The organism is Caldalkalibacillus salinus (genome assembly GCF_016745835.1).
Lineage (GTDB): Bacteria > Bacillota > Bacilli > Caldalkalibacillales > JCM-10596 > Caldalkalibacillus_A > Caldalkalibacillus_A salinus.
On the sequence record NZ_JAERVL010000017.1, the window covers coordinates 57,672 to 115,342 of the forward strand.

The following is a 57,671-nucleotide window of genomic DNA, read 5'->3' on the forward strand; positions in this document are numbered from 1 at the left end:
AACGCTTTGATCTCGATCGGGTCTCCAATACGGGTACCGGTACCATGTGCTTCCAAATACGCCACTGATTCAGGTGGGATCTGCGCTAGCATCAGAGCATCTTGGATCACTTTGGATTGCCCGGTGACGCTTGGGGCCGTAAATCCGACTTTATCTGCGCCATCGTTATTGACGGCGGTGGATTTGATGACCGCATGAATGGCATCCTGATCCGCAATCGCATCTTCTAGGCGTTTTAGCACGACAGTACCTACGCCGTCACTGAAAATAGTGCCGTTCGCTTCGGCATCGAATGGGCGACAGTGTCCATCTTGGGAATGAATCATGCCTTCTCTATACGTGTAACCCTGCTTGAGAGGGAACTGGATGGACACGCCCCCTGCTATGGCCATGTCACACTCCCCACTTAAAATACTTTGGCAAGCCATATGTACGGCCACAAGTGATGTTGAACAGGTGGATTGAACGGTGACACTTGGCCCGGTTAAGTTTAATTTGTAAGATACTCGTGTACTGAGCAGATCTTTATCGTTTCCCAACATGACCTCAAAATCGTCCATCGATTGAAGATGTCCTTGGGCAGCCAAGTGTAAGATGTATGTATTCATTGCTGCGCCAGCATAAACACCTATCGTGCCGCCGTATTTTGAAGGGGCATAACCGGCATCCTCAAGTGATTTCCACGCTGATTCTAGAAAAACACGACTCTGTGGGTCCATCACATTCGCTTCTTTTGATGTATAATTAAAAAACGATGCGTCAAAGCTCTCCGGTTCGTCAATGATCCCTTTTACAGGAACGTAGTTTGGATCCTGAAATGTTTCCTGTGAAATGCCCATGTCTCGTAATTCCTGTTCCGAGAATTGTGTGAGACACTCCTCACCTTTTTTAATCCTATGCCAAAACTGTGTCGTGTCTTTGGCGCCGGGAAAGCGACCATCCATACCGATGACAGCAATCTCTAATCCAGTAAGCTCCGACATCTCCATCCTCCTTTGATTCTTTTGTATGTGCTTGTCTTCTGTGATCACCGTTAACCTTGTCAATTTTGTTGTTTTGTTGATCTCATGGTCTTGTTAATTTTGTGGGTCTTTTTATCTTGTTAATTATGTTGGCTTTGTTGGCTTTGTTGGTTTTGTTGGTTTTGTTGGTCTTGTCGATCTCGCTGCCCTCCGACGTGCTTCACTTTCTTTCTGTAGTCGCGTAACTGATTCAACCTTCTTTTCCCTTTTTCTAAGTGACTGATCCGATTTTGTTGATCTTTTTCTCTTATCACTTCACTTGATTGATTAACGAGTCTTGTGTCGTCTTCCTTGTGTTGCCCGTTTCCTTGGACCCCTTTCTGTCTCGTTAGATATTCACTGAGTGATTTCACTGTAGGATAGTTGAAAAGATCAACCACAGACAGTTCAATTCCTTGCTTCGCCGTTAGGATGCGCTGTACTTTGGTGGCCAGTAGCGATGTGCCTCCTAATTCGAAAAAGCTGTCATGGACACTCACCTTATCTACCCCCAATACTTCCGCCCATATCGTCGTCATCTCACGCTGTAATGCTGTTTGCGGGGCTGCATACGGTGCACTCGCTTGTAGCTTCACAGCGCTGATCATAGGCAACTTTTTACGATCTACCTTTCCATTCGGTGTGAGTGGAACATGATCAATCTCTGTGAAAGTGGCTGGGATCATATAATAAGGAAGCTTTTCAGCTAAATACTGTCTTAAAGAGTCTGCTTCTAAAGATGTCTCACTTGTCGGCTTGATATAAGCCACAAGATGTGTTTCATGTCCCTCCCTGTCCGGTATGACGATCGCCTGTTGGATGGATGGGAGCTGATTCAAGTGGGATTCAATCTCTCCCAGTTCAATTCGATACCCGTTCACCTTCACTTGGTCATCGATCCGACCTAGATGTTCTATTTCTCCGTGTGGTAACTTGCGAACCAGATCACCTGTCCGATACAGACGTTTGTTAGAGGTGCCTCCCTCTGTATCCCTGATATTGACAGAAATAAATCTTTCTTCAGTGAGTGATGGTCGGTTCAAATATCCCTTTGCTAAGCCCACCCCAGCAAGATAAAGCTCACCCGGTACACCGATGGGCAGATGATTGAGGTACTCATCAAGTACATACATCTCCATATTTTGTATAGGCTGACCGATCGTGATTTGATCTGTTGTTGGCTGTACTTCTTTGGTAGCCATCCATATCGTTGCTTCCGTTGGACCGTACAGATTCCAAAGCCTTTTACACTTTTGTTTTAACACCGTGGCGAGTTCAAGTGGGAGTGCCTCCCCTCCACATAACACGTCGAGGTTGGCATCACCTTGCCATCCACTATCGATCAGCATTTTCCATGTGGCGGGTGTCGCCTGCATCACTGTCGGTTTGTATTTTGAGATGGCCTTTTGTAATTGGCGGCCATCCATGGCATCAGTACGGGATAAGATCCTCGTTTCCGCTCCTACTGTGAGGGGTAGGAATATTTCCAATATTGAAATATCAAAGGACAATGTGGTGACGGCTAACAAACGGTCATCTTCGTTGATGCCAGGTTCCTTTGCCATGGCGAGTAAAAAGTTAAGAACTGCTTGATGCTGGACTTCAACCCCCTTAGGTTGACCCGTTGAACCGGAAGTGTAAATGATGTACATACTGTCATGAGGCTTGATCGGGACATCTTCACATGCCGTAGTCGATTCAGCGGTGGTTGATACGAAGTTGCTTTCACACTCGTCACCCTCAAGTTCACCTTCTAATATCTGATCCACGGGTAGACAGTTATACTGAACACGCTCTTCTTCTCTCGCCTTTTGTAGAGGTCTATCACGATGAATTAAAATCATGTTTATGCCTGCATCGGCTACCATAAAGTGAATACGTTCCTGAGGAAAGCTCGGGTCAAGTGGGACATAAACAGCCCCCATTTTTACAGCTGCTAATAGGGCGATGACCATTTCTACACGACGGTCAATGTAGATTCCGACGCGATCCCCTTTTTGCACACCGTGTGCTTTCAGTCCTTGTGCAAGCACTTCAACTTTCGTCAGCAGGTCGTTGTAGGTGAGTTGATCACCCTCGAAACTCAGAGCCGTGTGATCGGGATATTTTTGAGCGATGTTGTCAATCACCTGATAAAGGTGCTGTTCCTCCGGTAAGGCGCTACGTTTCGTGTCCCACTGGTTCCAGCGTTGCTCTCTCTCGTCATCCGTCAATAACGGTACGCCCTTCACTGTCAGGGACGGGTTTGTCACTAACTGATTGAGCAAGGCATGGTAGTGTTGGGCCATCTGTTTCATCGACGCTCTCTTAAAAAGTTGAGTGTTATACTTGAAGGCCCCCATCACTTTGCCATCTGTCTCGATTAACTCTAGTGTCAGGTCTAACTGTCCCTCCTGCTGCTGGATATGGTATGGCTGGATCGTTAAACCACCAAAATCTATGGCGGCGCCCTTTTCTGAAGGAAACATGAAGTGAGACAAGTCAGATAACTGGTTCATGGATTGTAATATAAATGACGCTTGAAATATCGGCGAACGACTTGAGAGACGGTGAGGTTGTAAGTCCTCAACGAGTAAAGGAAATGGATACGCTTGATGTTCAAGTGCCTCCAACACTGTATTTTTGAGCTGTTGGATGTATGCCGCTAAGGTCGGATTATCCCCAACGGTTGAGACGATGGGTAGCATGTTGATAAAATCTCCGACAATATCACGAAAGCGCGCTTGGTGACGACCACTAGTTGGCGTACCCACAATCACTTCGTCCTGACCTGAATAACGGTGTAATAATAATTGATACATTGCAAGTAAGGGAACAAACAGTGTTGTCTCTTCATCCCGAGCATACGCTTTGATTCGTTGGACAAGAGCTTCATCTAATTCAAGTATGACGGAATCGCCAGTGTATGTTTGACTTTGACTTTGACTTTGACTTTGGCTTTGATTTTGGGTTTCGACTCCTTCTGCTGTAGGGAGGTCGAGAACATGATTTACGTGTGATTCAAGTTGCGTTCTCCAATACTGTAGCGCCTTCTGCCCTTCAGAATTGTGGGCATAATCGTGTTGCCACTGTACAAAATCTGCATAATGATGATCTGCCTTGGCAAAGTGATACGTTTGTCCTTGAGACAGCTGCTCATAGATCAGCTTAAAGTCTTGTAACAGGACTTCAATTCCCCAATAATCAATAGCCATGTGATGAATGACAAACATTAATATAGACGTATCATGACGATCAAAGAGATACACGCGCATCATCGGATCACGGTCAAAGTTAAAAGGCGTATGAATCGCATTAAATATCTCTTGCTTCAGCTTTGATTCATCTGTGTACTCCACTTGGCGCTGTATAAAGGCATAATCAGCTTCGGATTGGAATACTTGATATGGCTCGTCGTCTTGCTGGACCACGATTTTAGTACGTAAAGCTTCATGTTTTTTTACCAGCATGCTTAACGTTTCTTTCAGTATGGTGATATCTAATCCAGATAACACTTTGACAGCGAATCCCACGTTATAGGCTGTATTGTGTGGTTGTAGTTGTTGCAGGAACCACAATGAACGTTGACCGTGAGACAATGGGTGAGCCGCTTTCTCCTCTTTCGCGGGACCTTCTTTTACAGGACTCATTTTTGTAGGCATAGAGGCGTCGGTTTTGGATGCTACCCCTGAACGATCTCCCCCGTGTTCAGCTCGGCCTTGCGTTTGGTCAAATCCTGCGCTGCTGTCCAAGTGAGGCTCTGACTCAACGCTATGATCCAAGGCAGACGCCATATGATCTGCTAAACTGTTAAGGGTGGCTCCTTGTAAAAAGACGGACATCGGAATGTTAACATTAGTTTCCAATTCAATACTGTTCGTTAATTCGATCGCCATCATAGAATCTAGACCTAATGCGTTTAAGGAGGCATCGTCCTCAACCATGTCTTGATCGATTTTCAACACACGTGCAAGCGTCTGTCGCAAAAATGCTTTGATGAGATGAGACTGTTCGTGTGGGTTCTCGCTTAGCTGTGTCAGGAATACATCCTGCGTGTCTTTATGATCATCCATCCCTTGCCTGGGCGTGGTCGATGTCAACTGTGTTAAGAATGATGTATTCGTGATGGAAGGAAACATGTCCTGGATATCAGGCCAGTGTACTTTTGCCACCGCTATTTGTGGTAGTGCATCCTGCCATATATCGTTAAAATATTGCAGTCCTTCATCCACTGACATATTTCTAATTCCCGCTGTGTGCTCACGATCCGTTTGATCGTCAGTGGCCATCCCTGCTTCCGCCCACGGTCCCCAGTTAATGCTTGTCGCTTGCAACCCTAGCCGCTGGCGCTCATGGGCAAGGGCATCCAAGAAAGCGTTAGCCGCAGCATAGACCGCAAGTCTCGGTGGTGAAAGTAACGAGGTCATAGATGAAAAAAGGATAAAAAAGTCCAATTGGTCGTGCAGAAAATGTTGATGAAGGTACAAGGCCCCGTTTACTTTCGGTTCCATAATCTTGTTCAGGTCAGCTGGCTGGATATCTTCGATCGCTTGGTTATAGACTGTACCAGCAGCATGAATCACCCCTTTGATGTCCCGAATGTTCTGCTGTTTTAGTTGGTCAAAAAACTGGTCGACCTGGTGTTGGTCACTGACATCAACGGAACGGTGTACAACGTCCACACCCCGTTGCTCTAGTGCTTTAATAGACGTTAATATCTGTTGTTCTTCAGGATCTGTTATATCTTCCCACGTTTCCCGAGGCGGTAAGGCACGACGTGACAAGAGTACAATTTGTGTCGCCCCTCGGTCCGCTATCCAATGAGCAAATGTGAGTCCGAGGTGCCCCAAGCCGCCTGTGATGAGGTAAGCATGGTGTGGACTGAGTGCCTTGTCCTTCTGTACTTGTGCCGACGGTGTCTTCTTCGTTAATCTCGCAACGTATCGGTCACGTTGACTGTGGTATAGAATTTGATTTTCAGATGATAAATCATCGTAGATGTCTTGCACGATTTGCTTATAGAGTGAACGATGGTCTGCTTCTGCCATATGGCCGTCGTCTACATTTACATCGATCAGACCACCCCATATGTCTGGGTGAGCGATTGAAACCGTTCGACCGAATCCCCATACAGGAGATTGAAAAACGGATAAAGGTTGTTCAGAGTGTTGATTGTCTACGGTGTGAACGTTGTGAGTGACAACCCACAGTTTCGATAATGGGATTCGAAATGGACTTTGACTAGACTGTGATAAGGTTTGTACGACATAAAGCAAATGATTATAAAAGTCCAAGGGTGTAAAGTCTAACTCACGTTCTCCTATACGACTTTTTTCATCCCCTATTCCTGCAATGTCTAAATTCCAGCAATACAACACGCGTAACGCCTGTTCGTCGGTCAGCCCTTGTGGATATAAATGATGGAATAATGTTATAAGATCCTCTTTACGGTCAGGGTTGATACAATAATGTCTCTCCCCTTTTTGCTCGAATGTTTTCCCAGAGTACACTAATGTTGTCGATGCGGGAATCTGCTCAGCTACACGTTCAGCAAATCCCTTTTTATCGGCAAAAATGAGGCAAGGGGCGTGTATACGGTCTATATCATCGTTAGCATGCTGTTTGTTGCCTTCGTTGTAGGTGAGCTGACGCTTTTTCTTTTCCCAAACAAGTGTGTAATACGGTTGTTCGTTGTTTTGAGGTATTTCCGAACGCTGGACCTTGCGTACTTCAAAGTCAGTGATGGTGCAGATCACTTGTCCCTCTTCATCCGTTATATCGATGTCACTTTTCATCGTGGCCTCATCAGTTGATGTTAATCGTATATGCCCCCAAGCCGAACGTATCATCTTCTTATCTGTTAGGAAATCAACTTGGCCAATAGAAGCAGGTAAGTACATATCGTTCCGTTCTTCATATCCCGCCGCACATGCCACCCCTTGGAAACAAGCATCGACTAACGTTGGATGTAGAAAGTCTTTTTGTTCAAACGTGACTTCTGGCGCTAATGTCACATGTAAATGAGCTTCTTTTTCTCCTTGCCATATGGCGTTGATGACTCTAAAAGCTGCTCCGTAGTCTAATCCGATCTGACGCATATAATGGTAGTGACTGTCTATTTCTATCGTGTCGCAGGTCGTTTTAAACGATTTTAGATCTACTATCTTCAATTGAGATGGCGCCACTAGCGTGTCGTGACCATTGTTCATGAAGTTTCTTCACTCCTTTCTGAATGCTATATATGGAGAACAAGAACTTACCGCTAGTCTCCTCAACGATCACCTGTACCGTGACAGCTTCATCAGCCATAAGCAATGGTTCATGAAAACGAATATCTTGAAGTGAAGGTTTCGTGTGATGATATAAATCAGCTACCATGAGTCGGATCATTTCAATCAAACAAGCGCCTGGTACTACGACATTCCCTTGAACACGGTGGTCGTTGAGCCAAGTCAAATCTTCTAGTCGCAACGTTGTTTGCCATATCCTTTTGCCCGTCAGGTTTGCAATCGCAATCTCCTTACCCTTAAAACCAGCATCTTTTTCTCGTGGCCCTTGATCGAACCAATAACGACGCCTTGACCAAGGGTACTGGGGCAAAGCCACAAAACGATGCGTTGAATCGAATAGGGCCTCCCAGCGAGGTAACTGTCCACTTTCGTAACACTTGGCCAGCTGTTCAAGTAACTGTTTTTCTACATGTTCGTTTTCATTTAACACGTTCAAAGATAGCGTGTCATGATGATGCTCCTCTAACGCTATAACTTCATCAAATAAGGTCACAGATGCACGCCATTGGTCTGGCTGTACCCCTTCCATCGCTACCTTTATAGAGACGTTCTCGTATAATACTCGCCGGACGAGTTGGCCGATGTATGAGGTTGTCCCCTGAGTTGAATCGATCCCCCAGGATTTCCATAACGCCCCGAAAGCAAGGTAGACGGCTAACGCCGCTTGATTCTTTTGCTCCACATGTTCGAACACAGCTGCATCTTCCCTAAAAATATAATCTAGCAGAGACCAGTGATGGTTATTTTTTAATACATCGTCACATTGGACCAAGTACGCTCTGAAGACGTCATAACTCCGGAATAATTGGAAACAAATAGCCATCGTATCTTCTTTTAAGGGGGCGTACAGCCATGCTTTCCTATTACTTTGCTTTCCATGTTCGATTGAAAGATAGGCTTTAAGGTTTTCTATCAATTGTTGAGTATTATTCGCGATAACGGCATAACGGCATGGGAAGTGCGTCCGTTTCAAACTTAAGCTATAAGCGAGATCACCTAAATCTTGATATTGATCTATCATGATGAGATAACGTTGAATCAATTCATATAATTGCAATTCAGATTGTGCAGAAAAAGGAAATAAGTAATAACGATGATCTTCATCTTGTACATGAGATTTGCTAGACACGTTTTCTGAGCTGGTTTGGCCGTCTGTGCCGTCAAGAGAAGGTGGCTCAGTTAGAATGACGTGAGCGTTGGAGCCCCCAAACCCGAATGAACTCACACCGGCTATAAATGGTTTTTCCTTTGCTAATTCTTCAGTTTTGGTGGTTTCTAGTAACACTTCTGTATGATTTCGATCAAAGGGAATGTGCGGATTTGGCTTTTCATAGTTGATATGTTGGGGTACCTTAGCTTTTGAAACAGACAACGCGACCTTAATAAGGCCTGCCACTCCTGCTGCTGACTCTAGATGGCCAATGTTGGTTTTTACGGACCCGATACGAAGCTTGTCAGCTTGGATTTGTTGTTTGTCCCTACTTATCACTTGATGTAACGCGTCCACTTCGATAGGGTCACCTAATGGTGTGCCCGTACCATGCGTTTCTATGTAATCTACGTCCTGTGGTGCAACATTCGCTTTGCGGTACGCTTCTTTTAATACGGCGACCTGCGATTGTCCGTTAGGCGCTGTGATACCATTACTCCGTCCGTCTTGATTAACAGCACTCCCCTTAATCACAGCGTATATCCGGTCTTCATCCGCTAAGGCTGCCTGTAGGGGCTTGAGAATGACGATACCGGCCCCTTCGCCTCTGACATACCCGTCTGCTCTATGATCGAATGTTTTGCACTGACCGTCAGCGGCCATCATACCCGCCTTTGAAAAAGCCACCGTCACTTCCGGTGCAAGGATAAGGTTAACCCCTCCAGCTACAGCCATGTCAGCCTCGCCATGATGAAGGGTTTGACATGCCATGTGTACAGCAGTCAGTGAAGACGAGCAAGCGGTATCAACGGCTAAACTCGGGCCCTTAAGATCAAAGGTGTAGGCGATGCGGTTCGCTGCAATACTATGGGCATTGCCAGTCATTGGATAAATATCATAAGCGCCGCTATGGTTATTGATTAATTGTTGACCATAATCATTTGTCGATATACCAATGACAGTGCTTGTACGAGAACCATTAATATGTTCACGTGGTAGGCCGGCATCTTCGAAGGCTTCCCAACAAACTTCTAACAGTATCCTTTGTTGGGGATCCATATGCTCAGCTTCTCTAGGGGATATGCCAAAAAAACTAGCATCAAACTGATCAATGTCTGGTAAAAAGCCACCTTTTTTTGTGCTCATTTTACCGGGCGTTCCTGGTTGTGGATCATAATACGTCTGCAAATCCCAACGATCCTCAGGGACTGTGACGATACCACTACGTCCTTGTTCTAATAACTCCCAAAATGCTTCTTTATGCTCAGCTCCAGGGAATCGACAACCGATCCCTATAATAGCGATGTCTTGATCCTTGTCCATTGTTTTATCGTACGACTCTGAAATGACACGCGCGTGATCTTGATCTGATTCTGCTGTCGTAAAACTGAGTATGTAGTCCGTTAAGGCGCGAACATTAGGATAGTTATACAACATGGTGGGCTCTAGTGAGAGATCAAGCGCTTTAGATAGATCACCCGTCAGCGTGACAGCTTGAGCAGAATCCACACCGTAGTGACTAAACGGACTTTCAGGAGAGATATCCGCTTCATTGAGGTCAAGCTGTTGGGACAAATGCTTGATTAACCCTCTCTCAAACTCGTCTCTACTCATATCATGCGCAACAAATGGTTTATGATTGAATTTATTCATTTAATTCCCATCCCCAGTCACAAATTTTTAAGGTTGAGTCAACATATTGTTGTTTGTGAACTTTTCTTTTTATCACACGTGTTTGATGGAAATATCGGCTTCACATTGTGCTTTTATAATCTCGGAGATAGCATGTAACTGTTGCTTGAAATAGAAGTGTCCGCCAGGAAATAAGTATGAGGTCAATGCCCCCGTAAATAATGCCCTCCAAGCGAGTAAGTCTTGAATGCTTACTTCTTGATCTTCCACCCCACCTAGTATAGTAACGTTGCACGATAAAGGGGGTGCAAGCGAATCGTCGTATTGGTACGTCTCAAATAATTTAAAATCATTTCTTATCACAGGTAATAACACTTTCATGAGTTCAGGATGATTCAGTATGTCTTGGTGGGTACCGCCTAACTTTAGGAGTTCTTTCTGTATTTCATCATCGGGTAAGAGATAACGTTGTGAAGGTTTTTTATCTAGATGTGGAGCATGGCGCGAAGAAAGGAAAATATGATCGGGTAAAACTTGCCATTTCGTGTACAGAGACCTCGCTAGTTCGAAAGCTATAATAGCGCCCATACTATGCCCAAATAGAGCAAATGGTTGATGGACATAAGGCTTAATGACGGTTGTTAATGTGTCAACCAATGTGTACATATTCGTTTGACAGGATTCACTCAACCGTCCCTCCCGCCCTGGCAATTGAACGGGACAAATGCAGATATGAGTATTGTCAAAGTACGATTCCCACGGGTAGTAGGTGGATGCCCCACCACCTGCAAATGGAAAACAAAAGATTGGATAGTCTGTGTGACTCTGTGGTGTAGATGTTAACCATGTTTGATCTGGCATGAGATCTACTCCCCTATCCCTATAACTAAGGTCATTTTGTTCTTTTAATGTAGTCAATAATACCTAAACTGTGAGTTTTACCCATTGTATAACAATTCATGACATTTTAAAACAGCATTTTGACACAATACCCATTATTTTGCATATTTAGAAAAGCGAAAAATATACAACAAAAGGCTTAATGTCGCGACATCAAGCCTTTACATTTTATTTACAAAAAATTAAAAATTCATGTTTTATACAGTTCATTGATTGACATATATTGTAATTCACCTGGCCATTGTAGGTGGGTTGCACATACTGATAAGGTATAATCGTCATGTAAGCTATATTGCTTAAAATGGTATTTATTACTATTTTGTGAACGCCATAATGTTGCCGTATTTCCTTCTTCTCTTGACTCTGGCTCAAATATGATATTGTTCCCTTTTTTCAACACTGTGAAAGAATCTAAAGGTAAAGATAACCCTTTTCCTATCGCTTTGATATAACTTTCTTTTAACGTCCAAATATCAAAGAAAAGTGCTAATCGTTCGGGTTTTGAGAGCTGGAAGAGCAACTCATTTTCACGTGTGGTAAAAAAACGTTGAGCGACGGCCATGTCTGTCTGACGAATGTATTCCACATCGATGCCAACCGGAAAATGATCCACGGCCCCTACCACCCAATCTTTCGCATGGGAAAGATTGAAGTGGACATCAGGATGATGAGCTAAGAGAGGCTTCCCGTATTCATTCTCCGTAAACAAAATATCTTGTATCGGCTTTTGTAACTTGTGAGATAGTATTTTTCTGATTAAGACATGTCCAACAAACGTCCTTGCCGCATCCTCCTCCTTGTAGTATCGCAAGATCCTCTCTTGCGTTTCTTTTGGCAAAAGTGGCATGAATTCCCGATACATCTCATTCGGGACACCCTCGGATATGTTCACGGCATATAGTTGCACTCGTTTCACACTCCTTTTTAATCATCCACGCGTGCTTCTACACAATCGATGATAAATCGTTCTAAATCCAGCCCTTCTTGGGCCGCTTTTTGTTTCGCTTTCTCTTTTAATGCCTTAGACCCCCACCCGACAAACGGGACCATATCTGATTCTAAAGTAATTTCATGTGGTCTCACGTTGACCTCGCCATTTATTAAGCTTTGGCGCAGTACTTCAATTTCATCACGATACTCTTTTTGCTGTACGGGAAGGACACAGGGTTTGACAAAAAATCTAAGTGTCGAAGTCGCTTCTTCCGCTCGGACATTTTTCGGTCCCACTGCTTTATATATCATATCTATGCAATCGTAAATGACAGACTTCACGTGTTTGGGCTGCGTAAATTCAAAACCGATTTCTCCCTTTTTCATGATCCGTTCGTTTGTACTTGCAGTATAAACAGGTTTAAATCCCAGCTCTTCTAACTCTTGTTCATCTAATACATCTTCACGTTCAGTCTGTAATAGCACCCCTGATACTGAATCGACTTCAACGACCCTCGCGAGCTCCCCTTCTTGATTGGTGAATGGCTGATACAAGTAATAGCCCGTTTCCTCATGGATATGGGCATGCTGGTTTGTCTGTTTTTCAAATAATGCGAGATGGGCGTCGATGTCTTCCTTTTGTACAAAATGAGTTTTCAACCCCCGATACGTTTTCAGCTCAGACGGGAGATCACCTGACTTGATACGCAGAAAGACCGTTGTAGAGGACACTTTGATATTGTGTTTGTCTTTGAGGTAATCTGCCACGTCACGCGGGGTCATCCCCGGTTTGGTGAATGTTTGCGTCAAATCTATTACATCATGAAAGTGATAAACATAAGTCCCATCAATTCTCCATGTTTCTTTATTCCAGGGTGTTAACCTTTTCTTAATCGTTTGCTCTGTCACTTGCGCAAGCACTGACGCTTCTTTTGTCGTCAGCCCATACGCCTCTAACGTATCTTTTAACTGTTCAACAGATTCTTTTTCAAAAATGTGCTCTCCCTCTTTGCCTCTCTTGTAAGCCAATTTTTTGCGCTCTATAAAATATGCTAGTAATGGCTCGTTAATATGTAGTTCATTTATGACTTCTTGCTTCGTATACAACTATATCGACCACCTATATTGATATATAATAATGTTCTGTCATTATTTTATCATGTTATTTATTAAAATACTATTGTTATATATTATTATTTAATAACAATGTGCTTGTTGTTTTAATTTAATATATAACAAGTATTATTAATAAATAGAATTAATATTAAAGCCTAAAAATTGATTGTTTTTAAGCATGCTATGATAATATTTCATAGAAAATAATCTATTAATAAACTATAATAGATAGTGCATTAGATAATGAGATGAATCATATAGACATAATATAATCAGGTGATGATATGCAAACAAATGAATTATCAATAAAATTAAACTCATTAGGGTTTCAGTCTGAAGAAAACAACAATCCTGAATTAATGGAGGGAGTAAAGAAGACACTTGTTTTTTTAGAAGAGAAGAATCATTTACGTCAAATAGAATACATGATAGACGAACAGGAAAAAGAACGGCGTTATGCGTTTGAACATTTTACAGACGACATGATGCTCTACTATTACATACATAGGCCGACACATATCAGGGCCGACTATAGTAAAAAGCAAGGCTCAATAAAGGAATACATCAGAGACTTAATGCAGTTCTATGGTCTTCTCGTCATGCACAGTGAAACATTACAGCAAGATGTGAAATCGTACGTCCCTGGCTCGATATTGAAGAATATTGAGAAACGACATGTTCGCCATTTTCAATACTGGTTAAGGGATGAAGCTACCCTTCGCAACGGTAAAAAAGGCTATAGTATGGCGACTATGTTGAAGAAAGTGACGATCGTAAAATCGTTTTTAAAATGGCTCTATGAGGTGGACTATATCAGTTATCCCGTATATGAAGGCTTTCTGAGCAATCAGCTGCGGATGAAGGATCGGCCTAGACGCGATCTCACCTATGATGAGGCTAAGATGTTAATCGATTACTATCAAAATCATCCAAAGAACCATGCCCTACTGACGCTGTTCGCTACGAGTGGGTCACGAAGCAGAGAGATTGCGATGGCTAACTGGTGTGATCTGTATCAGAGTGGTCCTGACGTCTATTTGCGTACAGATACAAAGGGGGATAAAGAAAGGGATGTCCTCATCCTTCCTGTCACTTTTGAACGCTTACAAACTTGGCGAAAAAGATTACGACTGAGCCCCGAACTTGACCCAAGTGACAGTACTCCACTGTTTACAACGGCCCGGGGCAATCGTTATAACGCTAGCGATCTCACGAGATACGTGCGAAACATCATCACCCAGACGCAGCTTCCTTTTCTAAAATTTAAAGAAGGGAACGTCACCCCTCATTGGTTTAGGCATTACTTTGCCCAAGAAGCGCTCAATAGTGGCGCTGATTTGTACGACATTATGTACACATTGGGACATGCAAGTGTGCGAACAACGGAGGTTTATTTAAGCGGATTGTTACAGAAGCGAAAGAATGTGGCGCGACACTTAAGAGATAAAGCGTATTGAGGGAAATAGGGACGCAAGTGTTTCAGACGGGGGAATGATGCGTGCCCACATAGCGGTATAATATAGACCCCTGATCAGGACCACAAAAAATAGGCTACGGGAACCACTCCTTCTCTCCGTAGCCTTGCTTTGTGATGTCTTGCCGCTTACTCTCTGTGTTTATGATGGTGTTTTTTGTACTTATCAAAAGGGGGAACAAAACCGTTTTGCTCTAGTTTAGAGTAATGCTCATCCATATGATCGATGATTTGTTGTCCCTTCTCTTCTGACAGGACACCGTAGTCGACGTATTTTGAAATAACCTCTTTTTTCTTATCCATAATCTCTCTGGTTAACGCGCTGATTTCGTTTTGTTGTTCTTTTGTTAATTGAACAGTGGGTTGAGCCTCTTCCCCTGTTTCTGACGGTGAAGCAAAGGCGATATCACTATTGACTACAGCTGCCCCTACCAATAATGTTGTGAGCATGGTCACGGTCATCAATGTAATCCCTAATTTTTTCATGAGACAAACCTCCATTTCTTGGTTTGTCTCTATTCTGTCTTATATACATTAAAATATGTGTCATGTTTGAAAATTTTTACCTGCTTACACTGGTATGTTTGACAGTAAGATTACTCTTTACTTTATAACTCTAAATGTGTAAACACCCGGTTGACTATCGTAACCACTTCCGCTCTCGTGATGTGGGCCTTTGGCTTTAACTCGTTCTTTTCACCCACTACGATCTCGCTTGCCACTAAATGTGTCATTGCATCCTTAGACCAATTGGCCACATCAGCGTAGTCTGTAAAAGCTTTAAGACTTATATCAGTGTCGATAGCCTGTAAATCGTTGATGCCTACCTGATTGAGCGCATTGAATAACATGGTCATTGCTTCTTGCCTCGTTATAAATTGGTGTGGGCGAAATGTACCGTCTTCATATCCTTTAACGATGTTGTATTCGACAACCGCTTGTATATCACTGGCAAACCAATCATCTTGATGGACGTCTAGATATTTTTGGTGATCAACGTCTTCTTTTGCTATTCCTAAGGCGCGGACGAGCAATGTAACAAATTCTGCTCTGGTCATGTTACGATGGGGAAGAAACTCTGTCTGTGACACGCCTTGGATGACTAAACGTGAAGCCAATGCCTCAATGTCTTGTTGGGCCCAATGCTGCTGGATATCTTCGAATGTCTTATCATACTCGAACAGAACATAGTTTCCCATAGACATACTTTTTAACTGGACAGAGCATGCATCGTCACTTTCTCTAACCGATGTGAGAACGGGTGTAAATGTACCATCATTTCTTAGCAGCATTCCGTTGATGCTACCTCTATCAATATGATTACAATCAACACGGTTTAGGCTAATAAAATGATCGAAATATTTGGCATAAGATTGAATGTCATTAACTTGCTCTTCGTGTGCCGTGCTCAAATAAAAACGCACGGGATCCGTCAACGGTTGAATACCTAGTTTCTTTTTCATGTTTGCGATTGTGTCTTTCATCTGCTCATTCATGTGTGCTAGTTGTATGAGAAGTCGTTTGTCCTGCTCAGTAAAAGGCTCAGCCTGTTGTAACTTTAAGGCGTGAAAAGGCACAACATAACCTAGCTCCATCGTACTAATTCTAAATTGAGCCTTCTCTTCACTCATTCGTTGGGCCAATAAGATAGGAAGTTCTACAGTTAATTGCTTTATTTCTTCCCTTATAGTGATATCAATATCTTTTTGACCTTGTTCAAGGTATGAGAGAAGTTCCTTCTCATCTACAGTAAATACAGCAATATGAGCATCATCATCAGTTATGTTAATTTTTAATTCACCGGGACCGTCATAGTCATAAGAATCAGGTTTAGGATTTGGGGATGGACTGGAATGAGGTGGTGACGTCTCATCCTCACTTGAAGGTAAACGGACGACTGTTATCATATACTGTTGCTGTATTATCCCATCTTCTGCTGTTACCGTAATAGTAATGTTATTTTCTCCCGTGTCAAGTGAAATGGGAGACGTTGCTTGACCACTTTCGACTCTTTCTTCATTCACGGTTAACAAGGCCTTCGGATCATAGACCTCAGCTGTCACTGTTAAATCCGTTACATTATAAGCGACTTCCACATCGTACATGTATCTCTCAGGTGAGAAGTCAGGCTCTAGTGTCCCATGGCTCAGACGAAGCCCCGTCAAGTTACTTACATCGGACGGTGGAACCGCACGTTGCACGTTTAGCGTATACGTTTTTAATGTGACACCGTCAGGGGCTACTGATTGTACCTCAATCGTATTATCTCCTACCATTAACGGGATTGGAGCGGAAGGTATTCCGTTATGAACCTCTTCCTCATTCACTGTGAGTCGAGCGTCATGGTCAACCGCAGTAGCTGTGATACGTATCTGATCAGTATCATGCTCAACATAAACGTCATAAGTGACAACCTCTGGTGTAAAGGCGGGTATTAGTGTGCCGGGACTGATCTCCAAGTGTTCAAGTGTTGCTCCAGAGTAAGGCTCCGTTCTAAACGCCATCACTTCACTCACTGTACGACCTCTGGTATTTGTGGCATAAGCTCTGACTTCGTACTCTACTTGAGACAAAAGGTTGTCTAACTGAACGATGTATTCGTCTCCCGCTATAGATACAGCTGGGACATCTACAAACACTGTTTCATCCTTTTCTCTGTACTGAATGCCTCGTTCTGTTACTTCTGCTCCACCATCAAAACTGACATGCGCTGTGATAGTTGCACTCCTTTGCGTGATTTCATCTACTCCGGCAATACTCACGCCTGGAGGTTGTATGGCATTAAGAACTATTCCTGTATCGATCACCAAGGAACCTCCACCTACATTGGCGTCGTGATATTCGGATGGTGGAACGGTAACGGACACATTATCAATATCTTTATTATCCGGGTAACTATCCATCCCATTGCCCACCAGTGTGACGTGAACGGTTGTGTTGTCACTTCTTTCTATGCTGCCTACTTCAACACCATTTGGGAGATTTTCAACCATCCACTCTTCAGCATTAAGCTCATGAGCAAAAGTCCCCCCATCAATGTTAACTATAATTATTTTTCCATCTTCCTTACCTTCCCATATGTCTTGTGGTTGAGACAATGAAAGTGATGCTGAGTCATTGTGTGCTATGATTGACATAGGACTTGTTATCAAGTCCGTATCAATGGATAAAACTTGATGAGAAATTTCGATACGCATGTCATGATCAGCGTCGAAATCCGTGCCATCATATTTCAATGTCACGTCTGCTTGTTGAGGTTGCATCAACTGAACCGTTTCGATGGTCACACCATACGGGGCATCTAAAAGTGTTAAATCTTCTTCATTGATGGTAAGGCTGTTAAAGTCAACATCTTCAAGGTAAATCTGTATGGTGGACTCATCTAAGTTGCCTTCATGGAGGGGTTCATCCGCTTGTAGATGGGCTTGGGCCTGGAGCATTTGCTTGACATGAATACGCTGAGTGCTGGAGTCATGTTCTTCTCTCCAAGCAACATGAAGACGATCTCCATGCTCAAAGAGTGTGGGTTTATCCGCCTCTTGATCAGGATCATGGTTCAAACCAGCTACTTGAGCCCCATCTACAAACGACCACTGTTCTCCATCATATTTTTGTACTCTAATGTTTTTGACATAATTGTTTTCAGCATGTTCTTCAGTCCAAGTAAGATATAGCGCACCATTGTACACTTGAAATCTTGGATGAAATGCCATCATGTCTGATCTGAAATTAAGGCCGCTACTCTCCCCTCCATCTACCCACTCCCATGTGTCACCATCATATCTCTGCATCCTAATTTGATTTAAAGTAAAATCATCATGGTCATGCGTAGCTTCAATCCAGGTGAGATATATATCGTCATGATAACTGACAATGTCAAGTTGAGATTCTACTATCTCTGACTCCTGTCCATATTTAATCCCACCATCGTCAACGAAAGTCCAATCCTCACTCCCCTCATATTGCATCACACGTACCTTATTTGTATCAGTTACCCAAGCAGCGTACAATTGCTGATTGGCGATCGCTAATCGTGGCTGTTTTGATGAATGTTTCGCTTTTTTTTCGTATAGCCCGTACTTAGACCACCCGTCCAGACTCGTCCATACACTCCCATCGAAACGGCTCACACGAGGGTAGTATTCACCGTTGGCAAATTCAGTCCAGGTGGCATATAAAAAATGCTCTGTAGCTAATAGGGAGGGATGTGTTGCGGAAACGTTTATATTTGCATTAATGTTTCTCCTATTTTCACCAGGAATGTAATCCTGTATAGTTTCCCATTCGGTTCCATTGTACCGCTTTACACGGATCGTTTCTGCGCCAGAATCTGCACCCGAATCGTCAGGGGCTTCCTCCTCCCAAATAACATAGAGGTGATCCTGGTAAACAGCTAATTGTGGATTCAGCGCATATTCCCCATCGCTGACCACAGATTGGCCGTCTATACCGGAAGAAACCCACTCACTATTTTCACCATTTTCATTGTACCTCTTAACGTGGACTTCTTTATCTGCTACGTATGCCGCATATAGCTCATTTTTGTATGGGACAAAGGAAGTAGGGTGACTATTAACGACACCAGTGACTGATCCGTTATGCACTTCACCTTGTATTTCCTTCCATAATGTTGGCATACTCATCATTTGAGCCTCAGCAACGCCTGGTAAGGCACCCATCATTAATAACAAACATAATAGGTTCGCAACAACGGGTTTCACTCCTTTTTTCAATATAAACGCCTCCGTGAATATTTTCATTGTCAGACTAACTGATAGACATACGAATGACGAATTTTTAGTTACATATTTTAATTTGGGTTAAACATCCTCTCTTATGACTTCCATTATGTAATGTGATGCCTCATCATTATGACCCACATGTATTTCTATCTCATTCATGCCTTCATGTAGATCCACCTCTTGACGATGACCACTTTCAACAGCACGGCCGTTAATCTTAATTTCAACATCACTTTCCTGAGCAGTGGCTGTAACACTAACCGACTGATACGAGTTCGGGACATCTGCGCGGTACGTATAATGCTTTGGATTAAACTCTGGCTGATAATTTATGACATTAGATCGAGGTCCTCTTAATTCAATTGAGTTTAGGGATGGCGCTGTTTGATCTCCTTCTCTCGTGACGTGAACCATGTATGTGTCTTCCATTTGACCATCTGCAGATGTAACTTCTATCGGAATGACGTTATCGCCTTGTTGTAGATGAATATTTTGCGAATATGTCCCACTGGCAACGTTTTCTCCATCAACCTTGATCTGCGCTTGACTATGAAGTGCTGTTGGTTTCACACGAATGGACGTCCTGCTTTGAGGTACATCGACGTTATAAGAATACTTTTTGGGATTAAAAAAAGGATGAAGGGATTCATTCTCAATTGACAAAGCAGTGAGGTACGGTGGGTTTTCGGCTTCAAATAACTGAAAGTCCTGTATTGAAATCAAATTAGGATTACAATGCATACCTCTAGGAAAGGATAGCATGGCGTATCTCATTTTTCTCGGTGGACGCAACTGTTGATCAACACGACCACCAGCAGAGTCCATAATGGTTTTTGGCTCAGGGTTATCCACGCTGCCTCGTAAATCCGTAGAATAGACAACGTAATCCTGTGGCCAGCCAGCATGAGTTAAGGGATAAACAACCCAACGCCCCACCCAAAACGTCTCTCCCAAATCAACTGTCAGCCAACCTGGGACGCCCCACGCTAACCACCGTTTCGTCAATTGCATTGATTCGTCAACTGCTCGTTCAGGAGCATAGGGTAAAATCGTATTGTGAGCAGTGACGGGTTTATGGCGGGCAATGTTTTTTGTGCTCATATGACACCCTCCTTTCTATTACTTCATTACAACTTAATGTTCATTTTAATCTCTAGGTGGGTAGATTCCGTTTAAAGCGATGTAATAGCGGACCTCAGGGTGTGGTTCGGCTCCTTGTAGGTCAGGAAGGGCAAAGGTATTGTGACCATCTCCACCGAATTTGTTTCCCAGTAAACTAAATAGGGCTGTATTGTTTGAAAGGCTTAACAGTTGACCATTACAAATTGTCCATTCCCGTGGCGCATATAAATAGGGGAATAAGCGAATCTCTCCTAACATCTGATCCATTTCTCTTCACCTCCCTCTATACCTTCCTAATAAATTATAGCAAAAATTAGCAATTTTATATGATAAAAGTTATAATTTTTTTAAATTACTGCAATAAATGCAACTTTTTTCCTAAACATAGCCACTCTATCAACTAAACAGCATAAAAGTAACAGACAACGCGGGATTGTCTGTAAGCAAGGATTTCTTTAATACAATCGAACGAATATTTTTTATACTACGATGGATTTATATCTATTCTATGACCCCCTTACTAGACTTTAACATTGGTTTTAAATATTGATTTTAATGAGCTAACCTCTCAACTTAGGATCAAGTAAGTCTCGTAAACTATCCCCTAATAGGTTGAAACAAAGAATGGTAAAGACAATAAACACTGTGGGGAATAACGCTGACCATGGGGCCATTTCCATATACCGTCGGCTCGCATTTAACATTGATCCCCAGGACGGATCAGGTGGCTGAATACCAAGACCTAGAAAACTCAATGCCGCCTCCGTTAAAATCGCACCGGATAAGGCCAATGTGATCTGAACGAGAAACGGCGCCATAACATTCGGTGTAATGTGCTTCAAGATGATGCCTATAGGCTTCACCCCGATGGCGCGTGCACTCTCGATGAACGCCATATCTTTTACAGCTAACACGGCTGCTCGAACCGTTCTGGTAAAAACAGGTGTAAACACGATACCGATGGCAATCATGTTGTTCGTGAGACTCGGGCCTAACACGGCAACGATGGCCAAGGCGAGTAAGAGGTCAGGAAAAGCAAATAATACATCCATTCCACGCATAATCGTATGATCTACCCACCCTTGCAGGTAGCCAGATAGTAATCCGAAAACCAGCCCCAGTGAGGCGCCAATGCCGACAGAAATGAGGCCGACCATCAGAGAGACTTGCGCCCCATAGACCACACGGCTAAAAATATCTCTGCCCATCTCATCCGTACCGAACCAAAATTGTGCACTAGGTCCCTCTAAATAATGCTCGGAAAACATGTCTGCCGGATCGTATGGGGCGATCCACGGGGCACAAACGCTGACCGAGAAAATAATAAAAATGCCGACCAAACCCATGAGTGCTATTTTATCCTTTTTTAATCGTTGGACTAAGTCCATCAATTTAAATCACCCATTTCCACTCATTTCGTATTAAACATTGTTTTTTATTTGATCTCCCAACCTTTGGGTTCCTGTCTATCGATAAGTAATTCGAGGATCTAAGTAGGCGTAAAGAATATCAACTAGGAGGTTAATCATGACGAAGATGAAAGCCATAAACAATACAGCGCTTTGGACAACTGGGAGATCTCGCTGATGAATCGCCGTTAATACTAGCTGCCCCAAACCTGGTAAGGAGAAAATTTGCTCTACAATGACCGCACCACCTAAAAGATAACCGACCTGCATCCCAATGATAGTCAGAATGGGAATGAAGGCGTTTCTTAGGGCGTGGCGGAATATCACGATTCTTTCAGGTGCCCCTTTGGCACGTACCGTGCGGATAAAATCCTGGCGCAGGACTTCTAAGACGGAAGAGCGTGTCATTCTCATCACCGCGGCGGCCATACCTGTACCCAAAACAAGCGCAGGTAGAAATAATATCTGAAGATTCTTCAGCGGATCTGTCCAATAGCTTACATAGCCGACCGGAGGGTAGTAGGAAAATTGAACTGATAACGTTAAAATTAACAGTGTGGCTAAAGCAAAATTAGGAACTGAGACACCGAGAAGTGCTATGACACGAACACCGAAATCTGTCCTTGTGTTTCTTTTAATGGCGGCTAGAATCCCTAGTGGAATGGCAAGTAACCAGGCAATGATGGAAGCAAACACTGTCAGCTCCACTGTGACTTTAAACCTATTTAGGATGTCTGGTAAAATTGCCTGTCCCGTACGTAGAGAGTGGCCAAAGTCACCCACCAGTACGCCCGATATCCAGTCGATGTACTGGCGATATAATGGCGATGTGAGCCCAAACTCTTCCTGTAGCTGTTCAATCGCTTGCGGTGTCGCTTCTGTCCCAAGTATGATACGCGCCACATCACCTGGCACAATTCTCATAATGAAAAAGACGAAAATGCTTATACCGACCAGAACTGGAATGAACATAAAAACACGACGAACAATATAAGCTGCCACCATTATTCCTCTATGAACGTGTTTAAAAAATTCTCTGGGTGATGAGAGGTCGGTTGGAATCCTTGCACTTCTTGTCTAGACACCAAATACATCTCTGGGGAGACTAAGAAAAGATTAGGCGTAAGGTCGATTAAAGCTTTTTGTGCCTCAGTGTAGATATCGATGCGCGCCACTTCATCACTTGTTCTCTTTCCTTCGTCAATGAGTTGATCATAGTTTTCATCTGAGAATCCCCATACATTAGCACTCCCATTCGTTTCAAAAAAGAAGCCTAACGCACGATCCGGGTCTGTTCCTGCTCCATTCCTCCCCACGAGCATCTCGTGATCTCTGTTGCTCCAGGCATCAATATACTGCCCCCACTCTAGCTGCTCAATTTGTGCGTTAATGCCAATGACCTCAAGCTGTTGTTGTAAAACCTGTGCTGTCTCTATCATATCGGGGTAAGTCGAAGCGGTTGAAATCGTGGTATCAAAGCCAGCTCCGTACCCCGCTTCATCAAGGTATCGTTTTGCTTCTTCTATATCTTGCTGATACAGCTGTTCTTGTGACACGTCATAAGACCAATGACCTAATGACGGTGGTATTGGACCGGTGATGACAGCATCTCCTCGCCAAACCATATCGATTAACGCTTGGCGGTCAATAGCCAAACTGATCGCTTGACGTACCTTATGATTAGAAAAAGGTTCAACATCAAAATTAAAACCAACATAACTATACTGATTTGATTGATACCCATTCACAACCAAATCGTCATGATTTTCTACAAGGGGAATTGACGGTGAAGATAATGGGGTGACGTGTACTTCACCTGTACGGATGGCCGCCAATCTAGAAGACTCGTCTTTCATCGTGACATAATAGATCCCATCTAATCGTGGTTGCCCCTCCATAAAGTACTTATCATTCTTCTCTAACATCACATGCGTATCAGGTACCCACTCCACAAGTTTAAAGGGACCCGTTCCCACCGCCACTTGCATTAAATCTCCGTGCTCCTCCACCACTTCTTGGGGAACAATGGCCGCATTAACACTCGCCACGTAAGATAAAAAGGGGCCATACGGCTCTTCGAGGACAATCTTAATCGCGTACGGAGAGATGACCTCTATGTCCGAGATACGATCGAAGTAGGACTTTGCAATAGAAGCAGTCTCTGGGTCTAATATTCTCTCAAAACTGTACGCTACATCGTTTGCGGTCATTTCTCTCCCATTATGAAACTGAACACCTTCACGTAAATGAAATATGTACGTGACATCATCGGGTTGTTCCCAATCCACAGCTAAGTCCGGTTGCAATGTCATATTTTCATCAAAATCTAACAAACTGTTGTAAAGTTTCTCATAGATTCGTATAGACGAATGGGCCGGAACCTTGTGCGGATCTAAACCAGCTGGCTCCTGATCGTTGGCAAACGATAGTACTTGTTCACCTAGCATGTCCTCTCCACTGTTATTCGGGATGGATACCGTTTCACTCCCATCTTTATCTGCCCCGCTTGAACAACTCACCAGTACAATCGTTGATAATAACAAAAATAAGGTGACGCGTATGACTGGCCGTGAGGATAAATTCATAGCCTTAGCCTCCTCTGTTTTTTAATCTAAGCGAAAATCATTTAAAAATATAAATTTCTATTTTTTATTAATTGCTCTATTCTATGAAACGTTTTTTTAATATATGATCACAGTATGTAAGCATAGAAAAACCCCCATACCTTTCACTACATTGGGGGCGATCTGACCTAAAAATAGATTTCAGGCTAAAATATTAAATTTTTGCGTCGCTCCCTACGATTGAGAGGATGCAACCACTTCTACTTTTATACGATCAGGGTCTTCAAAGTATACGGCATAATGCTCTGGGCCGCCGGCGTAAGGATGCTGATCACGATAAAGGATTGTAACACCTCTATGTTCTAGAGCTGTCGTGAGTTGATCTACTTGTGCTTTGGACTCCGCATGAAAGGCCAAGTGATTAAGCCCTGTACGACACCGGTGATAAGGGACATCGAGAAAGCGGGCTTCGGTTTGGACCAATACAATATAAGTGTCACCTAATGACCAGCTCACACCCTGCTCCCACTGTTGATAGCGCTCATAGCCTAGTTCTTCTAATAACCAACCCCAGAACGTCACTGATAGAGACAAATCTGATACGTATAATTCGATATGATGCAATAAACCTTTTGTCATACTCACCCTCCTAGCCAAAAGTGGTGTTCTTATGATTCAGTCATCTCTTAGGCGTTTTACATTGGCTGCAATCCTACCAAACATACATTCTTCATTTAGAGCTAAAGTCCTGCTTCTCATTCATGAGTGTGGTATTTAGCCATCCCATCTAGTCCGATATATAAAAAAGATAGGTTACCGTTTGTCATGTCTACTTTCATAGAGACAGCGGTAACCTACCTTCAATACGTATCTTTATAAAGATGGTTTGGACCTCAAACTTACCTTTTTATACTTTAAACTTGCTAATCACTTTTTGTAAGCTCTGAGCCATCTGATTCAATGTTTCGGCAGAGGCAGAAACCTCTTCCATAGAAGCTGTTTGTTCTTCGGTTGCAGCAGCCACGCTTTGCGTGTTACTAGCTGACTGTTGGGCGATATTGGCCACATTTTCGGCTTTTTCAACCATGCCTTGCGCGTTTGTATTCACTTGTTTCACAATCGTTGACACGTCCATCGCTTCATTAGCCACTTGCTCAATAGAGTGCACGATTTCGTTAAATACGTCACCTGTCATGTTGACCATATTAATACCTTCATCAACCACTTTTGTTCCATTTTCAATAGAAACAACGGATTTATCTGCTTGCGTTTGAACTTCATCTATAATGTCTCGAATTTGGCCTGCTGCTTCACCAGACTGTTCAGCCAGTTTCTTAACTTCCTCTGCAACGACAGCGAAACCTTTTCCTTGTTCTCCTGCACGAGCAGCCTCGATAGATGCATTTAAAGCTAAGAGGTTTGTTTGGTCCGCAATATCTGTGATCAACGTTACAATGTTCGTGATCTCATTAGATTTTTCGCCTAAGGAATGAACGACTGATGCGGTGTCCGTTACCGTTTGTTGAATGACATTCATCTGTTTGACTGTTTTGGTCACCACTTTATTACCACTGTTGGCTTTTTCGTTCGTGGAATTTGTTAACTGCGTTACGTGCTGAATAGATGAAGAAGCTTGCTCCATTCCTTTAGAAATTTCAGATGCACTTTCAGTAAACTGGATAGCACTATTCACCTGCACATCAGCTCCGGAGGAAATCTCTTGAACGGAAGAAGAGATATGATGTGCCGTATTTTGTGTTTGTTCGGCACTTGCAGATAACTCCTCTGATGTCGTTGCCACTTCTTCTGAATTGGAGTGAACTTGACCAATTAAATGACGAAGGTTAGCGGCCATCTGATTAACAGCTTTAGAAAGCATGCCGAACTCATCATTAGAAGTGACAGATACCTCTTGTCTTAAATCTCCGTTGGCAATCGCCTCTGTTGCTGACATGAGTTTTCTTAGTGGATTGTTAATAGAGTTCGTGATCCAAAGCATGAGCGCGATACCGAACACGATAGCAATGCCTATGATGACGATAGTCGTGATATAGATACCCTGACTCGCTGATGCAATCTCATCCATATCGATCGTACCCATAACAGTCCACCCTGTTTCTGGGTTAGTAAGGTAGACGGCTTGCATTTGTGTGCCATCATCGCTTGTATACTCAAACTGGCCTGCAGGGCTTTTTTGGAGATCTTCAACTAAATCTGGGTCGGCTTCCGTCCCTGCTTCAATTGTAGGGTGCGCAACGTATTTATAGTCTTGGTCTAAAATGGTCACATAACCATTTTCACCGATGGAAATACTACCTACTTCGTTAGAAAGGTTGTCCAAACTTAATACAATACTCACAACACCGGAACCGTCTTGCGCTGCTGTAGATGGAACGACAATAATCTTACCGTCCTGGGCAACAAAAGCGTTCCCAACAAAGAATTCTCCTCTATTATTCATGGCATCTATATACCAATCACGTTCTCTTGGGTCAAAGCCATCCGCGAAATCTTGTTGCGGAGAGTTAAGGAGCATCCCTCCAGACTCTGCATACTGAACATGGTCATATTCCTTTTTAACAGCCTTAACTGGGTCTATGATCATTCTCACATCGGGACTCGCCCATCCATCGACCATACTGCCTTTTACTGTACTAGATAGATACTCTAAGTCTTCAAATGTAGTTTGGATCAATTGACTTAAATCATAGTTAACAGCATCAATTTTCTCTTCTGTATTGTTCATGATCTGATCCGTTATTTCTCCATCAGCACTTTGATAAGAAAAAATACCTAGTGCACCCGTAGGTATGAGTAAGATCACTAAGAAAGCAATAATCAGGCGATTTCTTACTGTCATGCTTGTATCTAGCTTAAATTTGTCTTTCGGGTTGGAAGGTTTCTCCTTCCCTGTTCTGGGCGGGGTGTCTTGACTCGACTGAGCTTTGTTCCCCTTTTGGGTTTGTTGTTGAATGCGTTTCTGTAAGTCTTTCAATCTACTTCACTCCTATCCTTGTGCCTATCCGGCTATAAGTTTCTTTTTAAAGTATGTGTCTCTCCTATGTATTGATAGACCATCATATCATACAACAAATTTCTACAAATTATCCACGCTGGTAAAAGTGTCATTGTTTTAAAAAAACGGGATTATAGACCTAGTTTTAATCTTTAAATTTCCATTTGCATTGACAGTATATTTTTGTTAGCGAAAAATTATGAGTCTTGCTATTACGCTTTTTATAAAGCCAAATGTGTAGATCTGAAGCTGTAAAAATTAGTGAATGAAATTTCTGTAAAATGAGTCTTTTATACTATTTTTCGTATTTGACAGCTTTTAAATTTATCGGTTATAGTTTAGTAGATTTTACCTACAAGCGGATAGGAGCGTGGTAACAAAATCACACTTAGAGAAAGAGACTGATCCAAAAACTGGTTAAAAAGTCTCTAGTTTTCAAACTCTTTAGAGAAACTATACTTTAGGAGGGGTTCATTATTTTTACTCAATTAAAAGGTAAGCGTCAGTTTCGTTTAACAGTCCTTATTTTAGTCTTATTCGTCGCTTCATTTAGTCTAGTTCCAACAGGCGCGGCCGACTCTCACATTTCGCCAAACGGGGTAAAAACGTTGTATCCGGATGGCATGTTTGACCCAACCGGAACATGGAACCTCGGGACACGTGCTGGAGACTATGTTTATGCAGCCGGTATGAGAGGGATTGACCCTGAAACGAACAACATAGTTGAGGACCCTGTAGAACGTGTACGTCAAGCATTTGAGAACATGAAAACGATCGCCGAATCTGAAGGGGCGACACTTGAAGACACGACTCGTATTGTGGTTTTCGTCACCGATATGTATAGGTATCGTCCAATCGTGAATCAGGTACAAGAAGAACTATGGGGCGATGGTCCTTATCCTCCACGTACCATCGTTGAAATTGACCGCTTGAATCAGGACGACATCTTTGAGGTACAAGGTACATTCTACGCACCTGAAGAAAGACAAAACAAACATGATAAAGTCCACACATTATATCCCGCGGGTGCGATTGAACCAACGGGCACTTGGAACTTAGGAACCCGTGCTGGAAATAACGTGTATGTGGCTGGTATGAGAGGGATTGACCCTGAAACAAACACCATTGTTGAAGATCCTGAAGAACGCATCCGTCAAGCGTTTGAGAACATGAAGGTCATTGCAGCAGAAGGTGGCGCGGGACTTGAAGATGCCTCCCGTATCGTCGTTTACGTGACAGACATGTATAGATACCGTCCACTTGTTAACAAAGTGCAAGAAGAACTATGGGGAGACGGCCCTTATCCGCCACGTACCATTGTTGAAGTTGATCGTCTGAACCAAGATGATATCTTTGAAGTTGAAGGCACATTCTATGCGCCAGAAAAGAATACCAAGGCGGATGTCATAACCCTTTCACCAGAAGGCGCGATTGAACCAACGGGGACTTGGGACCTAGGGACGCGTGCTGGAGATAACATCTATGTCGCCGGAATGAGAGGCATTGACCCTGAAACGAACACGATTGTTGAGGACCCTAAAGAACGCATCCGTCAAGCGTTTGAAAATATGAAATTAATCGCAGAATCTGAAGGCGCAACTTTACAGGATGCCTCTCGCATCGTCGTTTACGTGACAGATATGTATCGATACCGTCCACTTGTCAACGAGGTGCAGAAAGAGCTATGGGGAGACCGTCCTTACCCTCCACGTACGATCATTGAAATCGATCGTCTGAACCAAGATGACATATTCGAAGTGGAAGGGACTTTCTACGCACCTGTAGCAGAGTAGAAGCAAAGTAAGCAAAGAAAACATCATCAAAAATCTCATTTATAGAGCTATAAGAGCCCTCTTCATCTAAGAAGAGGGCTTTTACTGTCTCTTTTTATTACTGTTGTTAGGTGTGTTTTTACTGAGATGTCCTGAATGATTTATCTGTTAATATTACTAGTTAATATTACTCTTAATTCGATTATGAGCGGTGCTGCTTATACACGCTTTGCTTTGAAATGTCCTCAATAGCTTTGATTTCAGCAGGGGTAAGTGGCGAAGTATGGGCCGTTTCAAGAATTTCCTGAAGTTGTTCAAGGCGACTCGCTCCCGGTATCACTGTGGCCACAGCGGGATGATTGAGCGTATAGCGTAAAGCTAGTTGGGCAAAGGTACGGCCACTTGATGCCATACGTTGCAACTGAGGTAAGACATCCTTTAATTCATGCTCGGAGTGGTCCAAGTAACCTTTTTCCGTTAGTTTATTCTCCCACCGATCTGTTAATAATCCTTTGGCGACAGGTCCACGCACGATCGCACTAATCTTGTTCTGATGCATGAGGTCGAGTGTTTCCTCTTCTGGACGTCGATCTAGGATACTGTATTGCGTAAGGATAGAGACAATATTTGATCGTTTGACGTATGCCTTAATCACATTAGGACGAATAGAGGAAATGCCGTAATAACGGATCCACCCCTCTTGCTTCAGTTCCTCAAACGCCTCTATGGTTTCATCAATCGGGTCATCAATCGTTCCCCCGTGTAATTGGTATAAATCTATATAATCTGTCTGCAGGCGCCGAAGGCTCTCTTTTACACCTGATTTAATGTGTGCTTTACTAGGGTCCCAATACCATCCGTCCCCGTTTTCGCTCCAGCGGTTCCCCACCTTCGTCGCCAGGATGACGTCCTGACGCTTCCCCTGTAACGCTTGACCGACAAGTGTTTCATTATACCCGCGTTCGTATAGGTCCGCAGTATCTAAGAAGTTAACGCCTTGGTCTATGGCCTCGTGAATCATGCTGATCCCTTGCGCTTCACTCTCACGTTCAAAGGACATACACCCTAACCCGATCTCACTGACATATAAGTCGCTTTGTCCTAACTGATTTTTCTTCACTTTTATCTCTCCTTCATTTTCTCATTAAAGCTTGTCAAAAAGTCTTTATGTAGAGAACACCCTTGATATCTGCTATACACCAAGATCACGTCCAAAAAAACTAGCCCATGAACGACAATATCGTCCCGACTAGTTTTGAGGTGTGAGGGAATTTATTTTAGAGACGATTCTGCAAGGTTAGCGTCGTCGTCACCTCGAATGTAGGCGATCTCTTCTTTGTACTGCCCGAAAGGCGTTTCCAAGATAATAGGAAGGTCCTTGATGGCTTCATGGTGACAAATATCGCGTAGCGCTTCCTTTGGAATATGTCCGTCTGAAGCACCTATGTTAGCATGACGGTCTTTTCTCGCACCTAAATCATATTTGGAGTCATTGAGATGCAGCACCTTCAATCGGTCTAGTCCTACGATGCGATCAAAGTCCTTCATGACAGTATCAAAATCATTGACGATATCGTAACCATACGCAAAGTTATGGCAGGTGTCCATACATACACCGAGAACATGACGCTTGTCTTCATCTACCCCTTCTATAATTTGGGCAATCTCTTCAAAGCTGTTACCGACTTTACTTCCATCACCAGCCATCGTTTCTAATAAAACATTGACCTGCTCCTCACCAGTTAAAATTTGATTCAAGGAGCGAATGATATTATCCACCCCAACCTCAACACCTTGTTTCACATGCGACCCTGGGTGAAACACTAAATTCGGAATGCCGAGGTATTCAGTACGCTTAATTTCATCGGCGAGCACTTCTTTCCCAATATTCCGTGCCTTGGACTCTCCTCCTAAATTAATATAATAAGGGGCGTGGACCACAACATCTTTAATATCTAGCCCATTTTCTTTCATCAGATCAAGGGCTTCTTCCTTATGAAATTTTGAAATATCTCTCGCCTTGCCTCCACGGTTACTTCTCGTGTAAATCATAAAGCTTGTCGCTTCATAAGATAGGCTCTCTTTTACTGCTGCGAGTAGTCCTTTTCCAGCAATACTAACGTTAGCACCAATTTTTAACATGTCAATATCTCCTTTGACTTCTACATTACTCTCCATATTTACAGTGATATTAGCATTATAGCATTCTTCCCATACAAAAATAAGTATGATGCTTGATTTGGCATCACGATCTCAGTGTTTCCTCCCTAAAAGCAAAGCCACTAGGTTTTACAGACACATCCCCAGGGTTGGCGCGTTCTAAAACATCAGATTTAAGGGCACCTCCCCAAATTAGGCTCTTACACAGGGCATGAGTCTATAGCATAGTGAATCATAACGCCATACACTTTAGTGAAAACACCTATTAGAGGAGCATGATCAGAGTGCTCTAAAATTGTCTAAGAAAATCGCTTTGATTGCTTTAATCGTTTTATCACTGAGTACATCCATGACATTAATCAGGAAAGGACGATGCACATGTATACCGAGGATACAAACCGTCAGCAAAATATACCGGGAGGACCTGGCGGATTCCAGCCATTCTTTCCACCAGGCCAAACACCTGGTTTTCCACCCGGACGGCCACCCGTTTTTCAGCCTAGTCCCACTCAACCAACACCACGCCCACCGGGATTTCAATTTCCGTTTGGCCAGTTCTTTGGTGGGGGACAGATAGGTGCACCAACATCTCCACCACCAGCATTCACCCCGGCGAAACCCCAATTTACAATCCAAGCCGTTGACCCCGGTGCCATACGCGGATGCTTATACCGTTTTACCTTTATATGGACGCGTGGCGGAGGTTCCTTCTGGGCCTTTCCAATCTTCGTTGGTCCTCAATCCATCGCTGGCTTTCGTTGGACTGGATTTGGTTGGGTTTTCTTCGGCCTTGACTTGCGTTTTATTGATTATTTCCAATGTTACTAAACATAAAAATGAACGACTCACCATGCCCCCAAAACGAGTAACCTGCTCCGTTCATGAGCAGGTTACTCATCTTTTATGGTCGGTAGCGCAATTGTAAATGTTGTCCCTTTGTCGACCTCACTTTGAACAGCAATCTGCCCATCCATCTCTTCGACGATCCTGTAACTGGTCATCATGCCTAATCCAGTCCCTTTTTCCTTTGTTGTATAAAACGGTGTGCCGAGCTTTGCTAATGTTTGGGTGTCCATGCCCACACCCGTGTCACTCAATTCAATATAGACATGGTCCTCTTCTTCTTTTAAAGTCATCAAGAGTTGTCCACCTTGTGCCATCGCTTCAATCGCGTTTTTTATCAAGTTAATCAGCACTTGTTTGAGCTTTTTAGGGTTCCCACGCACCAAGGATACAGGTTCAAAAGTCTTGTGTAGCTGAATCTGGTGCTCTTCAAATGTATTTTGGTACAGAACCATCAGCTCTTCTAAGATCTTTTGGACATCGATCTCTTTACAAGTCTCGTTATCTTTGGTACTAGCCAGATGGAGTAGATCCGTCACAATCTCATTAACCCTTTCAATCTCCTCGATAATAATAGGGAAGAATGACGCTTGTTCCGTATGTTGCTCATTCCCTTTCCTGTATTTTAGACTCTCTTGTTTCTGTTTATTTCTGAGCATTTGCATGAAGCCTTTAATCGTTGTAAGCGGGTTCCGTATCTCATGAGCAAATCCTGCTGCCAGTTGGCCAACGGCTTTTAGCTTTTCGGTACGGATCAGTTCGCGTTCCATCTCTTTTTTCTCGGTTAAATCACTGAAGACGACAAGGATATCATCGATTTCTTCAGGCTGGTCTAATTTTGGCAGGCTAGAGACACTAGCGAAAAAGCAGCGGTACGCTTGGTCCATATGGCACTCAAACTCATGCCTCGTCGTCACTTCTCGCGTCGGATCTAAGCTTAGTAGCGAACAGTGTTCAACGAATGTACGTAACCGCTCATTATTTTTAGCCATTTCGCTCACTTTCTTCCCTAGTACGTCTTCTCTTTTGATTTGAAAGATATCTTCACATGTGGCATTGAACGTCGTTATTTGCCCGTTAGACTTGTGAAAAGCAAAGACACCATTATCTGTTGTTTCTAAAATAAGGGTAGACTTGCGATGACCTAGCTCTCTCTCTTCAAGTTTCTCTACCATTTGGTTAAACGTTGTATTCAATTGATCGATTTCTTGGTAAGACGTCATGTTTAACGGTTTTACTTTTTTTCCTGCTGCAAAATCAGTGGTGACGTTGACGAGATCTTGGACAGGATTTAGGATACTTTCACCTAATTTATACACTGCTATCATGGTCATGAATAACATCATAGAAAATAATAGAATATAGCGTTCAACAAGCTGATCTAGAGGACCGAGCCACTCTTCCTCTGGTGTGGAGATGACGACATACCAATCATGATCAAAGCCATGTTGGTGCTCTATTGGTGCAATCGCATTCAATGTCCCCTCCGCCTCATTGGTAAACAAAGCATTAGATTGCGCTAATTGTTTAATGTCTGCCGTTGTCAAATCGTTCTGTTCAATATAGTTGTCTACAAGGATACGGTCTAACTCAGGATGTATAATAACATCCCCGTTACCGTTAATCAGGAAAGCAAAGCCATTTAAACCGATATTCTCTTGTTCTACACGGAAGCTATCGATTTTTTCCCATAGGTAATTGAGGTCAAATGACGGCGCAATAACACCCATCGGATCCTGATCATCGTTATAAACCATAGCCGCTATAGGTAAAACCGGACTATTATAATCGGGAGACATATAGATGTCAGAAATGTACGCACCATGCTCTAAGGTTTGCTGGAACCATGGCTTATCATATAAGTTCATGCCATATGCCACTTGGTCTGTGTGAACGTCTACATTGCCATTCAAATCAGTCAGGATACTAACAAAATAAACATCCCTCATCTGTATAAAATGTTCCATTTGTTCTAGAATCTCATCTTTGCTAGATTCTGGATTTGTAATAATAGGATTACGTGACAGTAAAGTCACTTCGGCAATTCTCTCAGCAATGAGATCATCTATAGACACTGCGAGCGTATTCGCATAGATATTTAGCGTTTGCTTGACTTGTGTATGTAAATCATCTTTTTGGGATTGAAAAGTAAAAAACCAAATAAGGGTCATAGGAATGGCTGTAATAAGTAAAGAGAAAACCATTAACTTCGTGCGGAGTGTTTTTGAGATCAACGTAAGCACTTCCTCTATGCTTCGACAAATTAAGACATTATTTTTCTCTTCTTTCATTATAAACAAACCCTATTGGAAAACAAAGACTCAATTCGTTTAGCTGTTTAAAATCTCGCTAAACGCCATAGAAGGTGCGATTAGCACGGTTGTCAGTTGTTTCAAAGTCTTAATTATGATACATTAGTGCCGAGTTGTCTCAGGTGGCAACAGATTGACCAAGGACTTTTATACCATATAACCATATAAAGGAGTTCAGATTGTTGATGCAAATTTTTAGACAATGGTATATCGACTATATTGTGCCATTTTTAGACCTTTATTTATGGCTCGATTTCGGTTTAGCTGCACTAATATCCACCATTATCTTTTTGGCTTTTTGGTTATTTAGGAAGATTTTTACGCGGTATATATTTAACCTCATATTAAGATTTACTGAAAACACCAAGTTTGACCTGGACCGATCCGTCGTTGTCGCCTTCGAAAAACCATTGCGGTCTTTATTTATTGTGCTGGGATTGTATGTATCACTGAAGTACTTTTTCGGTCATTTACCGCTCATAGACGATGCACGGGAGATAAACGATAGCCTCTTTACGTTGTTTCGAGCCTCCGTTATTGTCCTCATCGCCCAGGGGCTTTATCGCTTATCCAGTGAAACATCAACTTGGCTTGAACGATTTGGGCAACGATTTGGCTACCAATTCGATCGCATCATCATGCCTTTTATCTCAAAGGTCCTACGCTTTGTGATCATTGCACTGGCTTTTAGTATGGTTGCACTGGAATTCGATTATAATGTGAGTGGATTTATTGCAGGGCTGGGATTGGGTGGTTTAGCCTTCGCTCTTGCCGCTAAGGATACCGTCGGGAATATCTTTGGAGGCATCGTCATTATCACCGAGAAGCCTTTTACGATTGGCGATTGGATTGAAACCCCAACAGTGGAGGGAACCGTCGAAGACCTCACCTTCCGAAGTACCAAGGTGCGTACTTTTGCCCAGGGGGTTGTCACCGTTCCGAACTCCACGTTAGCGAATGAAGCTATCACAAACTGGACCAAAATGGGCAGAAGACGAATCACCTTTCATTTGGGTGTTACTTATGGTACACCGAGGGATAAAATTAAAGCGTGCGTCGATCAAATTCGTAATATGCTCCGGCAACACCCTGACATCGATCAGGAAACTCTGTTCGTTAATTTTGATAAATTTAATGATAGCAGCCTCGATATCTTTCTGTACTTCTTTACAAAAACGACAGACTGGGGCGAATGGTTACAAGTTAAAGAGGACTGTAACTTACGCATCATGGAGATTTTAGAAAAAGAAAACGTCTCTATTGCCTTTCCTAGTCGCAGTCTATACGTCGAAAGTACACCTGAACAAACATCTCTGGCAGACACAGAAGATAATAGTCAATCAGAGGAAAGCACGGATAGCACAGGAGAACCAGGAGGATCAAGACGATCAGATTAAAGGGGTCAACAAGGGCGCCATTACCATGGCAAGTGTCATAACACTGGTAAACATAGAATGAATATAACCAAACCAACCATCATAAAGGCGTGTGCTTTGGGAAGATAATGAACCAGACACACGCCTTTTTTGCATCATTTAATTAACGTTCTTTTGCATGGCAATAAATTTATATGATGCTTTTTTGTGCTTGCATGTGATTGATCGATTTATTGATTTTACGACCGATCTTTATTCTATCCTTAATTTAATAATAAGATCAAAGATATCAAGTGGTGAGTTTAAGCCCGATCACGCCTATGACAATACAAAAAATAAAAAACAGCATTTTTTGATTAAACGCATCTTTAAACCATAAAATACCCACGGCTACACTCCCTACGGCCCCGATAGCCGTCCATATCGCATAGGCTGTACCTAAAGGGAGAAATTGTAGGGCGTAAGACAGTAAATAGAAGCTCAATGCACCCGCCACACTCATGGCTAGTGTCGCGCCCCAACGTTTAAACCCCTGAGATAATTTGAGGAAGGTGACGAACAATATCTCGAACAAACCGGCAACGAACAATGCTACCCAGGCCATATTATGACTCTCCCTTCACTGTCGTCGTGTCTGTGTACTTTGAGGAAGACGCTCCCTTTAAACCGATAATGCCTATGATTAATAACGTTAAAAATAAAAGTCTGAGCCACTCCACAGGCTCTTCGAAATACATCATTCCTATGATCGAGGTTCCTACTGTCCCGATACCAGTAAAAGCTGTGTATACAGTTCCCATAGGGAGAAAATTCATGGCCTTCGCGATCGCCCAAAGGCTGACCATAATCAGAATGGCCGTTATGATACTAGGGATGAACTGAGTGAAGCCTTCTGATAGCTTTAACCCTACAACCCACCCTATTTCAAATACGCCTCCGATGATAATATAGATCCATCCCATGGTTGTCACGCCCCTTCATACCGATCTACTAAAGTGATTCGATCATATCAATTATTCATATAGCATGGCAAATGAATTGATCGGTTATAGCCAAGCCGTGTCGCTCAAGACAACAAAAAAAGCGCCGTTTGTTTTTCAAACGACGCTTTTTTGAATGTAGTATTAGTCATAAAACCGACTACTATATACTAAAAAATATGGCTGTTATTGTTGTAAATACAAGCTATAGGTACGATTAGCGAAGGCGGCATATTCGCCACGTGTGATGTTCTTCGTCGGCTCAAATTGAGCGTAGAACGTCACTTCACCGTCATTTAATTCGTACGCCATGTTCTCTGCGAAGAAATCCTCTGGTGTTAAAATGCTGAGGTCAAACGCGAGTTCAACATATCCTCTTAACGCTGGCGCAATTTCATCTGCGTCTGTAATGACAATTCTCTGATCGCCATAATACACTTCCATATTACCGTCTTCTAATACGGTGTTTCTTTCTTCTGCCTCTGATTGATGCCCAAGACTTTGTACGAGTGAATAAGCAATGTCTTCTCTCGTCACAGCGCGATCAGAATCAAATGTGGTGCCTTCAGATAGCATCACAGGATTCTGAACGATAAAGGCATCCTTAAGTGCGCCTCCCCTAGCGCTTACCGCTTCAGCATAAGGTAAGAAGTCAGTGGATACATCTCCGAAAGAGCGTGATCCATCGACGGGTAGATACTGACGAATCCCCATGCCCATCACGAGATACTCGGCAAGCTCTTCACGAGTTAGGGCACGATCCGCTCGATATTTACCATTATGATAACCATCAACCAAACGGTTATGGACAGCCATCTTAATCTCGTCTTGTCTATCATGTCCCTCTATATCCTCTAGTCCAGTATAACCAGTAGAGCGCTTAGTGGTCACAACCCCTTCTACTTCTTCCGGAAGAGCGGTACCTGTAGGATTTATTTCGGCTCCTCTTAGCCCACGAATTTCGATTGTCCATTCACCTGGCGTCGGCGAAGGTACGATGACAGTGCGATCGAAGTATAAGGAGAAAAGTAGCGAGATCCCTGAACTGTATTCTTTCCCATTCGGGTCGATTAGAATGAGATTAATAGGATTACCGCTCTCCATAAATCCTTCTCCATAGACTGTGACAGCTAATTCTGTGAGCCCCTCATCAACTAGAAAAGGCGTGCTTCCATTCGTCGCCGGGTCATAGTCGATAACGATGTCTTCACGTTCAACTTCTAAGTCAACGCTACTATTGAAATCTTGGTTCATATTAAGGGTTTGTCCATATTCGCGACCGTTCAAAGCCGTATCTACTGCCGCATACGCATTGGCATACCCAGCCCCGACTTCCCAATCAGCACGCCCAGGGATATTGGTGGCTGTATCTTGTATGATCTGCTTCACTTCATCAGGAGATAATGTAGGATTAGCTGAAAGAATTAAAGCGACAATACCAGCCACATGCGGTGCAGCCATGGATGTCCCACTCGCACTCGAGTAGTAAGGGACGTAAGCTGTCTCAATATCTTCAGCGTCTCCTTGTAAACCGATAGGTGTTAGTACATCTACGGCTCTAGTGGAAATAATGTCCACACCAGGTGCGGTTACCGTCGGGCGATCTTCCCAAGTGTAAGTCTCACCATCAATGGTCACTTGACCTCCGCCCCCTTCTACACCTCGAGAGGAGAAACTTGCCAAGTTGCCATCTTTATCTCCAGCAGCCACAGCAATGACCCATGGTGCCTTCTTAAAGTTCCCTGTTATCGTATCTTCCGCTGGTCCAGAGTTCCCTGCGGAGAATACGACGACCATACCACGATCATATAACTTCTTTGTGGCTACGTTGGTGGGATGGTCAGGATTAAACGGTGTTCCAACGTCGCTAGGACTTCCAAAGGAGTTCGTAATCGCACGGATGTTATATTCTAACTGGTGTGTCAGTGCGTAATCGAATCCTCCAAGCGTGTCTAGAATGAAGAGCGCCGCACCAGATCCGTATCCCACAAGATTTGCACCAGGGGCTACCCCTGCGTATTTTCCATTGGATTTCGCACCGGTTCCTGCAACTGTTCCAGCAACGTGAGTCCCGTGGGATGCAGTGTCCGTGTTCGGTACATTTTCGGTATACGTTACGGGTAGTAGGTCAGATTGCCCATTTAAGTTCGTTGAGCCTAAGACGTTTTGTATGACTTTAGTGCCATAAGGTAGGTCGTCATGCGTTCCATCAATACCTGTGTCGTTAACGAGGACCGTAATATCCTCTCCAGAGACCGGTAAGCCTCCGTTCTGCTTCGTGAAAGATTGTTCAGTTAATACCTTCTTAGCGCCAGTAATAGACGTTCCTTCGTAGTTTTCATACTCCAATTCCTCATTAAAATATAAAGAACGAACTTGAGGTAATTCAGCCAGTGTCGCGACTTGGTCTGCGTTGGCAATTACGCCAGCTATGGGCAGTTCATTTAGTGTCACACCGACTTCAATTCCAACGGTTTCTAGTAATTCAACGTGTCGTTCTGAAGGCCCGTCCTCACCCCAAAAAGTAACAATGACCTCCACTTGTGTCGCCTGCTTGAGTTCTTCGAGTAAGAGCTCGTCCACATCAGTAGAGACATCAGTGTTTAAAGGAATGTCATCAAAGGCGCGCGCCAGTTCGTTAAGCTCATCAGTGTCAGTTAATGCAAATGCTGGCATAGCAAGAGATAAAACGAGTGCAAATACCAATAACACTGACAACTTCTGTTTATGTTGCATCTTTTTCATCCTCCTTTTCTATATGTTCACAAAGTATTCAAACATTCTAACAATTTAATCATAGCAATAAATCGTACGGAAGATAAGGCTTATTTCAGATTTATAACTAACGTCGTACAGGACAAAAGAAGGACCCAGTTCACGTTGATGTGTGGAGCTGGGCCGTGTATAAGACTTATTTTCTTTCTTACTTGATGTCCTTCATTTATGTCCTGATTAACGCGTTAAGGTGGGCTGGCTGTTCATTTGCATCTGATACATCTGTTGGTATTTACCCCTTTGTTGTATAAGCGCATCATGCTTCCCTTGCTCAACAATGTGGCCATGATCTAAGACTAAAATATGATCCGCTTCCCGAATGGTCGATAAACGGTGGGCGATAATAAACGTCGTACGTCCTCTTTTTAATACCTCCAATGCACGTTGGATCATCGCTTCTGTTTCCGTATCGATATTGGCGGTGGCTTCATCTAGAATAAGAATGGCCGGATCAAAAGCTAAAGCTCGAGCAAAGGATATCAATTGTCTTTGTCCAGAGGACAACGTGCTTCCCTTCTCCACGACGGGTTCATCGTATTGATGTGGTAGCGGCTCAATGAATCGGTCAGCCCCTACCATTTTAAGCGAATTGATCACTTTTTCTTTTGAAATAGATGGATCATTCAGGCTCACGTTAGAGGCAATGGTCCCTGTAAAGAGGAAAGGATCCTGTAGTACGATCCCCATATGCTGGCGAATATGCTGCTTTGGGATCGTGGTGATGTCCTGCCCATCTATCTTGATTCGGCCATGCTGCGGATCATAAAAGCGAAAGAGTAAATTCATAATGGAGCTTTTCCCTGAGCCGGTATGTCCTACAAGCGCTACCGTCTCCCCCTGATTTGCTTCAAATGATATATCCTTGAGGACATATTGATCTTTTTCATAAGCAAATGACACCTGCTCAAAAGCAACATCACCTTGGTACTTAGGGATTTTACCTTCTTCTACCCCTTCACCATCCTGATCGAGCAAGTGAAACACCCTTTCTCCCGCAACCATCGCTTGATCGAGTTGGGCTAGTTGGTTCACTATATCAGATACGGGTTGAAATAAACGGTTGAGATAATCGACAAAAGCGTATAACAACCCGATTGAGATCACACTCCCAACGCCTATCGCGGCCCCACCAAAGTACCAGATGAGGACGACGAAACAGATATTTTGTATCGTAAAAACCAAGTTGTGAGAGGTCATAGCGTTGAGGTGGAGTAATTTATTCTGATAGTGAAAGTGGTCTTCATTAAGCTGTTCGAATTCTTCCTCTGTTCGTTTCTGTCTGCCAAAAACCTGAATGATAGGCATCCCTTGAATGGATTCGTTAATCATCCCGTTTATATCACTTAGGCGTGCACGAATCGCATGATTGAAACGTGAAGCATAGCGGCGATACAAGATGGTCCATAGTACGATAAGTGGAACCACGAGTAACGTGATGGAGGCCAGTGTCACGTCTAATAAAAACAGGGCAATATAAATGCCGGTCATATATATGATACTGGTGAAGAAAGTGGCCAATACTTTCATGTACAGTTCTCGAATCGCTTCCGTATCATTGGTGATTCGTGACACGATCTTCCCTACAGGTCGTTGGTCAAAGAATGATACCGGGAGTGTCTGAATGTGAGTAAACACATCGTGCCTCATGTTTTGAATAATACGATTAGCGGACATTTGGAGTAAGTAGGATTTGCCGTATTGGAAAAAAGAAGCAAAAATGAGTAAGCCTACGTATAAACCTAACCACTTGATAATAGGCGTGACCTCAGGTTGATAAAAGCCGAACACGTCTTCTGCCGACAAACGGGTCGTATCTAGTGCTATACGTTCCTCACCATTTTGAACATACACCTCCCCTGCTTCCTCTCGTGCCTCTCCTTGACTTGGAACGGTATCCTCTGTCACGTAATACCGTGTCCCGACTTGTAGGATATATAGCGTTGCTGCTTCGTCCAAGCTTTGCGCTTCGGTCTCCGTTAATCGGTCACCTCTCTTATACAACGCACCTTGATAAGAAACGGCATAAGGGTCATGTGTATCCTCCACCATCACCCATGCTTGTTCAATGCCTGTAATGTGGTCATCTATAATCGTTTTAGCAATAAACGGTCCCGTTAATTCAGCGGACACTGCGACAGTTAACAGCACAAGCGCGATCATAATCGTTTTCTTAAAACGTAAAGCGTAACGATATAAGCGTTTGGCCGTCATTTTTTTCGTATACTCCGAGTGCTGATCTTGATGATCGGCCGTTTGTGGTTTGTTATTTTCGTTCATATAGTTTCACCCTACCCTTCCACTTTCTGACGGACATATTGCTCTTTGTACCAACCGTCCTGACGTATGAGATCGGCATGCGTCCCTTGTTCAACGATGCGACCCTCTTCGAGTACTATAATCCAATCTGCATGCTCAACAGCACTCATGCGATGCGTAGCGATCAATGTGGTTTTTCCTGCTCGTTCCCGCCTGATGTTATCGATGATTTTAGCCTCTGTTTTACCATCAACAGCGGACATGGCATCATCCAGTATCAGGATATCGGGATTAAGGATGAGTGCGCGGGCAATAGACACACGTTGTTTCTGACCACCAGAAAGCGCGACGCCCTTTTCACCCACCAACGTATCTAAACCTTGAGGCAAGATAGAGATGATATCGTCAAAAGCGGCCATGCGTAAAGCGTGTGTGATCGCCTCGGGAGACGCATCATGCTTTCCAAAGGTCAGATTCTCTCTGACGGATTTAGAAAATAAGACTTGTTCTTGGGGCACATAACCGATCCATTCGTGTAGTTGCTGTAATGAAATATGTTCAATAGGAACACCCGATATAAGAACCTGACCACCGCCTAATGGGTATTGTCTGAGCAACTGCTGAAGTAACGTTGTTTTACCGCTCCCTGTTCGCCCTACAATCCCTATGGTCTGACCTCGTTTAATAGTGAGCGACACGTCCCGTAATCGTTTAACATTGGAGGTCGGATAGCAGAAGGTCACAGACTGAAACATGATATCTTCCGGTTGATCAATCGTTGTAGGCTGTTCAACATCCTGCACGTCGGCCTCGTACGATAATGTTTCCTGAACACGATCCAAGGAGGCGTTGCCCCTTTGCATCACATTGATGAGTTCACCCACAGCAAACATAGGCCAGATCATCATACCGAGATAAATGTTGAATGAGACGAGGCTCCCTAGGGTTATCTCATTGTGGAACACGAGATAAGCGCCGTAACCGATCCCAATGACATAACTCAATCCAACCAATACTTTGATACTCGGTTCAAATAACGCATCCACTTTCGCCACTGCTAGATTCTTCTGAAAGACGTTCTCGGTCATATCTTTGAAGCGTTGGACATCTGCCTTCTCCTGTACATATGCACGGTTTACCCGGATACCCGATATGGATTCGAGGACGTTGTTATTCATATCCCCGAATGCGTCTTGTGCTGCCGTAAAACGTTGATGAATCTTCTTCCCGTAGCGATGCATTAAGACAGCCATGATAGGCAGTGGTAACAACGCTGCGAGTGTCAGTTTCCAATTCACAAACAGTATCATGACACCTAAAATGACAAGCATAAACACCGTGGCATCAACCAAGGTCAGGATGCCAAAACCAGCGGTGAGTGAGATCGCTTTAAGGTCATTAGTGGCTCTGGCCATGAGATCTCCTGTACGATACGTTTCATAAAATTTAGGGGTCATTTGCAGCAGATGACGCATGAATTGTGATCGCATTAAACGCTCGACAAGAAAAGCCCCGCCAAACAATTGGTACATCCAAACGTATGTGACGGTATAACTGACCACGATCAGTCCACCATAAAATAATAATATTTCTGTCAGACGATCCCAGGTCATGAGACCGAATTGAATATCGTCGATGGCCGTTCCAATAATCATAGGTGGCAAGACCTCAACGAAACTGACTAATATAAGCAGGGACACAGCGATGGTATATCTCTTTTTATAGCGTTTAAAGAACCATCCTAATTTTTTGAATACAGTGAACATAAGAGGGTCACTCCTTCAGTAAGTTTGTACATGGATTCATTCGTTCAACTTGGGCTAGAGATACTGCTTCATCACTGACTTGATCCTCTAGAATTGATGTCACAGCATGCGATCTTTTTGTTTTCGACCTTACAGCATGTAATCTCCTGAAAATAACAAAACACGACACCTATGTGCCGTGTTTTCTCAGCTCTGTGAACCATCCTTAAGCTTCTGTTACAATCAGATCAGCTTCTGTTGCAGTCAGATCAGCTTTGATGAAGGTCATTTAACAAAGAAAAAGCAGGCACATGACGTGACCTGCTTAATGGTATGTATCTTAACACTGTTGGTGTTAGATTTGGTAGATGTAGATGGCTAGCGTTCGAACCTGAGGTGCATAAACGGGAGGATTAAGCCAGCCCATATGTTCTCGTGTTCAAAACTCGCGTTCATCATGTATCATAGATACCATGCGGGTCACATGCGTATGAAATTGTTGCCGTTGTGAGTCTCCAGTGCACTGGCGTTGAAGCATGAATGGATTAGCAATGATATTCAAACGCATGTTAGCCCCTCCTTTATGGTTCTATCACATTTATAATTTAAATTTACTTTCACATTTACAACTTATCATCAAACTTACCTTCTGTCTTTGTGCTACTAAATTGTATAATTTTAGCATTAAAATTGTCAACACTTTTTTTTACACTTCGTTACAGCTGTTGAAACGCCTATTCTCCTTATTCCCGACGGAAGTTACCCATGACCTCCATCGTTTGGCTAACACTCACAAACGCATTAGGATCTATGCTTTTGATTAACGGGCGTACAACCGCCAATTCATAACGTGAAATGACTGTATAGAGTACTTCTCTTTGTTCCTTTGAATACGCCCCTCGTCCTTCAATGACCGTAATACCGCGGAACAATTTAGATAGCAGCTCTGTCCGAAGTTCCTCACCTTTGCTCGTGACCACCATGAGATTCAGTTTTATATGTCGGGTGTGAATACGATCAATCACTAACCCTGTAATGTAGATGGAAGCCAAGGTGTACAAAGCTAATTCCCAAGAGAATATAAAGCCTGATACGACAACCACAATACTATTTAAAGCGAATATAATGCCACCTAATGGCATATCACGTTTTTTAATGAGCAGTAAGCCGATCACATCAAAGCCACCAGTCGAGCCATAAAAACGAACAATAAGGCCAATCCCAACGCCTGCTATAATACCACCAAAAACAGAAGAAAGGAGTGCATCCTCTGTGACCTTGACCACAGGTATATATTGCATGGATACAGCCGTGACCAACACAGAGAAAAGACTGTTACCGATGAACGTTTTTCCCACTTTGGTCCATCCTAGAATAAGAATCGGGATATTGAGGAGTACAATCCAAATACCTGCATTAAGGGGCGTAATCAGACCCAGAATCATGGCGAAACCTGTGACGCCTCCTGTAAATACTTCATGCGGAAGGAGAAAAACATTAAAAGCGAACCCTACAATAATGGATGCTACTAAAATAATAAGAAGTCGATACACGTTGTTTAACATTTCCTTTTTCACCCCAATTTGAGCAGACTAGGCTCTTATTCTTTATATATCCCTAAACTATTCTTTTTACGCATATTTTTTAGTCCCCTATTTAAAAGTATCCTATAAATGACCATAAAAAAAAGACAGTAAGAGGCAGGTGTGCACATACTACAACCTCTTACTGTAACAAAGAAGACTAAATTAATCTATCTTTATTTATCTTTTGCGATTGAATCTTTTTATGCCATTGCAATTGAATCTTTTTATGCGGCTGTCGCTTTTAATTTTGCCTTTAGAATGTAAACGACGACCGCCATACTGAGTAATGTGGCTACAATCCCAGCCAATGCACTGCCAGTAAAGCCTAAGGCTAGATAGCCAATAAACGTCGTAGCGGCAGCCATTAAAGCGTAAGGTAACTGTGTCATCACATGATCAATATGGTGACTCCCTGCACCTGTTGAAGACAAAATCGTCGTATCCGATATTGGAGAACAGTGATCTCCGAATATCGCTCCCGCTAATACAGCAGCTAGCATGGGTAGTAACAACTGAACATCTACAACCACCGCCATTTCACCTGCAATTGGGAGTAACATACCGAATGTACCCCAAGACGTCCCTGTTGAGAACGCCATAATACCAGAGATAAGAAAGACGAGGGCTGGGAGCAACATCACTGGAATGTTACCGTCAATAATGCTCGCCAAATATGCGCCAGTCTTCAGTGCACCAATGATCTCTATGATCGTCCAAGCAAAGACGAGAATATAAATGGCGGGTAACATGGACTTAATCCCGGCCCATAAACCGGCTATTAGATCCTTAAAAGCGGCGACGCTGAAATGATGGACGCCATATAAACGGATGGACGTCAGCAGTACGGCCACACCTAAACCAATGAGTCCTCCGTATACGAGGGCCGCAGCCACATCCGTATTTACAAATATACTCAGAAGGGTCACGTTGCCTTCTGTACCTTGTATTCCTGTCGTGATCATGAAGAATACTGTAGCCACGACGAGGGTTATTATAGGCATGATCAGGTCTCGCGTTTTTCCGTGATGACCCTGCTTCAGGGCTTCATCGTCCTGATGCCCAGGGACAGCCCCTTTAGACGTATCAAGCACCTCACCCGATGCCTCAGCACGTTCCTCATGTTCTTTCATCGGGCCAACATCAAGTCTATACATGATAACAGCAAATACAAGCACGAGGGCAGAAAGCGCATATAAATTCATGGGTATCATGTACATAAAAGCTTGTAACGCCTCATACTGCGTAATGCCATGATGAGTCAATATACCGGCAATAATGGTAATGATATACGCGCCCCAACTAGAAACGGGTGCGATCACACACATCGGCGCAGCCGTAGAATCCACAAGGTAGGCAAGCTTTGCTCTAGATACACGATGGCGATCCGTCAGCGGTCGACTCACATTACCAACGAGCAAGCTGTTAAAATAATCATCGATAAATATAATGACACCTAGGATAGCTGAGCTCAGCTGTGCCCCTTTCTTTGTCTTCACTTTGCTTTGCGCCCATTCACCAAACGCTCGGCTTCCTCCGGAAAGCGCAATGAGTGCAGCCATCATACCGAGTAAGAGTAAAAATAAAATAATGTAAAATTCCCAGCTGTTCAATTGCCACGTATCTTCTTCAAATACGACAAAAATACCTCTCACAATGTCAAAAACATAAACAACACTATTAACTATCCAATCATAAAGTCCACCAAACGAAGCGAGATCTCCTTCAGTACCGTTAATCATGAGCGTCCCGACAACAATACCCAGACCTAGGGATATGAGTACTCTTCTCGTGATCACAACCATGAGTAAAGCTAGGAGTGGTGGAATTAAAGAATAAATTGTTCCTTCCATGCTTCTCATTTCCTCCTCTTTTAATCCACTATGCAATGAGGAAATGCCCATTTCAACGAACACTCTTAAGTACGACAAACGCAAATCTATCACTGCTCGTAAAAAAAAAGGCAATGACAGGAATCTCCTATCATTGCCTTTATGGACAATGCTTATCCCCATCACAAATGGTGTAGTTCTCCACAACCGTCTTAGGTGTGACAGTGTTACACTTCTTCAGTATAACCCCAGCAATAGGCATGTTGACGCATCCCTAAAGCTTCGGCGGAAGTCCCTTTCACCTGTAATCATGGTTGTCATTCTCCTACAGGATACTGATGATAATCCGCGCCTCTACCTCATCTGTGAATGATGAGGCACAACATGTATATTTTATACTATTGCAAAGCGCTTTCTATTATAACAATATTGGCATGAATGTGGCAACAGTGAATTTGACGCTCGTAAACACTTAAAATTTACCATTAATTCTACGACTCTAGGGTTGATGTCGACGTGCAAAATCGACAAATCGAAACTTATCTGTTCGATGTCGGGATTCTGTATATTGGATCAGGCTCGTATCTTCTAGATAAACGAAGCTTCGTACAACGACTACTTGGTCATGTCCATCGACATCTAGATAGCATTGATCCTCTTCAGTTACGGACTCTACAACAATTTCTTTTTTGGCAAAGCTAATCTGTAAACGTAAATCCTTTTCCAAATATTCGTAAATGGAGTCTGCACATATCTCTTCTGTTAGAGAAGGGACATGCTTTTGTAGTAGATAATCTTTATCGAGAATGATCTTCTCTCCATTAATCTCACGTGAACGGACCACTTCCCAGATGCGATCCTGTTGCGTTAAGGACGGGTGGTTGATTAACGTATCGTTAGGCTTATCTAAATGGAGTTGATGGACGATCGTTCGGGGCTTGTCTCCCATCTTTTGAGCCAGCTCCTTAAAGCTGACAACACCGGAGATAGGAAAATCTAATTTACTCAGACCTAGAACGATCGACCCTTTTCCTCTGACTTTTTGAATGTAGCCGTTTTGAGAAAGTAAATTAAGAGCCTTTCGCACCGTTTCTCGTGAGGTGCAATACTGCTCGCATAAAGCGTTTTCTGAAGGAAGCTTTGAATCAGGTTTGTATTTCGCATCCTTAATCTCATCAACAATATCTTGATATATGGTTAAATATTTATTTTGCATAGCATCACCTGACTTCATTTTAGCATGAAGGGCTTAAGTGATAAACGATAGACTCATAAGGTCTTAAATGTACACGATCATACGTTTCAGACGAATCTTTGTAATTGGATATGAGGATGTTGGCCTCATATTGCTGAAGAGAAACTGGACATTCAAATGTCACATCGGTACCGTAAAAATTGTTGACGACTAACAGTTTCTCCCCTTCTCCATGGCGAACGTAGGCAAAAATTTGATCATGATCGTCTAAGATCAATTCATAGCGTCCGTACGTGATGATATCGTATTCCTTCCTTAGTTGAATGAGCTTCTGGTAGTGATAGAATATGGAATCCTCATCCTCAAGGGCTTGAGCCGCATTGACCTCGGCCACATTATCGGCTGTGGAAATCCAAGGCGTACCTGTTGTAAATCCTGCGTGTGGACGATGATCCCATTGCACAGGCGTACGTGAATTGTCTCTAGATTTCTTTTTCAAAGCTTGTAGAATGGCTTGTTCATCCCAGCCCTCTGCTTTTTTCATCTTATACATGTTAAGCGACTCAACATCACGGTACTGATCAATCGAATCGAACTTGGGATCGGTCATGCCGAACTCTTCACCTTGGTAAATGTAAGGCGTGCCCTGCATCATATGAATAGTCGTGGCTAGCATCTTAGCCGACTGACGATGATACGTCTCATCGTCACCATAGCGTGAGACCACACGTGGCTGGTCATGATTACACCAAAAGAGGGCATTCCATCCGCCACCCTCATGCATGCCGACCTGCCATTTGGTGAGGATATCCTTCAACGCTTGAAAATCAAAATCGACGACAGACCACTTTTCACCATTCAAATAATCGACCTTCAGATGATGGAAGTTGAAGGTCATATCCAGCTCTTCTCGTTCCGGATCCGTATACTTAATACAGTGATCGATCGTCGTAGACGACATTTCCCCCACTGTCATGCTTTCATATTGGGAGAACACTTTCTGGTTCATTTCATGCATAAACTCATGGACTCTAGGACCATCAGTATAAAACTTTCTTCCGTCTCCAGGGGGAACGGAACCATCATCGTCAGGAAAGTCCTGATTTTTGGAGATGAGGTTAATGACATCTAAACGAAAGCCGTCAACTCCCTTTTTAAACCAAAAGTGCATCATATCATAAACATGCTCTCTTAGCGTTGGATTTTCCCAATTCAAGTCTGCTTGTGTGACGTCGAATAGATGAAGATAATACTGCCCTGTATGCTCATCGTATTCCCAAGCCGAACCTCCAAATTTGGATTCCCAATTTGTTGGGACATCAGTTGGCGCGTTGTCGTCTCCTGACCCCTGTTGTTTACTCGGCTTATCGCCATCCGTTTCCGCTTGGATCGCGGTTTGACCATCCTTCCAAATATAAAAGTCACGATAAGGATTGTCTTTAGATTGGGCGGCCTGTTTGAACCATTCATGTTCAGTTGAAGTGTGGTTCACGGCGATATCCATAATAACGCTTAAACCACGCTGATGAGCTTCTTCTAGCAGCTGTTCGAAATCCTCCATCGTGCCATACTCTTCATGTATATCGTAATAATCACTGATATCATACCCGTTATCCCTTTGAGGGGAGGCGTAGATCGGCGTTAACCAGATCACATCGACCCCCAGTTTTTCGAGATAGTCCAGTTTGGCTATAATCCCTTGAATGTCACCAACACCGTTTCCTGTTGTATCGTTGAAGCTTTTCGGATAGATCTGATAAACGACAGATCTTTTCCACCATGGTTCGTTCATCATTTGTTTTTATTCACCTTTTCTTTGCTTGTATTTCCCGTATATGACGGTTAAGACGAATGGTACGACGATGACGACGCCCATACCGATAAAGAAGGAAAGCCAGAATTCGGGGAAGATAGATAAGAATCCTGGAATGCCCCCAACGCCAATAGACGTTGCTCTAACCCCTTGGTACGTGATATAAAGACCAGCGATGGCAGAACCTACCATAGCAAAGATGAACGGGTATTTAAAGCGAAGGTTCACCCCGAACATCGCGGGTTCTGTAATGCCGAGATACGCAGAAATAGCTGAGGTAAAGGAGAGACCTTTTACATTTTCATCCTTTGATGCAAACATCATGGCTAACGCTGCTGAACCTTGTGCAATATTAGACAGCGCGAGCATTGGCCACAAGAATGTTGCCCCTGTAGACGCGATCAGTTGTAAATCCACCGCTAAGAAGGTATGGTGCATCCCTGTCACAACGAGGAGTGCGTATAAACCACCGTAGATCAGTCCCCCTAAGGCAGGAATGGCTTCAAATACGCCGACGAAAGCTGACGTAATCATGTTCCCGATGGCAAAGGTGACTGGCCCTACCACTATAAACGCTAAGACCCCTGCAAGGAGTAACGTAATCGGTGCGACCACTAATAATTTAAACGCATCGGCCACGCGTTTGTTAAGGAAGCCTTCAATACGTGCCAAAATATAAGCTGAAATTAAGACTGGTAGAACTTGCCCTTGGTAACCAAGCTTTTGCACTTCAAATCCGAAGATGTTCCAGACGGGCACATTTCCCTCGTTAATCGCTTCAGCATAATCCCAAGCATTCATCAATGCTGGGTGAACGAGCATGAGCCCTAGTACAATACCGAGTAATTCACTTCCGCCAAACCGGCGTACAGCTGACCACCCAATCAGCGCGGGTAAGAAAACAAAAGCTGTATTGGCAATTAAATTAATCATGTCTGCCGGATCGTTCCACTGTGGGTAAGCATCCACGATCGACATCTCATCAAAGAAAATTCCCGGTCCTGTAAGTATATTATTAATCCCCATTAATAAACCGGCTGTCACGATCGCAGGCAGAATGGGAATGAAAATATCCGCAAGCGTTTTAATCGCGCGTTGTAATGGGTTGAGCTTCTTCTCTGCCTCATCCTTAATGTCTTGCTTCGTAGATGCTCCTATTCCCGTTTGTTCCACGAGCGCCTTATAAACTTTATCAACTGTTCCTTGTCCGATAACGACTTGGAACTGACCGTTACTAGAGAAAGCGCCCTTAACAGCATCGACTTGTTCGAGTGCTTCTTGGTCCACCTGATCTTCATCAACTAAGGCGAATCTCAAGCGTGTGACACAATGGGTCGCTTTTGAGATGTTCTCTTTTCCACCGACTGCTTTTATAATCTGTTCGGTAGACTGTTTGATGTCCATGTCTTAACCCCCTATAGATATAAATACATCATGGCTTTTTGCGGGTGATAGTAAGTATAATACCTTTTCTTCTAATCCGCTTTCATAATATCAATCTTGTATATACAAGTTTGTTAAGCCCTTTCATTTTAAGATGTATATACATGTTTTGCAAGCCTAAAGGCCTAAGAATTTTTGTCCAAAATGTGAAGGTCGCTTGAAAAAAGGGATTAATGACTTTCTCATGAGAACGTGTGTATGGATATGACGCAACGATGCTACACTCTTCCGATGACGTTTCGTTTCTCCCTATTATTTGAGCATCAAGGTCAAATTATAATAAAATAGTGCAAACAAAAAACGTTCGGTTATATTAAAAGACCGAACGTTTTTCAGCAGTTTCATATTTGATTCTTTTGATTTTTAAGCCCCCGGTGGTTCAAGATCCTACTTGTATATCTCACAATCTTACACAGATTGTCTTCACCTTCATCGTGTGACTTGCTTAGTTTTCATGCTTGAATTCAATTTCATCCCGTTTCTTACTGTATTTCACTGTCAGGTCATGTCCGTCAAAATACCATAAGTCCTCTTTTTCCACATAAAACGTGATGCCGTCTATCTCTGTTTCGGCACCCATTTCTTTTGGCTGATCTTTGTTCATTCCTAGGGAAAATCCGCTTTGAAAGGTTCCACAACCTCCGTACCGTGTGAAAAAGCGAACATAATCGCCCGAAGCTAATGCCATCTCTTTTTTAAACCAGCTAAAAGCGGGTCGTGTGACTTTAATTTCCACATTAACACTCCTTATCCATTAACCCTTCTTGAATGTTGTAATGACCATTGTAACGGATAAAGAATAATAAATAAAGTACAGCGCCTTGGCGACACTGTACTTTATAACCTACTTATAACATGGCCTTATTCCTTTGATCTCTTGGTCGTCATTTGTATCCTTCTGTATTTGTGTCCTTTATTACTATTTCTCTTTGGTGACCATACCATAAGCTTTTTCTACTGCATCATAAGCGTTGACGTAACCTGCGCCCACTTCCCAAGCGTCATAGTCCGGCATATCCGTTGCTGTATCTTGTAAAATGTCTTTGACTTCGTCCGGTGTTAAGCTTGGATTCGCTTGGAGCATGAGTGCCACGATACCTGCAACATGAGGGGTCGCCATGGACGTACCACTCATCATCGCATAGTAAGGCTGGTGTGCAGGGTCAATTTCACTAGACACACCTAGTGGCATTAGTGGACTGGGAGGAATCGTAGAGATCACATCTACACCTGGTGCTGTCACTGTTGGGCGGTCTTGCCACGTCCATGTTTGTCCATCTAATTCAAAGCTCTCCTCATGTCCTTCCGTTCCTCTAGAAGAGAAGTCAGCAAGGTCACCGTCTTTTGTCCCAGCTGCCACTGAAATAACCCATGGCGCTTTGGCATAAGGATTATGCGTATCAGCTGAAGGTCCGGAGTTACCCGCTGCGAATGTAATAATCATATTACGGTCATAGCATAGCTTTGTAGCCACATTGATAGGGTTGTGTGGGTCAAAGTCTCCTGAAGATCCCCAAGAGTTCGTCACGACACGAATATCATATTCGTGTTGGTGCGTTAACGCGTAATCAAACCCGCCTAAAGCATCTAGGATGAATAGTACGGCACCTGATCCATATCCTACAAGGTCAGCTCCTGGTGCGACGCCTTCGTACTTACCACTAGACATCGCTCCCGTACCAGCCACGGTGCCAGCAACATGCGTACCGTGTCCAGAGTTTGTGTCCGTGTTAGGCTGATCCTCTAGATATGTAACAGGAAGTAGCTCACGATCATAAGCATTGAGATTTGTTGTTCCCATGACATTTTGTACGAGCTTACGTCCAAACTCATGGTCTTTATGTGTCCCATCAACACCGCTGTCATTGACGAGTACAGTGACCCCATCTCCCGAGATTGGAAGGCCATCAAAGCGGTAATTTGGGTCCTCTCTCAGCTTGTCCACACCTGTTAAATCTGTAGAATCCTCATTAAAATACTCTAATTCGCTATTGAGGTACAAAGAACGAACCTCAGAGGCAGTCGCCAAAGCTTCGATCTGTTCTTTAGTGGCTAAAACACCCGCGATCGGCAATGATTCAAATGTAAAGCCGGTCGTAATGTTGACGTCTTCTAACACATTTAACTGCCCTTCTGTTACCCCTTCATCACCCCAGAAAGTCACAATCACTTGGACAGCTTCCTCAGTTTGGGCGAGCGTTTCAGTTAGCTTTGGATCCACGACCGTTTCAAACTGACTTGTGCTTTGACCAAACGTCGTCGCTGCCGGTGTTAAAGAAAAAACCAACATGACGACTAACACAATTGAAATGGCAAGATTCATGTTTTTGTTCATTCATTTTCCTCCTCTTTATAATTTTGTCACAATTCTTACAATATCTATCGTAGCGTTGTATCATGAAATCGAATAGTTAAAATCTAAAAATATAACAAATGATCTACTGATATGAACAATTGATGTTTAAGTAAACGCTTGTATTGCCTACTGATTTGTTAAAATCTACTAAGTGTATCCACCATAGATTGACAGATAAAAGACAAAAGACCCAAAAAATTGGGCCTTTATGAGGAAGGGGTTGACGTCTCCAGTACTTTATATTGAATGGCACAAATAATAGCCTGAGAGCGACTTTTGACTTTTAATTTTTTATAAACCTTATTCAGATGTATTTTGACCGTTTTTTCACTGATAAACAGGACTTCAGCAATGTCCTTATTCGTTTTTCCCTCTACCAGTAATCTCAGCACTTCTGCTTCTCTCGGTGATAAGGGTTCAAATTGGCTCGGTGGTGGACTCTCAGCTGGCTGTTCATTTGAGTGATGTACATGTGACCCTAAAGATCCTGATGTTTCCTCCTCCGCTTGCATCGCATACTGGTTTAAAAGTTTTTTGGCCATCGCTGGATGAAGCATTGACTGTCCGTTGGCGACCACCCTAATGGCATCCACGACTTCTTCGGAGGGGCAATCCTTTAAGAGATAGCCACTTGCACCGGAGCGAAGAACAGAGAAGAGATATTCGTCTTTATCGTACATCGTTAGAATCAATATTTCAGATTCAGGTGAGATGCTTTTGATGCGTTTGGTGGCTTCAACGCCATCCATTTCAGGCATGTTGATATCCATGAGGACGACATCAGGCTTGGTCCGTTCTATCAAGGTGACCGCCTCAATGCCATTCGTAGCTTTGCCTACCACTTCTAAATCCTCTTCTAGGTCTATAATTAGCCCCATACCCTCAAGTACAACGGCATGATCATCTACAAGCGCGATACTTGTTTTCATACGACACCATCCTTTCTGATCCGGTGAAAGTGTGCTTCATGAATACTAATACTAATCTCAGTCCCTTTGCTTTCTGCAGTGTTAATTTGAAAATAAGCGTCATACTTTTGCGCGAGCTCATTCATATTTTGGATACCGAAGTGATCCTCGTGCTGTAACGCCTGACTTAACGAAAACCCAATGCCATTATCTCTAATAGAAAGACTGATGTGATCGGTGGCGTAATCTAGCGTCACTTGAGCCTGTGTGGCTTGGGCGTGTTTGTTAATATTTTGCAAAGATTCAGATAGGATCTGATACAACGCTTCCTCAGCAGCATCCGAAATAGAGTAGGGTTTGCCCTCCACAGTAAAGACGGTTTCTATCCCGCAGGAAAGCTCAAACTCTAGTACCTTTCTTTCTATCGCTTTGCGCAAGCCATATAGCTGCGTTGGCAAGGGACGCAAAGCATAAATCGACTGCCGTATATCCTTTAAGCTCTTTCTTAACTTGTGAACATTATCCTCCAACAACCCTTTTAATCGGTGGGGTTTTGTGTCGACGCACTTAAGGCAAGTCTCTGTCTTTAAGGTGACAGCGAGCATAGATTGGGCTATGCCATCATGAATTTCTCTAGCTAATCGGTTTCTCTCTTCGGCAATGAGCCGTTTTTCTCTTTCTTGAACCAATAGCGTGTTACGAATGGCCATAGAAGCATGGTTAGCTAAAGTTTCAAGCATGAGTTTATCCTCTTCGAAATAACTTCTCGTACGTTCTTTACCGAGAACAATGACACCATAGATATCTTCATCAATGCAGATCGGTGCCGCAATGAAAGCGGTTTTCTCAAACCCTTTTTGGCTCGTTTTAAAAGCCGACTCTTCGGAGGTGGGTATATATCTGGAAATCAGAACCGTTTCTTTTTTTTCCTGGACCTTGCGAGTGACATTTGCACCTAGCGACAGATAGAGTTCCTTGCCTTTCTCAACCTTATATCCGAAAATTTTTAAAGGCACCAATTGACCATCTTGGTGTATATAAATCATACCAAACGTATAGCTAAGCACTTGGTCTATCGCCTTCTCCATTCCATCTAACACTTTCTCTAAACTTAGGGTCCCACTCCAGTTTTTAGATGACTGAAACAACACTTCTAGTTTGTGTTTCTCATGCGTGAGTTTCGTGATGATATGAGCAATTATCGCAGCTGTCACGAGTGGCATATAGAAAAACGTGATTTCAAACACGTTGCCAGAGTAATTCTGGTGATCAAAAAAGTAAAAGAGTGACAAATAAGCAAAGTTAATAAGCACCACAAAGGATTCTAATTTTGCTTTTTGTACCCATTGCTTCAAAGTGTAGGCCTGTGGACGTACCCATAGAACCAAATCAACTAAGATATTATTTATGATCGTGGATAACAATAAGAACACAGTGAGGTATAACATACGATCGGTCAATTCAGTCATAGGTTGTGTAAATGTGATTGTGACAGCCTGATAGGCGATCCAATAGCTAATAATATAATTCGAGCTATTAAAAAGGAAGACCTGAACCGAGCGGCGATCGATAAGATCCGATATAAGTGACACACAGATGAGCACGAGAATCGCTTCTAAAAAACCATGCTTAATCACGAGATAATACATAATCGGAAACTCGAGAGAAGCGGTTCCAAAGCTTAAGGGCATGGGGTAGTGTTTGATCACAAACAGAAACGCCGTTAAAATGAGCAACGCCACAACGTCCCCTGTGGGGGATATATCTAATTGAAACGCTGGCCACTCTATGTAAACAATCACAACAGCTAATAAAACTAAGACATGGATCAAACGTTTAGATTTCAAAACATAATGCTCCTCACAAATCAAAGATCCTTTAAGACATAAAAACTGTAACGCACTGCTCTTTTAATCTTATTTTACAAGTATTATGACAAAATGAAAAGATCTATTTGTCGCCTTATGTTAGTCTTTCTATACTTTTTTGATACTTGTTCCTTTTTGTAGTTCCACGATGGAAGAAACGCCCACACCAAACATGGCAATTCGACATTCCAGTTCGATTTTTTGTAAACGTTGTTCTAAAGCTTCAACGGAGACAGATGCGTCACGTAAGATTGAACGGCCATATCCGACAGTCTGGGCTCCAAGTGCCAAGCATTTCGCTGCTTCTAGTCCATTCCTGATTCCCCCGCTAGCAATAATGGGCAGATGAGGATGTTCTTGATGGATGTCAGTGATGCACTCGGCCGTTGGGTTTCCCCAAGAGGCAAAAGTTTGAGCCACTTCCTTCATAACGGGTGACGTTGCTCTGTACTTTTCCACTTGGCTCCAAGACGTGCCGCCAGCACCAGCGACATCGATAAAGGCAATCCCTATTTCTTTCAGTCTACTAGCCACATCTGCATTGATCCCCCATCCAACCTCCTTCACGCCAACCGGCACATCCACCTGCCTGACCACGTTTTCTATCTTAGGGAGTAAATGAGAAAAATTAAGATCTCCTTCGGGCTGAAATACTTCCTGCATGGTATTTAAGTGCAAGACAAGGGCATCCGCATGAGTGACTTTGACAGCTGTTAAACATTCTTCGACTCCGTAGCCATAGTTCAACTGCACGGCCCCCATATTGGCAATGATAGGGATTGTTGGCGCCACAGATCGCAACTTAAAACTATATCGTACCTCTTTGTTTTCTATGGCAGCTCTCACAGATCCTAAACCCATAGCCCAGCCTCTTTTTTCTGCTACTTGGGCTAGAGTACGATTGATTTCCCATGCTCTTTGTGTTCCGCCCGTCATTGAGCTGATTAAGAATGGCGTTTTCACTTGTTTATCTAGAAACGTTGTTGCTAGTGATATATCTTCAAAACTGACTTCAGGAAGTGCATTATGGATTAATGTGTACTTTTCTAATCCTGTTGTCATGCCTTCACCTGAAACATCCTCGTGGAGGACAATATCAATATGTTCATTCTTTCTCTGCTCCGTTTGT

Annotated in this window: 38 protein-coding genes and 1 riboswitch (2 of these 39 cut by a window edge); of the genes, 4 read left to right on the plus strand and 34 right to left on the minus strand. The window is 43.1% G+C overall.

Annotated features, from left to right (window positions below):
* The 6 genes from JKM87_RS11265 to JKM87_RS11290 all read right to left on the minus strand — a co-directional run.
* Positions 1–983 carry the 5' portion of a type I polyketide synthase gene (locus tag JKM87_RS11265; protein WP_202080468.1) on the minus strand. Its footprint begins 2,101 nt before the window's first position, so 983 of the gene's 3,084 nt are visible here — the first part of the coding sequence; the start codon lies at positions 981–983; its stop codon lies beyond the left edge, outside the window.
* A 119-nt stretch (positions 984–1,102) separates the two neighbouring features.
* Positions 1,103–7,189 (minus strand): non-ribosomal peptide synthetase, encoded by a 6,087-nt coding sequence (locus tag JKM87_RS11270; RefSeq protein WP_202080469.1) that lies wholly within the window; start codon positions 7,187–7,189, stop codon positions 1,103–1,105.
* The gene (locus JKM87_RS11275) at positions 7,122–10,073 is read right to left on the minus strand and encodes a beta-ketoacyl synthase N-terminal-like domain-containing protein (protein WP_202080470.1); all 2,952 of its coding nucleotides are present in this window, start codon (positions 10,071–10,073) and stop codon (positions 7,122–7,124) included. The genes JKM87_RS11270 and JKM87_RS11275 overlap by 68 nt, the downstream gene beginning before the upstream one ends.
* Positions 10,074–10,145: 72 nt before the next feature.
* On the minus strand, positions 10,146–10,913 hold the full coding sequence (locus JKM87_RS11280; protein WP_202080471.1) for a thioesterase II family protein: 768 nt from the start codon (positions 10,911–10,913) through the stop codon (positions 10,146–10,148).
* Between the two features lie 229 nt (positions 10,914–11,142).
* A complete protein-coding gene (locus tag JKM87_RS18080) occupies positions 11,143–11,844 on the minus strand; it encodes a 4'-phosphopantetheinyl transferase superfamily protein (protein ID WP_202080472.1) in 702 nt (233 codons plus the stop codon).
* Between the two features lie 32 nt (positions 11,845–11,876).
* Entirely contained in the window at positions 11,877–12,989 is a 1,113-nt protein-coding gene (locus JKM87_RS11290; RefSeq protein WP_202080473.1) for a hypothetical protein, read from the minus strand.
* Between the two features lie 293 nt (positions 12,990–13,282).
* Between JKM87_RS11290 and JKM87_RS11295 the strand changes: the two genes are divergently transcribed.
* The gene (locus JKM87_RS11295; protein WP_202080474.1) at positions 13,283–14,455 is read left to right on the plus strand and encodes a tyrosine-type recombinase/integrase; all 1,173 of its coding nucleotides are present in this window, start codon (positions 13,283–13,285) and stop codon (positions 14,453–14,455) included.
* A gap of 146 nt (positions 14,456–14,601) precedes the next feature.
* Here the strand turns inward: JKM87_RS11295 and JKM87_RS11300 are convergent, their stop codons facing one another.
* The 9 genes from JKM87_RS11300 to JKM87_RS11340 form a co-directional block, all read right to left on the minus strand.
* On the minus strand, positions 14,602–14,958 hold the full coding sequence (locus JKM87_RS11300) for a YckD family protein (protein ID WP_202080475.1): 357 nt from the start codon (positions 14,956–14,958) through the stop codon (positions 14,602–14,604).
* Positions 14,959–15,080: 122 nt separating this feature from the next.
* Entirely contained in the window at positions 15,081–19,205 is a 4,125-nt protein-coding gene (locus JKM87_RS11305; protein WP_202080476.1) for a cadherin-like beta sandwich domain-containing protein, read from the minus strand.
* An 87-nt stretch (positions 19,206–19,292) separates the two neighbouring features.
* On the minus strand, positions 19,293–20,315 hold the full coding sequence (locus tag JKM87_RS11310) for a cadherin-like beta sandwich domain-containing protein (RefSeq protein ID WP_202080477.1): 1,023 nt from the start codon (positions 20,313–20,315) through the stop codon (positions 19,293–19,295).
* A gap of 45 nt (positions 20,316–20,360) precedes the next feature.
* Positions 20,361–20,603 carry a phage tail protein gene (locus JKM87_RS11315; RefSeq protein WP_202080478.1) on the minus strand — a complete coding sequence of 81 codons (243 nt, stop codon included), beginning with the start codon at positions 20,601–20,603 and terminating at the stop codon, positions 20,361–20,363.
* Positions 20,604–20,896: 293 nt separating this feature from the next.
* Positions 20,897–21,724 carry an ABC transporter permease gene (locus JKM87_RS11320; RefSeq protein WP_202080479.1) on the minus strand — a complete coding sequence of 276 codons (828 nt, stop codon included), beginning with the start codon at positions 21,722–21,724 and terminating at the stop codon, positions 20,897–20,899.
* 78 nt (positions 21,725–21,802) lie between these two features.
* Positions 21,803–22,747, minus strand: coding sequence for an ABC transporter permease subunit (locus JKM87_RS11325; protein ID WP_202080480.1), 945 nt, complete (start codon positions 22,745–22,747; stop codon positions 21,803–21,805).
* Between the two features lie 2 nt (positions 22,748–22,749).
* Complete coding sequence (locus tag JKM87_RS11330; protein WP_202080481.1) at positions 22,750–24,330, minus strand: ABC transporter substrate-binding protein; 1,581 nt, start codon at positions 24,328–24,330, stop codon at positions 22,750–22,752.
* Between the two features lie 213 nt (positions 24,331–24,543).
* Positions 24,544–24,948, minus strand: a complete 405-nt coding sequence (locus JKM87_RS11335; protein ID WP_202080482.1) for a VOC family protein — start codon at positions 24,946–24,948, stop codon at positions 24,544–24,546.
* 268 nt (positions 24,949–25,216) lie between these two features.
* Positions 25,217–27,304, minus strand: coding sequence for a methyl-accepting chemotaxis protein (locus JKM87_RS11340; protein WP_202080483.1), 2,088 nt, complete (start codon positions 27,302–27,304; stop codon positions 25,217–25,219).
* A gap of 644 nt (positions 27,305–27,948) precedes the next feature.
* Between JKM87_RS11340 and JKM87_RS11345 the strand changes: the two genes are divergently transcribed.
* The gene (locus JKM87_RS11345) at positions 27,949–29,118 is read left to right on the plus strand and encodes a RidA family protein (protein WP_202080484.1); all 1,170 of its coding nucleotides are present in this window, start codon (positions 27,949–27,951) and stop codon (positions 29,116–29,118) included.
* A 181-nt stretch (positions 29,119–29,299) separates the two neighbouring features.
* Here JKM87_RS11345 and JKM87_RS11350 read toward each other — a convergent pair whose 3' ends face one another.
* Together JKM87_RS11350 and JKM87_RS11355 are read right to left on the minus strand one after the other, a co-directional pair.
* Positions 29,300–30,217, minus strand: a complete 918-nt coding sequence (locus tag JKM87_RS11350) for an aldo/keto reductase (protein ID WP_202080485.1) — start codon at positions 30,215–30,217, stop codon at positions 29,300–29,302.
* A gap of 152 nt (positions 30,218–30,369) precedes the next feature.
* On the minus strand, positions 30,370–31,239 hold the full coding sequence (locus JKM87_RS11355; RefSeq protein ID WP_202080532.1) for a deoxyribonuclease IV: 870 nt from the start codon (positions 31,237–31,239) through the stop codon (positions 30,370–30,372).
* Between the two features lie 396 nt (positions 31,240–31,635).
* On the opposite strand from JKM87_RS11355, the gene JKM87_RS11360 reads away from it, so the two are divergent.
* Entirely contained in the window at positions 31,636–32,085 is a 450-nt protein-coding gene (locus tag JKM87_RS11360) for a hypothetical protein (protein WP_236838768.1), read from the plus strand.
* A 62-nt stretch (positions 32,086–32,147) separates the two neighbouring features.
* Here JKM87_RS11360 and JKM87_RS11365 read toward each other — a convergent pair whose 3' ends face one another.
* Positions 32,148–34,391 (minus strand): ATP-binding protein, encoded by a 2,244-nt coding sequence (locus tag JKM87_RS11365; RefSeq protein ID WP_202080487.1) that lies wholly within the window; start codon positions 34,389–34,391, stop codon positions 32,148–32,150.
* A 206-nt stretch (positions 34,392–34,597) separates the two neighbouring features.
* Here JKM87_RS11365 and JKM87_RS11370 point away from each other — a divergent pair, with 206 nt between their 5' ends.
* On the plus strand, positions 34,598–35,809 hold the full coding sequence (locus JKM87_RS11370; RefSeq protein WP_202080488.1) for a mechanosensitive ion channel family protein: 1,212 nt from the start codon (positions 34,598–34,600) through the stop codon (positions 35,807–35,809).
* A 268-nt stretch (positions 35,810–36,077) separates the two neighbouring features.
* Here JKM87_RS11370 and JKM87_RS11375 read toward each other — a convergent pair whose 3' ends face one another.
* From JKM87_RS11375 to fni, 16 genes are all read right to left on the minus strand, one after another.
* Positions 36,078–36,392: a DMT family transporter gene (locus JKM87_RS11375; protein WP_202080489.1), complete on the minus strand. Its 315-nt coding sequence runs from the start codon at positions 36,390–36,392 to the stop codon at positions 36,078–36,080.
* 1 nt (position 36,393) lies between these two features.
* Positions 36,394–36,750: a DMT family transporter gene (locus tag JKM87_RS11380; RefSeq protein WP_202080490.1), complete on the minus strand. Its 357-nt coding sequence runs from the start codon at positions 36,748–36,750 to the stop codon at positions 36,394–36,396.
* A gap of 204 nt (positions 36,751–36,954) precedes the next feature.
* Positions 36,955–39,504, minus strand: a complete 2,550-nt coding sequence (locus JKM87_RS11385; protein ID WP_236838769.1) for a S8 family serine peptidase — start codon at positions 39,502–39,504, stop codon at positions 36,955–36,957.
* 216 nt (positions 39,505–39,720) lie between these two features.
* Complete coding sequence (locus tag JKM87_RS11390) at positions 39,721–41,754, minus strand: ABC transporter ATP-binding protein (RefSeq protein WP_202080534.1); 2,034 nt, start codon at positions 41,752–41,754, stop codon at positions 39,721–39,723.
* Between the two features lie 77 nt (positions 41,755–41,831).
* Positions 41,832–43,565 carry an ABC transporter ATP-binding protein gene (locus tag JKM87_RS11395; RefSeq protein WP_202080491.1) on the minus strand — a complete coding sequence of 578 codons (1,734 nt, stop codon included), beginning with the start codon at positions 43,563–43,565 and terminating at the stop codon, positions 41,832–41,834.
* Between the two features lie 418 nt (positions 43,566–43,983).
* Positions 43,984–44,112 carry a hypothetical protein gene (locus JKM87_RS18085; RefSeq protein WP_272899206.1) on the minus strand — a complete coding sequence of 43 codons (129 nt, stop codon included), beginning with the start codon at positions 44,110–44,112 and terminating at the stop codon, positions 43,984–43,986.
* Positions 44,113–44,287: 175 nt separating this feature from the next.
* Complete coding sequence (locus JKM87_RS11400) at positions 44,288–45,109, minus strand: YitT family protein (protein WP_202080492.1); 822 nt, start codon at positions 45,107–45,109, stop codon at positions 44,288–44,290.
* A 245-nt stretch (positions 45,110–45,354) separates the two neighbouring features.
* Positions 45,355–46,980, minus strand: a complete 1,626-nt coding sequence (locus JKM87_RS11405; protein WP_202080535.1) for a Na+/H+ antiporter NhaC family protein — start codon at positions 46,978–46,980, stop codon at positions 45,355–45,357.
* Between the two features lie 165 nt (positions 46,981–47,145).
* Positions 47,146–47,324: riboswitch (Lysine riboswitch) on the minus strand.
* A gap of 134 nt (positions 47,325–47,458) precedes the next feature.
* Positions 47,459–48,175 carry a trehalose operon repressor gene (gene treR / locus JKM87_RS11410; protein ID WP_202080493.1) on the minus strand — a complete coding sequence of 239 codons (717 nt, stop codon included), beginning with the start codon at positions 48,173–48,175 and terminating at the stop codon, positions 47,459–47,461.
* A gap of 19 nt (positions 48,176–48,194) precedes the next feature.
* On the minus strand, positions 48,195–49,946 hold the full coding sequence (locus tag JKM87_RS11415; protein ID WP_202080494.1) for an alpha,alpha-phosphotrehalase: 1,752 nt from the start codon (positions 49,944–49,946) through the stop codon (positions 48,195–48,197).
* 9 nt (positions 49,947–49,955) lie between these two features.
* The gene (gene treP, locus JKM87_RS11420; RefSeq protein WP_202080495.1) at positions 49,956–51,371 is read right to left on the minus strand and encodes a PTS system trehalose-specific EIIBC component; all 1,416 of its coding nucleotides are present in this window, start codon (positions 51,369–51,371) and stop codon (positions 49,956–49,958) included.
* Positions 51,372–51,855: 484 nt separating this feature from the next.
* Positions 51,856–52,146: an iron-sulfur cluster biosynthesis family protein gene (locus JKM87_RS11425; protein WP_202080496.1), complete on the minus strand. Its 291-nt coding sequence runs from the start codon at positions 52,144–52,146 to the stop codon at positions 51,856–51,858.
* Positions 52,147–52,329: 183 nt separating this feature from the next.
* Positions 52,330–53,745, minus strand: coding sequence for a S8 family peptidase (locus JKM87_RS11430; protein WP_202080497.1), 1,416 nt, complete (start codon positions 53,743–53,745; stop codon positions 52,330–52,332).
* A 227-nt stretch (positions 53,746–53,972) separates the two neighbouring features.
* Positions 53,973–54,695 (minus strand): response regulator transcription factor, encoded by a 723-nt coding sequence (locus JKM87_RS11435; protein ID WP_202080498.1) that lies wholly within the window; start codon positions 54,693–54,695, stop codon positions 53,973–53,975.
* Entirely contained in the window at positions 54,692–56,521 is a 1,830-nt protein-coding gene (locus tag JKM87_RS11440) for a GAF domain-containing sensor histidine kinase (protein ID WP_202080499.1), read from the minus strand. Before JKM87_RS11440 ends, JKM87_RS11435 begins: the two co-directional genes overlap by 4 nt.
* Positions 56,522–56,650: 129 nt before the next feature.
* A protein-coding gene (fni, locus tag JKM87_RS11445) for a type 2 isopentenyl-diphosphate Delta-isomerase (protein WP_202080500.1) crosses the window boundary here: on the minus strand, positions 56,651–57,671 show its 3' portion. Its footprint extends 29 nt past the window's final position; the window shows 1,021 of its 1,050 coding nt (coding positions 30–1,050); its start codon lies off the right edge, out of view; the stop codon is at positions 56,651–56,653.

Excerpts from the sequence above, each read along its gene's own strand:
- JKM87_RS11365 (WP_202080487.1), bottom strand. The coding sequence starts at position 34,391 with ATGAAAGAAGAGAAAAATAATGTCTTAATTTGTCGAAGCATAGAGGAA.
- JKM87_RS11360 (WP_236838768.1), top strand. The coding sequence starts at position 31,636 with ATGTATACCGAGGATACAAACCGTCAGCAAAATATACCGGGAGGACCT.
- JKM87_RS11380 (WP_202080490.1), bottom strand. The coding sequence starts at position 36,750 with ATGGGATGGATCTATATTATCATCGGAGGCGTATTTGAAATAGGGTGG.
- JKM87_RS11330 (WP_202080481.1), bottom strand. The coding sequence starts at position 24,330 with ATGAATTTATCCTCACGGCCAGTCATACGCGTCACCTTATTTTTGTTA.
- JKM87_RS11395 (WP_202080491.1), bottom strand. The coding sequence starts at position 43,565 with ATGTTCACTGTATTCAAAAAATTAGGATGGTTCTTTAAACGCTATAAA.
- JKM87_RS11335 (WP_202080482.1), bottom strand. The coding sequence starts at position 24,948 with ATGACAAAAGGTTTATTGCATCATATCGAATTATACGTATCAGATTTG.
- JKM87_RS11385 (WP_236838769.1), bottom strand. The coding sequence starts at position 39,504 with ATGCAACATAAACAGAAGTTGTCAGTGTTATTGGTATTTGCACTCGTT.
- JKM87_RS11295 (WP_202080474.1), top strand. The coding sequence starts at position 13,283 with ATGCAAACAAATGAATTATCAATAAAATTAAACTCATTAGGGTTTCAG.
- JKM87_RS11375 (WP_202080489.1), bottom strand. The coding sequence starts at position 36,392 with ATGGCCTGGGTAGCATTGTTCGTTGCCGGTTTGTTCGAGATATTGTTC.
- JKM87_RS11270 (WP_202080469.1), bottom strand. The coding sequence starts at position 7,189 with ATGAACAATGGTCACGACACGCTAGTGGCGCCATCTCAATTGAAGATA.
- JKM87_RS11370 (WP_202080488.1), top strand. The coding sequence starts at position 34,598 with ATGCAAATTTTTAGACAATGGTATATCGACTATATTGTGCCATTTTTA.
- JKM87_RS11315 (WP_202080478.1), bottom strand. The coding sequence starts at position 20,603 with ATGGATCAGATGTTAGGAGAGATTCGCTTATTCCCCTATTTATATGCG.
- JKM87_RS11430 (WP_202080497.1), bottom strand. The coding sequence starts at position 53,745 with ATGAACAAAAACATGAATCTTGCCATTTCAATTGTGTTAGTCGTCATG.
- JKM87_RS11415 (WP_202080494.1), bottom strand. The coding sequence starts at position 49,946 with ATGAACGAACCATGGTGGAAAAGATCTGTCGTTTATCAGATCTATCCG.
- JKM87_RS11275 (WP_202080470.1), bottom strand. The coding sequence starts at position 10,073 with ATGAATAAATTCAATCATAAACCATTTGTTGCGCATGATATGAGTAGA.
- JKM87_RS11310 (WP_202080477.1), bottom strand. The coding sequence starts at position 20,315 with ATGAGCACAAAAAACATTGCCCGCCATAAACCCGTCACTGCTCACAAT.
- JKM87_RS11300 (WP_202080475.1), bottom strand. The coding sequence starts at position 14,958 with ATGAAAAAATTAGGGATTACATTGATGACCGTGACCATGCTCACAACA.
- JKM87_RS11405 (WP_202080535.1), bottom strand. The coding sequence starts at position 46,980 with ATGGAAGGAACAATTTATTCTTTAATTCCACCACTCCTAGCTTTACTC.
- JKM87_RS11355 (WP_202080532.1), bottom strand. The coding sequence starts at position 31,239 with ATGTTAAAAATTGGTGCTAACGTTAGTATTGCTGGAAAAGGACTACTC.
- treP (WP_202080495.1), bottom strand. The coding sequence starts at position 51,371 with ATGGACATCAAACAGTCTACCGAACAGATTATAAAAGCAGTCGGTGGA.
- JKM87_RS11390 (WP_202080534.1), bottom strand. The coding sequence starts at position 41,754 with ATGACGGCCAAACGCTTATATCGTTACGCTTTACGTTTTAAGAAAACG.
- JKM87_RS11320 (WP_202080479.1), bottom strand. The coding sequence starts at position 21,724 with ATGGACTTAGTCCAACGATTAAAAAAGGATAAAATAGCACTCATGGGT.
- JKM87_RS18085 (WP_272899206.1), bottom strand. The coding sequence starts at position 44,112 with ATGCGTTTGAATATCATTGCTAATCCATTCATGCTTCAACGCCAGTGC.
- JKM87_RS11345 (WP_202080484.1), top strand. The coding sequence starts at position 27,949 with ATGTTTGACCCAACCGGAACATGGAACCTCGGGACACGTGCTGGAGAC.
- treR (WP_202080493.1), bottom strand. The coding sequence starts at position 48,175 with ATGCAAAATAAATATTTAACCATATATCAAGATATTGTTGATGAGATT.
- JKM87_RS11400 (WP_202080492.1), bottom strand. The coding sequence starts at position 45,109 with ATGTTAAACAACGTGTATCGACTTCTTATTATTTTAGTAGCATCCATT.
- JKM87_RS11435 (WP_202080498.1), bottom strand. The coding sequence starts at position 54,695 with ATGAAAACAAGTATCGCGCTTGTAGATGATCATGCCGTTGTACTTGAG.
- JKM87_RS11280 (WP_202080471.1), bottom strand. The coding sequence starts at position 10,913 with ATGCCAGATCAAACATGGTTAACATCTACACCACAGAGTCACACAGAC.